The sequence below is a fragment of the Aliidiomarina minuta genome, assembly GCF_003987145.1.
Lineage (GTDB): Bacteria > Pseudomonadota > Gammaproteobacteria > Enterobacterales > Alteromonadaceae > Aliidiomarina > Aliidiomarina minuta.
On record NZ_PIPL01000001.1, the window covers coordinates 1,378,049 to 1,435,719 of the forward strand.

Annotated in this window: 50 protein-coding genes (2 of these 50 running past the window's edge); 11 read left to right on the forward strand and 39 right to left on the reverse strand. The window is 49.5% G+C overall.

Going from position 1 to position 57,671, the window contains the following annotated elements:
- The 3 genes in view from ileS to murJ are tightly spaced (at most 45 nt apart) and all read right to left on the reverse strand, a layout consistent with a single transcriptional unit that may run on beyond the window.
- Positions 1-1,884: the 5' portion of an isoleucine--tRNA ligase gene (ileS, locus tag CWE09_RS06610; protein WP_126803188.1), read on the reverse strand. It extends 951 nt beyond the left edge of the window; the window shows 1,884 of its 2,835 coding nt (coding positions 1-1,884); the start codon lies at positions 1,882-1,884; its stop codon lies beyond the left edge, outside the window.
- Positions 1,885-1,897: 13 nt separating this feature from the next.
- Positions 1,898-2,818 (reverse strand): bifunctional riboflavin kinase/FAD synthetase, encoded by a 921-nt coding sequence (gene ribF / locus CWE09_RS06615; RefSeq protein ID WP_126803189.1) that lies wholly within the window; start codon positions 2,816-2,818, stop codon positions 1,898-1,900.
- Between the two features lie 45 nt (positions 2,819-2,863).
- Positions 2,864-4,384 (reverse strand): murein biosynthesis integral membrane protein MurJ, encoded by a 1,521-nt coding sequence (gene murJ, locus CWE09_RS06620; protein ID WP_126803931.1) that lies wholly within the window; start codon positions 4,382-4,384, stop codon positions 2,864-2,866.
- Between the two features lie 302 nt (positions 4,385-4,686).
- Here murJ and rpsT point away from each other — a divergent pair, with 302 nt between their 5' ends.
- A complete protein-coding gene (rpsT, locus tag CWE09_RS06625) occupies positions 4,687-4,950 on the forward strand; it encodes a 30S ribosomal protein S20 (protein ID WP_126803190.1) in 264 nt (87 codons plus the stop codon).
- A 73-nt stretch (positions 4,951-5,023) separates the two neighbouring features.
- On the opposite strand, the gene CWE09_RS06630 is transcribed toward rpsT, so the two are convergent.
- The 24 genes from CWE09_RS06630 to CWE09_RS06745 form a co-directional block, all read right to left on the reverse strand.
- Entirely contained in the window at positions 5,024-6,358 is a 1,335-nt protein-coding gene (locus tag CWE09_RS06630; RefSeq protein ID WP_126803191.1) for a UPF0149 family protein, read from the reverse strand.
- A 44-nt stretch (positions 6,359-6,402) separates the two neighbouring features.
- Positions 6,403-7,629, reverse strand: coding sequence for an acyl-CoA synthetase family protein (locus CWE09_RS06635; protein WP_126803192.1), 1,227 nt, complete (start codon positions 7,627-7,629; stop codon positions 6,403-6,405).
- 134 nt (positions 7,630-7,763) lie between these two features.
- Complete coding sequence (locus tag CWE09_RS06640; protein WP_126803193.1) at positions 7,764-8,063, reverse strand: hypothetical protein; 300 nt, start codon at positions 8,061-8,063, stop codon at positions 7,764-7,766.
- Positions 8,060-8,488: a flagellar export chaperone FliS gene (fliS, locus tag CWE09_RS06645; protein WP_157982826.1), complete on the reverse strand. Its 429-nt coding sequence runs from the start codon at positions 8,486-8,488 to the stop codon at positions 8,060-8,062. Before fliS ends, CWE09_RS06640 begins: the two co-directional genes overlap by 4 nt.
- Positions 8,489-8,553: 65 nt before the next feature.
- The gene (gene fliD / locus CWE09_RS06650; RefSeq protein WP_126803195.1) at positions 8,554-9,939 is read right to left on the reverse strand and encodes a flagellar filament capping protein FliD; all 1,386 of its coding nucleotides are present in this window, start codon (positions 9,937-9,939) and stop codon (positions 8,554-8,556) included.
- Positions 9,940-9,971: 32 nt separating this feature from the next.
- The gene (locus CWE09_RS06655) at positions 9,972-10,376 is read right to left on the reverse strand and encodes a flagellar protein FlaG (RefSeq protein WP_126803196.1); all 405 of its coding nucleotides are present in this window, start codon (positions 10,374-10,376) and stop codon (positions 9,972-9,974) included.
- Between the two features lie 153 nt (positions 10,377-10,529).
- Entirely contained in the window at positions 10,530-11,372 is an 843-nt protein-coding gene (locus tag CWE09_RS06660) for a flagellin N-terminal helical domain-containing protein (protein ID WP_126803197.1), read from the reverse strand.
- Between the two features lie 494 nt (positions 11,373-11,866).
- The gene (locus CWE09_RS06665; RefSeq protein WP_126803198.1) at positions 11,867-12,682 is read right to left on the reverse strand and encodes a flagellin N-terminal helical domain-containing protein; all 816 of its coding nucleotides are present in this window, start codon (positions 12,680-12,682) and stop codon (positions 11,867-11,869) included.
- A 303-nt stretch (positions 12,683-12,985) separates the two neighbouring features.
- Positions 12,986-13,804: a flagellin N-terminal helical domain-containing protein gene (locus CWE09_RS06670; protein ID WP_126803199.1), complete on the reverse strand. Its 819-nt coding sequence runs from the start codon at positions 13,802-13,804 to the stop codon at positions 12,986-12,988.
- A 260-nt stretch (positions 13,805-14,064) separates the two neighbouring features.
- Complete coding sequence (locus CWE09_RS06675; protein WP_126803200.1) at positions 14,065-14,883, reverse strand: flagellin N-terminal helical domain-containing protein; 819 nt, start codon at positions 14,881-14,883, stop codon at positions 14,065-14,067.
- A 221-nt stretch (positions 14,884-15,104) separates the two neighbouring features.
- A complete protein-coding gene (locus CWE09_RS06680) occupies positions 15,105-15,923 on the reverse strand; it encodes a flagellin N-terminal helical domain-containing protein (RefSeq protein ID WP_126803201.1) in 819 nt (272 codons plus the stop codon).
- Positions 15,924-16,090: 167 nt separating this feature from the next.
- Positions 16,091-17,317, reverse strand: a complete 1,227-nt coding sequence (flgL, locus tag CWE09_RS06685; RefSeq protein WP_126803202.1) for a flagellar hook-associated protein FlgL — start codon at positions 17,315-17,317, stop codon at positions 16,091-16,093.
- A gap of 18 nt (positions 17,318-17,335) precedes the next feature.
- Entirely contained in the window at positions 17,336-19,384 is a 2,049-nt protein-coding gene (gene flgK / locus CWE09_RS06690) for a flagellar hook-associated protein FlgK (RefSeq protein WP_126803203.1), read from the reverse strand.
- Positions 19,385-19,414: 30 nt separating this feature from the next.
- Entirely contained in the window at positions 19,415-20,401 is a 987-nt protein-coding gene (gene flgJ / locus CWE09_RS06695; RefSeq protein ID WP_241974313.1) for a flagellar assembly peptidoglycan hydrolase FlgJ, read from the reverse strand.
- Between the two features lie 12 nt (positions 20,402-20,413).
- On the reverse strand, positions 20,414-21,535 hold the full coding sequence (locus CWE09_RS06700) for a flagellar basal body P-ring protein FlgI (protein WP_126803204.1): 1,122 nt from the start codon (positions 21,533-21,535) through the stop codon (positions 20,414-20,416).
- A gap of 270 nt (positions 21,536-21,805) precedes the next feature.
- Positions 21,806-22,489 carry a flagellar basal body L-ring protein FlgH gene (flgH, locus tag CWE09_RS06705; protein WP_126803205.1) on the reverse strand — a complete coding sequence of 228 codons (684 nt, stop codon included), beginning with the start codon at positions 22,487-22,489 and terminating at the stop codon, positions 21,806-21,808.
- A gap of 26 nt (positions 22,490-22,515) precedes the next feature.
- On the reverse strand, positions 22,516-23,304 hold the full coding sequence (gene flgG / locus CWE09_RS06710) for a flagellar basal-body rod protein FlgG (protein ID WP_126803206.1): 789 nt from the start codon (positions 23,302-23,304) through the stop codon (positions 22,516-22,518).
- Positions 23,305-23,328: 24 nt separating this feature from the next.
- Complete coding sequence (gene flgF / locus CWE09_RS06715) at positions 23,329-24,072, reverse strand: flagellar basal-body rod protein FlgF (protein WP_126803207.1); 744 nt, start codon at positions 24,070-24,072, stop codon at positions 23,329-23,331.
- A gap of 147 nt (positions 24,073-24,219) precedes the next feature.
- Positions 24,220-25,542: a flagellar hook protein FlgE gene (gene flgE, locus CWE09_RS06720; protein WP_126803208.1), complete on the reverse strand. Its 1,323-nt coding sequence runs from the start codon at positions 25,540-25,542 to the stop codon at positions 24,220-24,222.
- Between the two features lie 20 nt (positions 25,543-25,562).
- The gene (flgD, locus tag CWE09_RS06725; protein WP_126803209.1) at positions 25,563-26,273 is read right to left on the reverse strand and encodes a flagellar hook assembly protein FlgD; all 711 of its coding nucleotides are present in this window, start codon (positions 26,271-26,273) and stop codon (positions 25,563-25,565) included.
- Between the two features lie 15 nt (positions 26,274-26,288).
- Positions 26,289-26,738: a flagellar basal body rod protein FlgC gene (gene flgC, locus CWE09_RS06730; RefSeq protein WP_126803210.1), complete on the reverse strand. Its 450-nt coding sequence runs from the start codon at positions 26,736-26,738 to the stop codon at positions 26,289-26,291.
- Between the two features lie 2 nt (positions 26,739-26,740).
- Positions 26,741-27,139, reverse strand: coding sequence for a flagellar basal body rod protein FlgB (gene flgB, locus CWE09_RS06735; protein WP_126803211.1), 399 nt, complete (start codon positions 27,137-27,139; stop codon positions 26,741-26,743).
- A 172-nt stretch (positions 27,140-27,311) separates the two neighbouring features.
- Positions 27,312-28,148, reverse strand: coding sequence for a CheR family methyltransferase (locus CWE09_RS06740; protein ID WP_126803212.1), 837 nt, complete (start codon positions 28,146-28,148; stop codon positions 27,312-27,314).
- Between the two features lie 36 nt (positions 28,149-28,184).
- The gene (locus tag CWE09_RS06745; protein WP_126803213.1) at positions 28,185-29,141 is read right to left on the reverse strand and encodes a chemotaxis protein CheV; all 957 of its coding nucleotides are present in this window, start codon (positions 29,139-29,141) and stop codon (positions 28,185-28,187) included.
- A gap of 190 nt (positions 29,142-29,331) precedes the next feature.
- Here CWE09_RS06745 and flgA point away from each other — a divergent pair, with 190 nt between their 5' ends.
- The 3 genes from flgA (at position 29,332) to CWE09_RS06760 (ending at position 30,863) form a co-directional block, all read left to right on the forward strand.
- Complete coding sequence (flgA, locus tag CWE09_RS06750) at positions 29,332-30,048, forward strand: flagellar basal body P-ring formation chaperone FlgA (protein ID WP_126803214.1); 717 nt, start codon at positions 29,332-29,334, stop codon at positions 30,046-30,048.
- 63 nt (positions 30,049-30,111) lie between these two features.
- Positions 30,112-30,435 (forward strand): flagellar biosynthesis anti-sigma factor FlgM, encoded by a 324-nt coding sequence (gene flgM, locus CWE09_RS06755; protein ID WP_126803215.1) that lies wholly within the window; start codon positions 30,112-30,114, stop codon positions 30,433-30,435.
- A 2-nt stretch (positions 30,436-30,437) separates the two neighbouring features.
- Positions 30,438-30,863, forward strand: coding sequence for a flagella synthesis protein FlgN (locus tag CWE09_RS06760; RefSeq protein ID WP_126803216.1), 426 nt, complete (start codon positions 30,438-30,440; stop codon positions 30,861-30,863).
- Positions 30,864-30,944: 81 nt separating this feature from the next.
- Here the strand turns inward: CWE09_RS06760 and CWE09_RS06765 are convergent, their stop codons facing one another.
- The gene (locus tag CWE09_RS06765; protein WP_126803217.1) at positions 30,945-31,403 is read right to left on the reverse strand and encodes an LPP20 family lipoprotein; all 459 of its coding nucleotides are present in this window, start codon (positions 31,401-31,403) and stop codon (positions 30,945-30,947) included.
- A gap of 97 nt (positions 31,404-31,500) precedes the next feature.
- Here CWE09_RS06765 and CWE09_RS06770 point away from each other — a divergent pair, with 97 nt between their 5' ends.
- Complete coding sequence (locus tag CWE09_RS06770; protein WP_126803218.1) at positions 31,501-32,682, forward strand: flagellar assembly protein T N-terminal domain-containing protein; 1,182 nt, start codon at positions 31,501-31,503, stop codon at positions 32,680-32,682.
- Positions 32,683-32,772: 90 nt separating this feature from the next.
- Here the strand turns inward: CWE09_RS06770 and CWE09_RS06775 are convergent, their stop codons facing one another.
- The 4 genes from CWE09_RS06775 to CWE09_RS06790 form a co-directional block, all read right to left on the reverse strand.
- Positions 32,773-33,408 (reverse strand): 3'-5' exonuclease, encoded by a 636-nt coding sequence (locus CWE09_RS06775; protein WP_126803219.1) that lies wholly within the window; start codon positions 33,406-33,408, stop codon positions 32,773-32,775.
- Positions 33,408-35,249, reverse strand: a complete 1,842-nt coding sequence (locus CWE09_RS06780; protein ID WP_126803220.1) for a DUF294 nucleotidyltransferase-like domain-containing protein — start codon at positions 35,247-35,249, stop codon at positions 33,408-33,410. The genes CWE09_RS06775 and CWE09_RS06780 overlap by 1 nt, the downstream gene beginning before the upstream one ends.
- A 78-nt stretch (positions 35,250-35,327) precedes the next feature.
- The gene (locus tag CWE09_RS06785) at positions 35,328-37,037 is read right to left on the reverse strand and encodes a sodium:solute symporter family protein (RefSeq protein ID WP_126803221.1); all 1,710 of its coding nucleotides are present in this window, start codon (positions 37,035-37,037) and stop codon (positions 35,328-35,330) included.
- 3 nt (positions 37,038-37,040) lie between these two features.
- Entirely contained in the window at positions 37,041-37,307 is a 267-nt protein-coding gene (locus tag CWE09_RS06790) for a DUF4212 domain-containing protein (protein ID WP_126803222.1), read from the reverse strand.
- A 204-nt stretch (positions 37,308-37,511) separates the two neighbouring features.
- On the opposite strand from CWE09_RS06790, the gene CWE09_RS06795 reads away from it, so the two are divergent.
- A complete protein-coding gene (locus CWE09_RS06795) occupies positions 37,512-40,976 on the forward strand; it encodes a PAS domain-containing hybrid sensor histidine kinase/response regulator (protein WP_126803223.1) in 3,465 nt (1,154 codons plus the stop codon).
- Here CWE09_RS06795 and CWE09_RS06800 read toward each other — a convergent pair.
- Entirely contained in the window at positions 40,973-41,635 is a 663-nt protein-coding gene (locus CWE09_RS06800) for a response regulator transcription factor (RefSeq protein WP_126803224.1), read from the reverse strand. The genes CWE09_RS06795 and CWE09_RS06800 overlap by 4 nt on opposite strands.
- Before the next feature lie 39 nt (positions 41,636-41,674).
- The gene (gene acs, locus CWE09_RS06805) at positions 41,675-43,618 is read right to left on the reverse strand and encodes an acetate--CoA ligase (protein WP_126803225.1); all 1,944 of its coding nucleotides are present in this window, start codon (positions 43,616-43,618) and stop codon (positions 41,675-41,677) included.
- Between the two features lie 144 nt (positions 43,619-43,762).
- Between acs and CWE09_RS06810 the strand changes: the two genes are divergently transcribed.
- The 3 genes from CWE09_RS06810 (at position 43,763) to CWE09_RS06820 (ending at position 46,987) form a co-directional block, all read left to right on the forward strand.
- Positions 43,763-44,932, forward strand: coding sequence for a DcaP family trimeric outer membrane transporter (locus CWE09_RS06810; RefSeq protein WP_126803226.1), 1,170 nt, complete (start codon positions 43,763-43,765; stop codon positions 44,930-44,932).
- Between the two features lie 111 nt (positions 44,933-45,043).
- Entirely contained in the window at positions 45,044-45,625 is a 582-nt protein-coding gene (gene smrA / locus CWE09_RS06815) for a DNA endonuclease SmrA (protein ID WP_126803227.1), read from the forward strand.
- Between the two features lie 15 nt (positions 45,626-45,640).
- Positions 45,641-46,987: an alkaline phosphatase gene (locus CWE09_RS06820; protein WP_126803228.1), complete on the forward strand. Its 1,347-nt coding sequence runs from the start codon at positions 45,641-45,643 to the stop codon at positions 46,985-46,987.
- An 838-nt stretch (positions 46,988-47,825) separates the two neighbouring features.
- Here the strand turns inward: CWE09_RS06820 and purL are convergent.
- A complete protein-coding gene (gene purL, locus CWE09_RS06825) occupies positions 47,826-51,707 on the reverse strand; it encodes a phosphoribosylformylglycinamidine synthase (RefSeq protein WP_126803229.1) in 3,882 nt (1,293 codons plus the stop codon).
- Positions 51,708-51,870: 163 nt separating this feature from the next.
- Here purL and mltF point away from each other — a divergent pair, with 163 nt between their 5' ends.
- A complete protein-coding gene (gene mltF, locus CWE09_RS06830) occupies positions 51,871-53,328 on the forward strand; it encodes a membrane-bound lytic murein transglycosylase MltF (protein ID WP_126803230.1) in 1,458 nt (485 codons plus the stop codon).
- The gene (locus CWE09_RS14155; protein WP_157982827.1) at positions 53,325-53,498 is read left to right on the forward strand and encodes a hypothetical protein; all 174 of its coding nucleotides are present in this window, start codon (positions 53,325-53,327) and stop codon (positions 53,496-53,498) included. The genes mltF and CWE09_RS14155 overlap by 4 nt, the downstream gene beginning before the upstream one ends.
- Here CWE09_RS14155 and tadA read toward each other — a convergent pair.
- The 4 genes from tadA to guaA all read right to left on the reverse strand — a co-directional run.
- Positions 53,473-53,973: a tRNA adenosine(34) deaminase TadA gene (gene tadA / locus CWE09_RS06835; protein WP_126803231.1), complete on the reverse strand. Its 501-nt coding sequence runs from the start codon at positions 53,971-53,973 to the stop codon at positions 53,473-53,475. The genes CWE09_RS14155 and tadA overlap by 26 nt on opposite strands.
- 376 nt (positions 53,974-54,349) lie before the next feature.
- A complete protein-coding gene (locus CWE09_RS06840) occupies positions 54,350-55,732 on the reverse strand; it encodes a Na+/H+ antiporter NhaC family protein (protein WP_126803232.1) in 1,383 nt (460 codons plus the stop codon).
- 50 nt (positions 55,733-55,782) lie between these two features.
- Positions 55,783-56,946 (reverse strand): GGDEF domain-containing protein, encoded by a 1,164-nt coding sequence (locus tag CWE09_RS06845; protein ID WP_157982828.1) that lies wholly within the window; start codon positions 56,944-56,946, stop codon positions 55,783-55,785.
- A 79-nt stretch (positions 56,947-57,025) separates the two neighbouring features.
- Positions 57,026-57,671 carry the 3' end of a glutamine-hydrolyzing GMP synthase gene (gene guaA / locus CWE09_RS06850; RefSeq protein WP_126803234.1) on the reverse strand. The gene runs 932 nt beyond the window's last position, so only the last 646 of its 1,578 coding nucleotides appear in the window; its start codon lies beyond the right edge, outside the window; its stop codon occupies positions 57,026-57,028.

Here is a 57,671-nt window from a genome sequence, read left to right on the forward strand (position 1 = left end):
AATGTCGCCACCCAGTTTGTTCATCACCTGCTGTGGTGAAACGACGTTACCCAGTGATTTGGACATTTTGCGGCCTTGACCATCGACGGTAAAGCCGTGCGTCAGCACCTGCTTATATGGCGCCTGCCCTTTTGCTGCCACACCGGTCACCAGCGAGGACTGGAACCAGCCGCGATGCTGATCGGAACCTTCCAGATAAAGATCTGCTGGCCAGGCTAACTGCTCCTGCTGATCCAACACACAATAATGGGTCACACCGGAGTCAAACCAGACGTCCAGTGTATCTGTTAATTTGCGATAGTCGTCGGCTTCTTTACCCAGCAGTTCACTGGCGTCCAAATCAAACCAGGCCTGGATGCCTTCTTTTTCAATGCGTTTGGCGACTTCTTCCAGCAACTCCAAAGAGCGCGGATGCATTTCATCGGTTTCTTTATGAATAAAAAGGGTCAGTGGTGTGCCCCAGGTGCGCTGGCGCGAAATACACCAGTCCGGACGGCCTTCGACCATCTGCGCAATGCGGCTCTCGCCCCACTCTGGGATCCAACGTACGTTCTTGATCTGTTCCAGCGACTGTTCGCGCAGTTTTTCCTGTTCCATGCTGATAAACCACTGCGGAGTGGCACGGAAAATTATCGGTGTTTTATGGCGCCAACAATGCGGATACGAATGCGGGTAGACTTCATGATGCGCCAGATTTCCTGCTTCTTTCAAAGCTTCCACAATAGAATCATTGGCTTTAAATACATGCTGACCGGCAAACATTGGCGTGTCTTCTTTATACACACCCTGGTTATTGACCGGGTTATAGACTTCCAGGTCATATTTTTTACCCACCAAGAAGTCATCCACACCATGGCCTGGGGCGGTGTGCACACAGCCCGTACCGGATTCGGTGGTAACGTGATCACCTAAGATGATCGGCAATGTCTGCTCAAACAAAGGATGCTTTAACTGTTGCAGTTCCAGCGCCTGTCCATGACAAAATCCTAGTTTGTGGTACTTTTCCACACCAAAACGTTCCATGCAGTCATGCACCAGATCAGAAGCCAGGATCAGACGTTCAGGCTTATCGCCTTCAATCTGTACCAGAGCGTATTCAAGATCCGCGGCTAAAGTGACCGCCTGACTTGCCGGAATGGTCCAAGGCGTGGTGGTCCAGATGACCATCGCAATGGGCCCTTGTCCGTCATGTCCTTGTGGATGCTCAAAGCGCTCAACCACAGCGGCTTCATCAGCTACCGGATACTTCACGTCTATCGCTGGTGAATTTTTATCTTTATATTCAACTTCCGCCTCGGCTAACGCCGAACCACAGTCGGTACACCAGTGCACTGGCTTAAAGCCCTGCTGCAGGTGGCCACGTTCAATGATCGCTCCCATGGCGCGCACAGTGTTCGCTTCCTGCTGGAAGTTCATAGTCAGGTAAGGTTTGTCCCACTCACCAAACACACCCAGCCGTTTAAAGTCTTCGCGTTGAGCGTCAACTTGAGTCAACGCGTACTCACGGCACTTGGCACGAAATTCAGCATCCGTCAGTTTTTTGCCCGGCTTGCCATATTTTTTCTCCACCATGAGTTCAATCGGCAGACCATGGCAATCCCAACCTGGCACGTAGGGCGCATCAAAACCACTTAAGGTTTTGGATTTCACCACCACATCTTTCAGAATCTTGTTCACTGCATGGCCAATATGAATCTGCCCATTGGCGTACGGAGGGCCATCATGCAAAATAAATTTATCGCGTCCTGACCGGGCTTTTCTAATCTCACCATAGAGATCGTCGGCATACCAGTTTTCGAGCATCTGAGGTTCGCGCTGCGCCAGATTACCGCGCATTGGAAACGGCGTTTCAGGAAGGTTTAACGTATGCTTGTAGTCGCTCATGCCATCTTTTCCGTTAATAAGTAAATGCCTGTGCCTGCAGCACATCCTGTTGTATCTGTTGCTTTAGTTCCTGCAACGACGAAAACTTCACTTCGTCGCGTATTTTGTGCAGCGGAGTAACGCTCATGCGTTCACCATAAATATCGCCACTGAAATTAAATAAATGGGCTTCGATCTGTACGCCTCGGCCATTCACAGTAGGACGGCGACCAATATTGGCAACACCGGGGTAACTCTTGCCGGCCACTTCAACCCGCACTACAAAAACCCCCTGCAAAGGCGATTTAAGGCGCTTTAACGGCATGTTAGCAGTTGGAAAACCTATACTGCGACCCTTTTTCTCGCCATGGGAAACCCGACCATGTAATTGATAAGGCCTACCCAGCATTTGTGTCGCTTTAGCAAAGTCACCCACAGCAAGCGCCTCGCGAATAGCTGTGCTGGAAACCCGTGTGTCAGACTGTCGGTAACTGGCAGTGTCAACCACGGCAAAATTATGCTGCTCTCCCGCCGCCTGAAGCAGGCTAAAATCACCTTCGCGATTGTTACCAAAACGAAAGTCATCGCCTACCACCAGTAGCTTAACACCCAGCTTGTCGACCAGCACCTGCTGGATAAAGTCGTCAGCATGCAAACTGGCAAAACGCTGGTTAAATTGCACACATAACAGCCGTTGCATACCCTGAGCTTCTAACAAGTGATACTTATCGCGCCAGGTTGTCAGCCGGGCAGGCGCTTTTTGCGGACTAAAAAACTCCAGCGGCTGAGGTTCGAATGTCATTACAGCTGCCGGCAACTGCAATTCCTCTGCCCGAGCACGCACCCCCTGCAGCACTGCCTGATGCCCTAAGTGCACGCCGTCGAAGTTGCCAATAGTGAGCACACAATGACGGTGCTCTGGCGTAGTGGTATGTAAACCGCGAATTAATTCCATAAGTGGCAGATTATATCCTAACCAGCATTGAGGGTCAGCACCTGTTTACACTGAAGTGGTGCGGAAATGCCGGGGCCGACCACCCAACAGTAAAAAGCTCAGCAGATAACTTGCTGCACCTGCGATGATAAGTCCCGCCAGCCAACCACTGCGTTGCCAGTTTGACACTTGCAACCAATCGCTTATCGCTGGGCTAAAGTAAAAGAGCACAGCCACCATCACCACTGTGGCCAGCGTGATACGGCCAAGAAAGATAAGCGTACTGCGCGCCAGCAATAAAACCCCTTCACGGTAGAGTACCACGCCCAACAAGAGCGCATTGACCGTACCTGACAGAGCGGTCGCTAAAGCCAGCCCTACATAACCAAAAGGGATGGCTAATATCACATTGAACAGCATATTCGCGGCCATCGCGATGATGCCGTATTTAACCGGTCGTTTGGTGTCCTGACGGGAAAAGAACGCGGTGGCCAGCACCTTCACCAGCATAAAGCTGAGCAGTCCGCTGGCATAAGCGATTAAGCTATACGAGGCCATACGGGCGTCATCGGGACTGAATTCACCCCGCATAAAAAGCACCATAAGCATAGGTTGCGCCAGTACCATCAGTCCCGCCATAGCAGGCAGTCCTAGTGAACTGACCATACGCACGCCCCAGTCGAGTGTTCGCTGAAACTGAGCCAGTGATTTATCCACATGGCGGGCGGACAGAGCGGGTAAAATAACTGTAGCAATAGCAATGCCGAATAATCCCAACGGAAATTCCAGCATACGATCGGCGTAATACAACCAACTGATAGAACCGGTCATTAGAAAACTGGCAATAAGGGTATCAAACAGCAGGTTGATCTGACTGACAGAAACACCAAAGATAGCAGGCAACATCAGAATCCGTATGCGTTTAACGCCCGGGTCATTCCAGCCCCAGCGCGGCCGCACTAGTAAACCAGCACGTTTCAAAAACGGCAGCTGGAATAAAAACTGTATCAAACCGCCGACAAAGACCCCGATCGCCAGGCCTATTTCAGGTTGCGCCAGCCGGGGAGCCAGCCATAACGCAGCGGCGATAATAGCCACATTTAAAAACACCGGCGTAAATGCCGCCACCGCAAATTTGCCAATGGTATTTAAAACGGCCCCGGCAAGTGCGGTTAAGGTAATGAACCACAAATAGGGAAAGGTTATTTTAAGCAACAGACTGGCCAGCTCAAACTTCTCAGCATTCGGCCCGCCCTGCCAGTAATCCAGAAACCAGCCCATGCCAAATAAAGCAGCAACTACTGGCGAACCGATAACCGCCAGCAAAGTAACCACGGTAACAATAGTACCCAATGTGCCAGCTACGCGAGCAATCAACAGACGAGTCTCGTCAATGCTTTTACCGCGGTGGTATTCGGTTAGTACCGGCACAAAGGCCTGCGCAAAAGCGCCTTCGGCAAATAAACGGCGTAAAAAATTGGGAATTTTATTAGCAAAGAAAAATACATCAGCGGCGGCGCCTGCACCCATCAAAGCGGCAATCACAATATCCCGGATTAATCCCATAACCCGCGAGATAAAGGTCATTGCACTGACAATCAGACCTGAGCGAACCAGCCGCGGGCCCGCTGTTTGCGGTGCCTGGGAGGTCTTTTCTGGGGGGGGCGTATCGACAGCGCTCAAAACAGCTCCATGCTTTATATTTTCAAATATTGCGCTATCTTACGGCAAAGCCGTCAACAGGCAAAGCAAATAACTGTTGCGGTCAGCAGCCATGGTCGGTAGAATATGCGCACTATTTTATCAACACAAATTGACTTTTGGGCCAAATGCAGGCATAGTCCGCGGCCTTAAACGTCAGCTAGTTCACAGAATTTTAGGAGTTTACCTTGGCTAACATCAAGTCTGCTAAGAAACGTGCGGTTCAGTCCGAGAAACGTCGTCGTCAAAACGCGAGCCGTCGCTCCATGATGCGCACATACATGAAAAAAGTTAACGCGGCTATCACCGCAGGCGATCAGGCAAAAGCTTCTACAGCTTTTGCTGAGTTGCAACCTATTATGGATCGTTCAGCCGCTAAAGGCCTGATTCATAAAAACAAAGCAGCTCGTCATAAGAGCCGTTACACAGCAAAAATTAAAGCTCTGGCTTAACTTTTGCTGTCATAAAAAAACCGGCTTCTGCCGGTTTTTTTGTCTCTTTTTTTTGCCTGTGTTATTCAGTCATTTAGTTCTGATCATCGTCAGCAAACTGATCGAAAAAGCTCTGTAACGCATTCTCGACATCATCCACCTCTGTATCGTCCAAATCAGTAGCATCCAGGCTCTTCATTGTAAAATCCTCTTCACCATGAACCTTGGCATTAAAACGCTGTAACATGATGGCCGTAATCATACTGAAGTCGCTTTTTTCCAGTAACTGATAGCTTTCCGTATCAGGTAATTTGCCACTTACCATGGTGGTCAGGAACTCAATAAACTCAGCTGTCTCACTATCTGCCCGTATTTTCTGTTGTTGTTCCGGTAGCCACAATGAAAAACCTTTCAAAAAACCACACGCCCAGGGCTGCACACTATCCAGCTTTTGCTCGTCCGCTGGTTCAAAATACGGTTCTGCCTGGTCCGCCTGAATGGAATCACTGACTTCACTATAATAAGTCATCAGTTTTTCCATCTGCAGTTCTACCTCATTACTGTCCATTTCCATGCGCAACAGCGGAGTGAAAAAAGCCTGCCAGTCCTCTTTATCGACAAGCTCAGGACTAATACATACCGCATGCAGTAAGCCGTCCAGTTCGCTAATACTATTAACGGGGCTGGTGATAGAAAAATCTTCAGTAGCAGAACCTTGCACAAACAAAGGCGTTATAGCCACCCGTACTTCGTCAAGCTCCTTAAAATGCATAAAGTCGCTTAAACCATTGTCAAAACTGGTACTGACTACTTCCATTTCGCTTTTTACCTGCTCTGCAGAAGCATATTCAGTTTTACTAATGTCCACAGCCTGCGCTGCATAAACATCTTCAACCAGGGGCAATAAGTCATCTGCCTGTAGCATCACTGTCGCGTCAACGAGCGCTGCATTCAGTTCTTTTGGCTGCTCAGCATGTTGCGTCAGTGAATTTTCAATTACCCGGGAAGCGCGGGCATGAGCGCCGGGGTGGAGCATCGCCAGCTTATGAGTCAGTTCAACGGCCAGTAAACGCCGTGGCAATGATAAATCAGACTGCAGAGCACAAGATTCAAGATCCTGTAGCAAGCTAGTGTCAAAATAAGGCAATGCCTGAGTCACCGCGATTTCAACCATGTTGGTTAATAAAGTCTCATCAGACTCCTGCAACAAACGTCGAACAAGCCTGTTTTCACAGCGCTGAAGCAGGGCCAGCAAGGCATGGGTGGCAGCAAATGGGTCAGCACTGCGTGCCGGCTCAGACACCAAAAGCATGGCGCTTTCCACGTCATTATCCTGCAGGTTATAGTCTGGAAAATCTGGCATATCCAGGCTGGAAGGCTCTCCCCGATTCTCAAAATGGGCAATAGCCTGAACTGCTTGCTGCGACATCTAACCTCTCCGCTGTGCTCAAAAACCACATATTAACATACTGCTTAATAAAAATAGTACCGCGCTGGCCGTTGCCAGGGCTCCAGGTGTTCCCGGCAATGCTCCTGCAAGGTTCTTTTCAGTTCTTTGCGTGCTGCTACCGTACGAAAATCCGGTGCGAGTACATCTACGCGAATAAGCTCACCCAGCACGTCGTTAGGCATACTGGACGCCTGCACATCACTGACGCCTTGTACCTTCAGTATAGTCTGCTCTACCTGCTCTGGCAGCACCACACGGCCACCAACGTTCATCTGGTTATCAATATGGCCTGTTATCACTACCCGCCCACTGTCATCGCGCTGAGTTAGATAACCGGTATTAATGGCAGCGCCGGTGCCGGTAAATTCAATCACTAGCTGATTGTCATTTTCAACTTCAAGCAGCACCTTATTTTCACCGGGCTCAAAGAGTTCAGCGGGTAAGCCTGGTTTACCGTCGGTAATTAACCAGCTTATGCCTACGCCGGTATTAGAGAAGCTATGCACCACCAGCGCGGCCGGAAATATCGATTGCAAACGGTTTAAGGTAGGCGCATCGGCAATGCCACCATTGACTACGGCGAGGCGCAACGGTAATCGCGAAATTTCCGCAGTGGCAATAAAGTTACGCCATAGACGAGGCGGCGCGGCAATGGCGGTGACTTCAGCCTGGGTAAAGAGATCAAGTAAGGCCGCCAGGCTGTCGGCCTGTGCCAGTACAATGTCTTCTCCGGCGCGCAGGGCCCGCAACCAAACCAGCAAACCCGCCAGTTCTGACGGTTCCTGTAATACGCCCCAGCGTAACGGGTCCTGGCGGTCGCCAGTAGCTACCAGCTCATTGTTGGCTAAATCATCGAGGTAATATTCAATTAAGTGATCCTGCTCATCTAACAGGCCCCACTGCGTATGCACCGGCAAGGCATTGCCTGCGAACTCATTTAACATGCGCAGGTGACCACGTTCAGTCAGGTGATAATGACAACCTTGTGGCAGCGCCTGGTCAACCGGCAACAGAACCAACTCTTCGACAAAGCCATCCAGGGCCACCAGATTAATCAGTGACTCAGCACTAGCGGTCAGCGTCAGTGCCACTTTAGCACCGGCTGCCCGGGAGTATTGATTACGCAAAACCTGCGCCTGCTTCGCCACCGCTTTAAATGTCAGCGTACTTTGCACGCTGGTACTAAAGCTATAGACACGAGGCTGTTTGGTATCTGTGAAGGCTGAGAGATAACCCAGTAACGTACTCATTTTATCCTGTCGCCATTATTGATTTTATGCTGACAAAAATACTAACCTGTCAGGCCAATAAGGTACATAGGGATTTCAATCAGTTTGCGCTTTGTTTGCAGGCAATGGAGCAGTTGAGGTCTGCCCCGCCCAGCTCAATAGACTTTATGGGCTTTTTTGGAGGTGTTCAGAGTAATCAGACGTTGTTTGATATCAGCACGCTCTTCTTCACAGCGCGCCTGCAGTTCTTGAGTATGCGCATAAGCCTGCTGTAAAAATGGCTTATAGATGGGAACCAGTGAAGAGTCGTTATCAATATCTGCAAGAAGCTCGCGATGCAAAACATCGCGTTGCTCCAGAATGTCGGCAATACGCTGGTCATCAAGATCCCCGGCATTGCTCAGACGAACAAACTCTTCTTCCAGCTGTTCGGCCTGTTGCAGCTTATCGCTCATCCACCAACAGCCATTTGTTCACGCTGAGCAAAAGCCTGCTCACGAGCAGCTACAGGGATAGCATCCCAACCTTCTTTAAGGTTGCGCATGACCAGCAAACTGTTATCGATCGCTTCGATCGAACTGCTGCCCATAGCATCGATGATCTGACGTTTAACAAAGTCATACAGGTCATACATATTACCCGCCACTTCGCTCTCAGCGCTCATGTCGAGACCGTCCTGCAACGCATTCACGATAGACAATGCTTTGGTCAGATTCTCTGATTTAGCCGCCAAGTCCTTGCGCTCAATGGCGCCTTTGCCGTAGGCCAGCTTTTGCATAGCACCGTTCATCAGCATCTGAATTAACTGGTAAGGGTCTGCCGTGGTCGCCTGGTCGCGTCCACCGACACTTTGATACGCATTAATACCTTTCTTATACATAGTCTTACCTTTTTGGTTACCCATAGCTAAACAAAGTATCGGCGCTTTCCGCCGATACTTTAGTGCTACATCTGCCCCAGACGTTGCATCAAGAATGAACTGCTGTTCTGCATACGCGCAATATTCTGATCCAGAGCACCAAAACGTGAGCGCATATTACTCTCAAAGTTTTCCATATAACGTTCAAACTGCTCACGCTCGTTATCGACCATTTTTTTCTGGTTTTCAAACACATTCTGACGACCGTCAATCAAACCCTGAGTCTGAGTATACTGCTTAACCGTCTCAGTCATCCGTGTCGCTATACCGTTGTCACCTGCAAACAAAGCAACCACATCATCAAAGTTCTGATTCAACGCTTGTTCAAACCGCTGCTCACCAGTGCCGCCACCAATGTTACGACTGTCAAATTCAAGCTTACCGTCATTGTCGGTCACTATGCCCATCTGAAACAGGTTGCTCATACCATCAGCGGCGCCATCTACAGGACTTGAGATGAGAGACGACATCTGGCTACGGATAGAACGCACCATAGAGTCACCGATCAAGGGCCCACTCTTACCTTCCGGCGCATAAGCGGTCAGCTTGTCCACCTGGTCGATCATTTCATTGTAGGCTTTCATGAAGGCATCAATATTTTCACGTACTCCTTCACGATCGATATCCACTGCAAGATTAGGCGCATCCTCGGCTCCGGTGATCCGGTTAACCGTTAAAGACACCCCTTCTATAGCATTTTCGAAGGTATTGGTTTCACTGGTAATGGCAATGCCATCCACTTCAATTTGTGCGCTAGCGGCAGCTCGTTGCGTGGTCAGGTTAGCGGTGGTCATATTATCCAGGCCACCCACACCATTGGCTTCCACGGTCAGATCATTGCCTTCCCCAGTGATTTCGGAATCAAAAACAAGAAAGCTTTCAGTCCCCGTATTTACCACACTGGCACTGACGCCAAAGTTCTCACCAGCACGGTTAACAGCCCGGGCAATTTCACTCAGGCTGGCGCCATCTTCAATATCAACATCGAAAGTATTGTCGCCACCAGCAGCAAACGTCAAAGTACCATTGCCTGTTGCTACCGGATCTGTTGAATTATCAAACGCTCCTGACTGCAGACGTGAACCGGCAGCTACTGAGAGCACATCGATATTGTAATTACTACGCGCCGCATTAGAATTGGCCGTTGCAGTGAAAAAGGGGTTATCCTCAGGTTGACCCGTTACCGCCGCAGTCCGTGCACTCAGATCGCGCGGCGTATTCAAATCATTCAGTGCATCCTGCACTTTCGTCATCGCGCTTTTTAATGAACCCAGTGCGGAAATATTGGTGTCTGCAGTTTTGGTGCGCTCATCCAACCGCTCAATACGCGGCTGGCGCTCCAGCTGAACCAGTTGGCGAACCATTTGGTCCAGTTCTAAACCGGAACCTACGCCTAAAGATGTCATGGCCATAATAAACCTCTCTTACAATCTTTGTCTGTGTACTATGCCTGGCTATCGATCAACAGGCCAGTTGCACTATCTATAGCTTTATCGGGTGTCATTTCGCGTAGCCGCTCCGCCACACGCACCAAATCTTCCGATGGAATCTGGCGAATTACTTCACCAGAAGTACGATCAACCACTTTAACCACGGTCCGATCCAAATCATTATTCACCGAAAACTGTAATTCTTTATTCAAAGTTTGCGCCACTTGCGCAAAAGTTTCTGCCGCACGGTTCAATTCTTCTTTATTGAGTTCACGTTCGCGCGAGTTTTCCACTTGCTGTTCGGTAATCATATCCCGTATTTGCGTCACAGTCTGCTGCTGCGCATCCCGTGCTGCACTGCTCTGCTCAGCTGTATCCAGCTTTGGCAGCGAATCTGTTTGTGTCATTTCAATGCTCATAATAGCATCCTCCAACCTACCTTTTTTGCTCGCCTGGTGACTGCGGTCCAACGTATTACAGGATACTACAGCAGTAAGCAGGCATGCCCCTATTCATGCTATCGGCCAGCTTTACCATAAACTTTAGAAAAAAGAGGGTTTTTTAACCAATTACTACCCCAGCAGCGATAATACCATCGACGGACGCTGATTCGCCTGCGCCAGAATAGCCACGCTTGCCTGCTGCATAATCTGAAAACGCACCAGCTTAGCAGTTTCAGCGGCATAATCAGTATCCATTATACGTGAACGCGCAGCACTGATATTCTCCGATATGTTACTGAGGTTATTGATGGTTGACTGAAAGCGATTTTGTTTGGCTCCCAGACTGGCCCGCGAACTCCCTACCGTACCAATAGCGTTATCAATTGCGCTGAGCATATCGGCAACATCATTAGCTGCGGCTTCAGTAACATCAACAGCTCCGAGATCCACACCGAGGTCTGCCACCGCCACGCTGGCAATCGTCATACTGATACGTTCTGCCGCTGCGCCTGTTGTGCCGGCAAGAAAACTCAGTCCGTCGGTGGCCAGACTGCCGTCCAGCAAGTTACGCCCGGAAAATTGTGTGGTTGACGCAATACGGTCAATTTCTGATTGCAACTCAGTAATTTCTGACTGAATGGCAGTACGGTCTTCAGCACTGTTAATGCCGTTATCCGACTGGATGACCAGCTCGCGCATACGTTGCAGCATATTAGTCACTTCCTGCATGGAGCCTTCCGCAACCTGGGCGACCGATATACCATCATAGGCATTACGTACTGCCTGGTTCAGGCCATTAATCTGAGACGTCATACGCGTACTGATTTGCAGCCCTGCCGCATCATCAGCAGCGCTATTGATACGAAAGCCCGACGACAGCCGTTGAAAACTGGTGTTCAAGCCTATGCTGGATAGCAACAGCTGACGTTGCGCATTTAATGAAGATATATTGGTATTCACATAGAGTGCCATACAGCACCTCAATAACGGGCTACGCCCGACAACCTTTATTTGTTTCTACTAACTAACAGTTAGAAACCCCGCCCTCTTATAGATATCGGCCATTATGAAATAAACTTTAATGGCGCTGGCCCTTAGCCCGCAGGCAGTTTTTTGCCCCCCGGCAAACGAAGGAGGCAAAAATCGGCTGTTTTTTATAAAACTTTTGCTTCCAGTTCTGGTCAACCTGAATAATAATTATGCACCTGATGAACGCAGAGCATGAAAATAACTTTTTTTAACCTGATTTTAAAAGTTGGCATAGCCTCTGCATTATCTAAAGCGTCTGCCGGCGGACCTGGATGCCCCCCTACAACCTCCTTTTTCAGGTTCGCCGGTTCTTTCCCTAACTAATATGAAAGCAGACAAAGCGTAGAACCAAAAAAACCAGGCTAAGCCTGGTTTTTTTGGTTCTGTAGGGTACTTCAGTAAAATAGGGGCAGACGTCGCCTGCCCCCGATAACGCCTTACAGCAGAGAAAGAGCTGCCTGTGGACGTTGATTTGCCTGTGCCAGGATCGCAGTACTTGCCTGCTGAGTGATCTGGAACTTAGTCAGCTGTGCAGTTTCTGCCGCAAAGTCCGTATCCATGATACGTGAACGTGCGCCAGATACATTTTCAGAAACGTTGCTTAAGTTAGCAATGGTAGACTGAAAACGGTTTTGCGCCGCACCCAGCTCTGAACGTGTTTTACCTACAGCTTCGATAGCAGCATCAATAGTGTCTAAATCCGTAGCAGAGTCGTTAGTAGCTACAGCAACACCAGCGCCCAGGATATCGGCAGTAGCCATGCTATCAATCTGAATACCTATCTGCTCATTCACACCACCCTGAGAGCCCACCAGGAAGCTGGCATCAAAATCGCCATCCAGCAATTCCTTACCAGAGAACTGAGTAGTCGTGGCAACACGGTCGATTTCCAAAACAAGTTCATCAATCTCTTGCTGAATCGCCTCTAAATCTTCATCGTTATTAACACCATTGTCCGCTTGCACCACCAGCTCACGCATACGTTGCAGCATGTTAGTACTTTCCTGCAACGCACCTTCAGCGGTTTGTGCAACAGAGATACCATCATTCGCATTACGTACTGCCATGTTCAGGCCGTTAATCTGTGACGTCATACGGTTAGTGATTTGCAGACCCGCTGCATCATCAGCTGCGCTGTTGATACGAGAGCCAGACGAAAGACGCTCGAAAGCGGTATTCAGGCCGTTGCCTGAGGTCATCAGCTGACGCTGTGCGTTCAGTGATGAAACGTTAGTATTCACGTATAGTGACATACACTTCTCCTTTGCAAGTATTCACTTGCTGCCATTTATGTTTATTGCTTTGCCGCCCAACCACAAGCGACAAAACCTTCCCCTACATCCAGGGTTTCGGCCACAAAAAGAGAAGCTTTAGCTTTTTTTTCACTTTTTTTAATTTATTTTCCAGACAAAGAAAAACCGGGCTATAAAGCCCGGTTTGATAGAGGTCTGCCGACTGCCCAGAGCGCCCCGAAAATCCCCTTTCTCTGAACAGTCGACTCTTTCCCCCGGTAGCGGCATTCGTTGCCGCTACCAGAAGTCGGATTTTATTGCGCTTTAGCCAAGCAGTGACAACGCTGCCTGTGGACGCTGGTTAGCCTGGGCCAGGATAGAAGTACTGGCTTGCTGCGTGATCTGGAACTTAGTCAGCTGCGCAGTCTCAGCGGCAAAGTCGGTGTCCATAATACGTGAACGAGCCGCCGATACGTTTTCTGAGATGTTGCTTAAGTTAGCAATGGTTGACTGAAAACGGTTTTGCGCCGCACCCAGTTCTGAACGAGTTTTACCTACGGCTTCAATAGCGTCATCGATGTTGCCTAAGTCGACATCTGAAGCGTTAGCTGCCACATTAACCGCATCAGGTAAAATATCTCCTGTCGCCATACCATCAATCTGAATACCTATCTGCTCATCTACACCGCCCTGGGAACCTACCAGGAAGGTAACATCAAAGTTACCGTCGAGCAGATTTTGACCAGAAAACTGTGTAGTCCCGGCAACACGATCAATTTCAGCATTCAATTCATTGATCTCTTCCTGAATCGCCTCTAAATCTTCGTCGTTATTGACACCGTTATCAGCCTGTACCACCAGCTCACGCATGCGTTGCAGCATATTGGTGGTTTCTTGCAGCGCGCCTTCAGCAGTCTGCGCTACTGAGATACCATCATTGGCATTACGCACAGCCATATTCAGGCCGTTAATCTGTGATGTCATACGGTTGGTGATTTGCAGGCCGGCTGCATCATCGGCTGCGCTGTTAATGCGGTAGCCTGACGACAAACGTTCAAAAGCAGTGTCCAGGCCATTACCTGATGTCATTAACTGACGCTGAGCGTTCAAAGATGAAACATTAGTGTTTACATATAAAGACATGGGGGCGTCTCCTTTATAATTTACTAAGCTAAAATGCTTATTTCGTTACTTGATAAAGCGTCAGTGCCTTGTCTGCAGTGCGCCTTGGTTATTTAAGTTATCGGTGAAATGTTTTTTTTCTTTAGAAGAAATTGTTATTTTTATCCACTTCACCCGCCAGAGTACATCAGACAAAGAAAAACCAGGCTTTCGCCTGGCTTTTCAAAGTAACAAAGGTTGACCCAGCGCCCCCTCTGGGGCCTCCCTTGTTATATTTTCAATTAACCCAACAACGACAGAGCCGCCTGTGGACGCTGGTTCGCCTGGGCCAAAATAGAAGTACTGGCTTGCTGCGTGATCTGAAACTTTGTCAACTGTGCTGTTTCTGCAGCAAAATCGGTGTCCATAATACGTGAACGGGCCGCCGATACGTTTTCTGAAATATTGCTTAAGTTAGCAATGGTTGATTGGAATCGGTTCTGCGCCGCACCCAGCTCTGAACGAGCCTTACCTACATCTTCAATAGCACCATCAATAGTAGCTAAGTCGGCATCTGAAGCGTTACCCGCCACATCAACACCATCAGTTAGTATCTCCCCGGTAGCCATGCTATCAATCTGAATATCAATCTGCTCATCCACACCGCCCTGGGAACCCACCAGGAAGCTGGAATCAAAAGTACCATCCAGCAATTCCTTACCAGAGAACTGAGTCGTAGTTGCGACACGGTCGATTTCCAAAATCAGTTCATCGACCTCTTCCTGAATCGCCTCTAAATCTTCGTCGTTATTGACACCATTGTCTGCCTGCACCACCAGCTCACGCATACGTTGCAGCATGTTGGTGGTTTCTTGCAGCGCACCTTCAGCAGTCTGTGCTACTGAGATACCGTCATTGGCGTTACGTACTGCCATGTTCAGACCATTAACCTGTGAGGTCATACGGTTGGTGATTTGCAGGCCAGCTGCATCATCCGCTGCACTGTTAATGCGTGAACCTGAAGATAAACGCTCAAAAGCAGTATCCAGGCCATTGCCCGAAGTCATTAACTGACGCTGAGCGTTCAGTGATGAAACATTGGTATTTACATATAAAGACATAATCAAACTCCTGCTTGCTGTCGCTCTTTTTAGTGGCGCATAGTGCCACGCTTACCTTTGCTAGCGGCGGCTCACAGTCAGACTTTAATCAGATTTACTTTATTTATTGGACTGAATCGCTATAGCCCAGTCATGGCAGTAGCTATAAAAAGATAGATTTTTTGTAAAGACATAAAAAAACCGGCCTGGGTGGCCGGTTAATAAACAATCCAGAAAGACTATTAACCAAGCAATGACAGCGCAGCCTGAGGTCTTTGATTAGCCTGGGCCAGGATAGAAGTACTGGCTTGCTGTGTAATTTGGAACTTAGTTAACTGTGCTGTTTCTGCAGCAAAATCGGTATCCATAATACGTGAACGGGCGGCCGATACGTTTTCTGAGATATTACTTAAGTTAGCAATAGTTGACTGAAAACGGTTTTGAGTTGCACCTAGCTCTGAACGAGTCTTACCTACGGCTTCAATAGCAGCATCAATAGAGGCTAAATCCGTAGCAGAATCATTTGTTCCAACAACAACTGCAGCCGTCAGAATATCAGCACTCGCCATGCTATCGATAGCAATACCAATCTGCTCATCCACACCACCCTGGGAACCCACCAAAAAGCTGGCATTAAAACCACCATTCAGCAATTCCTGACCCGAGAATTGAGTCGTAGTTGCAATACGGTCAATTTCGGCAGTCAGTTCATTGATCTCTTCCTGAATCGCCTCTAAATCTTCATCGTTATTGACGCCGTTGTCTGCCTGCACCACCAGCTCACGCATACGCTGCAGCATGTTGGTGGTTTCCTGCAATGCACCTTCAGCGGTTTGTGCTACTGAGATACCGTCGTTGGCATTACGCACAGCCATGTTCAGGCCATTGATTTGCGAGGTCATGCGGTTGGTAATTTGCAGACCGGCTGCATCATCCGCCGCGCTGTTGATACGATAGCCTGATGACAAACGCTCAAAAGCCGTGTTCAAACCGTTACCTGAGGTCATTAACTGACGCTGTGCATTCAGTGATGAAACGTTAGTGTTTACATATAAAGACATGGTCGTTCTCCTGGCCGAACATCGGCTCTTTAGTTAGATAAAACGCAACTTGAGTTGCTTGACTTATATAACGACCGACTTTGAAATAACTTTAATTTTTTGATAAAAAATTAAATTACAGGCATAAAAAAACCGGCTCACGCCGGTTTTTTTATGCCTGTAATATTTTAACGCAAATAATCGAATAAGCTCAACCGCGTTATCCGGGTGAACGTCGCCTGTGCCGCCTGCAGCGCCGTGTCCTGCTTAGTTAACTCAGTCATAGCTTCAGCATAATCAACATCCTGAATTTTTGACCGTGTTTCTTTATTGGCAATTTCAAAGTCAACATTGGTCATTTTTGCATTTTCAGCACTATTTAAACGGCTACCGGTTTTTGCCCGCACACTGCCCAGACTATTTTCAGCACTGGCCAGATCAGAAATAGAGAACTCGATTGCCTGAGAGAGCTGCTCGCTACTCAAGGTTTCATCGTTCATTACATTGATCATATCGTTAAATACTGTGGCGATATTCTGCTGCGGCTGACTCAACCTGAACTCAACAGTACCTCCATCCACATTGCCCTCAGGATAAAGTTCCATGCCGTTGAACTCAACCGCATCACCGTCAGCATAAGGCACTGCGGCCTGCACTACGGCTCCTGTCGAATCCACAACTTCATACGACGCACCATCGGCGGCAAACTCAACGGTATAAAGGTTATTACCAGGATTTTCTTTATCGTAGTTAGCCTGGTGGAAGTCATTCCACTGCGGACGGTCAGCAACCAAAGTGGTACCACCGGTTAAAGCGCCGGTGACGTTGCCAACCCGCGCTTTAAGCTCTACCGGGGTCTGCTGGAAGGCTTCACTGCCCGGTGAGCTGGACTGCACCCGAAGACTTGAAGTAATTTGCACATTCTTTTTACCGTTGTCGCCGTTATAGTCATAAACGCCGGTTTGCGCATTAAAAGTAAAAGGCAGCACTTCTGTCTGATAACCTGAGAACATGTAATCGCCATTCTCATTCTGGGCATTCATCATATCCAGTGAATTATCCCGCAATACTTCAAGTTCCAATGCCAGAGCTTTACGGTCATCAGCGCTCAAGGCGCCGTTACCAGCCTGTACAAAAAGCTCCTTGGCACGAAACATAGAATCAGTAATGTTGGACAGTACCGATTCCTGACGCTGTAAATCATTAACCACAAGGTCTGAATTCTTCTGAAACTGCTCGTTTTGCTTAATACGATCAGTCAATGCCAGTGCCTGTGCTTTGCCTGCCGGATCATCGGCAGGCGTCAGGATTTTTGTTTCCCGCGCCAGCTGGTTCTGTACATCAACCAGTTTGCTTTGACGGCTGGTCACAGCACTTAAGCCTTGGTTATAAATCATATTGGTTGTTAATCGCATTTTAACTCACCTCTTCAATTAGCGGGTGGAACTGAGCAAAGTGTCAAATATGGTCTGCGACACGGTAATAATACGTGCCGCCGCATTGTACGATTGCTCAAATTTCAGCAGATTGGACGCTTCTTCGTCCAGGCTCACACCCGCTACTGATTCGTAAAAATTCGTTGACTGCTCAAGCAGAGCATTAGCCCCCTCGCTGGCTGTTCTTGCCTGTGACACCTTGTTACCCACATCAGAAACCAGACGTCCGTAACCTTCGTTAAAGCTCATCATATTCTTATCGCCTTCGACGACAGGATTACGACGCAATGTCTTTTCACGTTGCAGGTCGGCCATTTGCAAACTGTTGCTGTTATCAGCATAACCATTGGTATTGTATTCAACATCGAACAAATCGCCCTCGTCCGGGTTACCTGCAATGTTGAAGTCATAGTCCGGCGGATCAAATAACAAAGCACCGCCGCCATCTACCGTATTGGCGAGCACGTCATTCATGTTAGTGCCGCTAAAGGTACCCAGTTCATTACCATCTGGATCCTGAATACTCAGTACATGTTCACCATTAATAAAACCAACGTATTCAGCACGTACCGGCGCGTCATCGTCCAGCGCATCGCCATCAAAAAAGTTCTCTACGCTGTTCATTCCGGTAAAAGTCATGACACCGCCACCGGAGTTTTCGCTGCCTTCAGTAGCCCGCACAGGGGCGGCCATGGCGATATCTTCCGGGCGTGTCAACCCAACATGGATATTACTCGCTGCATTCTGGGTGAAGTTGACCTGGAAACGATCCCCTTCGGCATAGTTTTGCGTAGCAAAATTGAACTCCATGCCGTAACCCAGATCGCCCACCCACTCATCGGCATCGGTCGGTACTGTTTCCAGCGGGTAATCTGCCTGGTCACCGATAACCCGACCATTAGTATCCAGTGCGACTAAACGAAATTCGGTATCGCTTTCCATACGAATTTCATAACGATGCGCAGTCAACTCGGCAGCTTTCCCTTCTTCCAGGCGCACGTTAATGGTCTGGTCCGGCTGACTGTTACTTGCGGTATAAGGTAAAGCGGTGATCTGAGTATTTGCCAGATCAAAAAAGTTAACACCCAGCTCGTTGTCCAGGTCCATACCTAAACGACTCTGCTCGTTCATAGCATCAGCAAAACCCATTGCCAACTGCCCCAGTTTGTACTGGGTTGGTTCAAGCACTTCGTCACGGTAGGCAACCATGCCACCCAGCTTTCCACCCAGAGACGCTATGTCTACCGGCTGATTGATCGTGTTGCCACCGCTCTGTGTTTGTGTCGTCATTTCCAGTCGATTCGGATCCGGATCACCGCGCAGCGCGAGCAGGTTAAAGGTACCATCTTCCATGATCAGACTCTGTCCGCCAGCCAGGTTTACCGATTGTCGGCCGTTGCTAAAGTCCAGTACTTTAATGTCAACGTACTCGGATAATTCACGCAGCTTCTCGTCACGCTCATTAAGCAAGGTATTTAAGGTTCCCTGGTCCAGCTGTTTCTTCGAACTGTTGCCGGAGATTTCTTTATTCAGTTGCGCGATAGTCTGGACCAGCGCATTAGCTCTGTCGGTTTCCAGCTCCAGACGATCATTCATCTGCTCGTTCTGATTTTCCAGCCAGCCTGACATATCACGCATAGCAGCTGCCACGTTCTCACCTTCGGTGAGCAAGAGTTCACGGTACGTCAGTGAACCCGGATCGTTGTTGGCGTCGTGCATCATGTCAAAAAAGTCTTCGATGGCGCCAATAGTGCTACCGTTGTCATTGCCCAGCACGGTATCTATACGCCGCGCCTGATCCAGGTAAGCTTCACTGAATGACGCACGTGAGGTATCGATGCGCACCTGACGCTGGGTAAATTGATCAACCATGCGCTCAACCTGCATACGGTCAAGTCCCTGGCCAATACCAGACTCATTATAAACGGGCCGCTCACGCACGTAGCCAGGCGTGTTCACGTTGGCAATATTATTACCCGTGATCTGCAATGAACGCTGATGGCTTAAAGTCGCCTGCTTACCAATATTTAATAGATCAAATGACATCTTCACTCTCCTCTCAAGAGCTTATATCGGCTAAAAGCCAAATTTCTCGCGCACTTTTTGCATCGCATCGCTATTCATGATGGTTTGAAGTTTTCGCGCATAAGCTGGATCCGTTGCATATCCAGCATTCTGTAGTTCTTCAACAAAACGACCCGCGTCTTTTCCTACTTCCAATGCCTGCTCATAACGAGGGTTATTATTTAAAAAGTCGACATAATCACGGAAACTGTCGCCGACACTGCTGTAACTGCGGAAGAAGGCATCTTCACGTTGCGGTTTGCCGTCATAATACTCGGTGGTATTTGCTTCAGCACGATCACCGTCCCAGCGATTATCCGCTTTAATATTGAACAGGTTGTTACTGGAACCACCCTTGCCGTTAGGGATAACATGACGGCCCCAGCCGGTTTCAAGAGCCGCTTGCGCCAGTACAGACTCTGCCGCAATACCTGAATCTTCTGCTACCTGCTTGGCGTAAGGCGCCAGCGCCTGCAGGAACTCCATTGGGTTGCCTGGTTGCCAGGCCTCGGCCTGATCATTCATAACCAGATTATCGACACGAGCCTTAGAAGGACCTTTTGCCGCAGCGGCAACTTCTGTCGCATCCTCGTACGGAACCGTCTTCGAAGACGTTGCCACACGACTCGGTGGTAACAACTCAGCCGGAGTGAAATCGTCAGTGCCTGTTGGGCTCAGTTGCTGAACCATGAGGTCAGCCAGGCCTAAAGTCCCCTGGCTGGATATATCGCTGGTCATCTGGTTATCGTGCATGTCCCGGTAAAACTCCGTATAACGGCTGTTCATCGGGTTATCTTCTTCAAATACCGCATTCGCCTGACGCATACTTTTCAGCATCATGCCCATAAAGATGGCTTCAAACTGTTCCGCCGCAGCCCGCAACGCTTTTTCATCGTTGTTATGGCCGCCCTGACGCAAACTGTCCAGGCTTTGCAGATCATAGACCGACTGATTGCGGGCCTGATCCAGCATGCTGTTTGAATGGGTATCCATCATCATCTCAGTCGTTCCTTAAATAACAACCAGTTCGCCATCGATAGCACCGGCTTGCTTTAAAGCTTCCAGTACCGCAATGATGTCGCTCGGAGCCGCGCCTATCTGATTAATAGCCGTAATCAAATCGTTCAGAGAAACGCCCGGATCAAACATGAACATGCGGGCATCGTCCTGCTGAATATCAATAGTGGTTTGCGGTGTTACCACCGTCTCACCATCAGCGAAAGCACCGGGTTGTGTTACCTGCCAGTTCTCCATGATGCTAACCTGCATATTGCCGTGAGCCACGGCAGCGCGGTGCAGACGTACGTTATTGCCAACCACTATGGTGCCCGTGCGGCTGTTGATTACAATGCGTGCCGCGGCTTCGCCCTGAGTAATCTGAATATTTTCCAGTGTCGACAGGTAACTTACCCGCTGACTGATATCCTGCGGCGCTATTACGCGTACTGAAGCAGCGTCCATTGGCGTTGCACTGCCTGGGCCTACCATGTTGTTAATAGCTTCCGCCATGCGTTTTGCTGTAGTGAAATCAGGACGGTTGAGGTTAAAAGTAATGTGTTCGCTCTGCGCAAAACCTGTGTCTACTTCGCGCTCAACCATAGCGCCGTTTGGAATGCGGCCAACCGTAGGTGTATTGATAACAATGCTGGAACCGTCCGCTCCCTGCGCGCCTAATCCACCAACCACCATATTCCCCTGGGCCACCGCGTACACTTCGCCGTCCGCGCCTTTCAGGTAAGTCTGCAATAAAGTGCCACCGACTAAGCTGTCTGCGTCACCTACGGATGAAACCGTGACATCAATCTGTTGGCCTGGCTTAGAAAATGCGGGCAAATCAGCATGTACGGCAACAGCGGCAACGTTGTTAATTTGTGGGCGCTGGTTTTCCGGCAAGTTTATGCCGAAGTTCCCCAGCATGGTGCGGAAAGTCTGGTCGGTAAAAGGCGTTCGCTCACCCGTGCCCGGCAAACCTACCACCAGGCCATAGCCCATTAACTGGTTAGAACGCACCCCGGAGACCTGGGCCACGTCCTTAATACGCTGGGCTTCCGCCACTTTGGACGCAGTAGAACTAAACACCAGCAAAGCTGCCAGGCTTACCACACTCCAGAATTTTTGTTGTTTAAACCACATAACCATTCCCCACTCACCTCAATCTACTGCAGTAACCCTTTCACGATCCGTGCCACCTTTATCAAATACGGGGTCAGAGCTAAAATTCACCACATTTTTCTCTTGAAACACCACACAGAATGGGGTCAGGGCTAAAATTAACCACCTACTTTTCATTTTAAAATCAAATATATAAAACTAACGTCAGACACAAAAAAAGCCCTATGTGTAACCACATAAGGCTTTTGTAAAAGTGGTGAATTTTAGCTCTGCCCCCAATTTTATCCGCTTTTAGAAGGGCCAGATAGGGCCGTTGAAGAAGCGGGTTAACCAGCCTTCTCGTTGGGCATTGGCCAGGCTGCCGGTACCTGAGTATTCAATACGCGCATTGGCAACTCGGTTAGACGCAATGGAATTATCAGAAGTCACGTCCTGCGGCCGGATAATGCCCGTCAAACGTACGTATTCCTGACCATTATTGAGTGTCAGCCATTTTTCGCCGCGCACGATCAGGTTGCCGTTCGGCAAAACCCGGATAACAGCCACTGTAATATCGCCAGTTAACTGGTTGCTTTGATCAGCCGAGCTGTCACCGTTAAAATCAGTGCCACCATTGAGCTGAGCGGACAACGGATTGCCGGCTACCGTTACATCACGGCCAAACAGGGTTGGCGTTGGCAGATCAACGTTCGAATTACGTGAAATACCAGTACTGGCTGATTTCGATGCTGTGGTCTGTTCCTGCAAACGAACGGTAATAATATCGCCCAGATCCCGGGCTTTAATATCAGAGTAAAGCCCGTTCACGTTCTGGCCACGAAACAGAGACCCGTTAGGAACCGCTGGCTCGACCTGTTCTTCTGGCATAACCGGCGCATAATAAGGGTCGTCCGGCATGGGGGTTGGTTCCGGCACCGAGGCACAGGCGCTCAATGCCAGTGCCGCAATACTGATAACCCATTTTAAATTAGCCATAATTTCACCTATGTATTCTTTAACCGTTATAGTTGCTGAACAGCAAAACCAAGCATCTGATCAACCGATGAAATCACTTTCGAGTTCATCTCATAAACACGCTGGCTTTCAATCATATTGACCAGTTCTTCGGTCACATTCACGTTGGACGTTTCCAAAGAGCCCTGTATCAGCGAGCCCATTCCGTCCAAACCAGGAACATTATTCTGCGGCTGACCGCTGGATGCGGTTTCGCGATACAGGTTTTCACCAACAGGCTCGAGACCGGCCGGGTTAATAAAGTTAGCCAGGTTAATCTGACCCACCACCTGGTTATCCGCTTCGCCGGCTAGTTTAACCGAGACTTCACCGTCCTGTGCGATAGTCACTGACTGCGCATCATCCGGAATCACAATACCCGGTTGTAAAGGACGCCCTGCGCCTGGAGTGACCATCTCACCCTGGTTATTCAAAGTGAACTGGCCGTTACGGGTATACGATAAGGTCCCGTCAGGCATCAGAATTTCAAAAAAACCAGGCCCCTGAATAGAAACATCCAGCGAGTTGTCAGTAGTCATCATATTGCCCTGCGAGAAGTTCTTCTGCGTGGCAACCACTTTACTGCCTGCCCCCAGCATCAAACCTGAAGGGAGTTCAGTGTCCTGGGTTGACTGACCACCCGGCTGGTTAATGTTCTGGTAGAGTAAATCTTCGAAAATCGCACGACTTTTCTTAAAGCCGACTGTACTGGCGTTCGCCAGATTGTTTGACGTCACAGCGATATCACGTTGCTGTGCGTCCAAACCCGTTTTACTTATCCATAGTGCTGGATGCATGATCCACCTCCACTCAGACTAAAATCAGAATATTCTTAAAAGCTGTTCAGAGCGCTGATCATTATCTTCAGCAGTCTTCATCATCTTCACACTCAGCTCGTAATTACGTTGCAAGCTGATCATTTGCGTCATTTCTTCAATCGGGTTCACGTTACTACCTTCCAGTGCCCCTACTTCCAGGCGCACTGCAAAATCCATGAATGGCGGTTCGCCATCTTTGCGGCGAAATAAACCGTCAGTGCCTTTTTCAATTTCGCCATTCGGCGGATTCACCAAAGCTATACGGTCAATCTCTTCCATTACCTGAGTCGGTGCTCCCTGAGGTTGCACTGAGATAGTACCGTCCTGCCCAATCGTCAAGTTAGTCAAAGGCACAGGAACAAAAACAGGTCCTGCTTCACCCATCACAGGCTGACCGCTTGAAGTCTGTAACATACCTGCCTGAGTAACCTGCAAATTACCATTACGGGTCATGGCCTCTTCGCCATTATCATCCAGTACTGAAATCCAGCCCTGGCCAATAACGGCAACGTCGAGGTCACGCCCGGTGGTTTTAATTGCCCCCTCGGCAAAATTTTGCCCCGGACGTTCAGTTAAAGAGAACACCCGGCTCGGCATACCTTCGCCATAAGCCTGCATAGAGCGGGCCTGGGCCAAATCTGCCTTAAACGCAGTGGTATTGGCATTTGCCAGGTTATTAGCCCGCATTGCCACACCATTCAGGTCTTCTTTAGCGCCACTCATGGCGATATAAAGCATGTTATCCATTGTCAGCCTCAGCTTTGGTAACGAATAAAACTAATTCTATAGAGGGTAATGCAGGGAGTGTGCCAGTATTAAGGAAGAAACGAATTTAATATCTACATGCACAAAAAAAGCGGCCGAAGCCGCTTTTCTAAAGCACTACAGACGGTTTTAACGTATCTGTAGAATGGTCTGCTGCAGTGTGCTGTTCACTTCCAGAGAACGGGAGTTCGCCTGGTAGTTACGCTGAGCAACTATGATGTCAACCAGCTCTTCCGTCAGGTTCACATTCGAGTTTTCCAGCGCCGATGACTCTATGCCACCGAAAGTACCGGAACCCGCAACACCGGTAATAGGTTCACCAGAATCAATGCTTTGCTTCCATTTAGTACCGCCAGCCTGACTCAAACCCTGTTCGTTGTTAAAGCTGACAATAGCTACACGACCCAGGAACTTAGTATCACCGTTGGAATAAGAAGCTGCAATCAAACCACTCTCATCGACATCAACACCAGTCAAGCGACCTACGGTAGTACCATCCTGTTCCAGCGCGGTCAGCTCAAAAGCGGACGCGAACTGAGTCGGCCGATCACTGCCACCCAGGCTACGGAAGTTGAACGTCAAATCAAGATCTTCAGCACCATTCGGCGGCGTAAAAACGAACTGGCCCGCAGGGAAAGTGCCGTCGGCTGTCAGTGGGCCCGTCGGATTACCACTGGCATCAAACTCAATGCGTACACCTGTTGAACCATCAGCAGCCGGCTCGCCGACTACACCACCCGTGGTATCAAAATTCACGGTTTGCCCATCAACTGTTTTATACACATCCCATTCACCATCACCACGGCGTGCATAATAAGTGGTAACGGTATGCGACTCACCCAGCGAGTCATACACAGTCGCCGAGGTTGAATCCGTATAAGTCGCAGGATCATCCGGATTAAAGTCCAGACCCGCACCAGTCACAATTTCTGGTGATCTCGAATCCAGATTCACCGACTGATAAATATTACCAGTTGGCGTTGGTGCCCCGGCAGTAGAAGGAATTTCAACTGGCCCGGTAGTACTTAACGCCGTTGACGAGTTTTGGCCTGTTTCTTCATTCACCGGGTAGGCCAGTAAATTACTGCCCGAATTATCAACGATGAAGTTATTACGATCCATCTTAAATGCGCCGGCACGGGTGAAACTAAAATCCTGTGAACCTGGCTCTGGCGCGGTAACAAAGAAACCATTGCCTTTAATCGCCATATCCAGTGAATTTTCAGTGAATTCTAAAGTCCCCTGACTGAACTGTTGAGCAACTCGTTGAGTCTGCACACCATCGCCCACTTTAGTACGGCTGTTGGTGAAAACTGAAGTCGCATACACGTCAGCAAACTCAGCCCGAGAGCCTTTAAAACCAGATGTGTTTACGTTAGCAATATTGTTCGAACTGGTGTCCAGATCACGTTGTGATGCAGACAAACCGCTTAGCGCTATAAAGTATGACATAAGTCACCTCATTCCATGTTTTAGCTGCCGCTGCTTCCGCCGCCGCCGTTAGTTATTTGAATAACATCTTTAAAATCGATGCGACCAATTGATTCCAGGTTCAGAACGATACCGCGTTGTCCGCCTGTGCTGACACTTTCAACATTTGCGTAAGTCAGGGCGACCAGATCTTCATTAGCGCCACCGACACGACCATTAGCAGTGATTTTGTAATCTCCTGCAGGCAAAGGCTCACCGTCTGCACCAAGTCCGTCCCAGCTGAATTTATGCTGACCTGGAGGCAAGGTTCCCATGTCCACAGTGCGCACTACCTGTCCGCTTTCATTCTCAACCCGTAAGGTAACGTTCTGCGCTGACTGGTCCAGAGCAACCATGCCCTCTACTGGCTTACTACCGTTAAAGTAACCGGTATCTGATGGAATCAGTACTTGCCGGCCGATCAAACTTGACGCTTGTAATGCCTGATTGGACGTCATACTGGCAGAGAACTTTTCAAACTGTTCAGATAAACCAGTAATACCTTCCGCCATCGTGAAATTGGTCATCTGAGCAATCATCTGATCATTTTCAACGGGCTTCGTCGGATCCTGCATGCTGAGCTGCTGGGTCAGCAATTTGAAAAAGTCCTCCTGACCTAAGCGGGCATCGTCTTTGCTTGCAGCCTTAGCGCTTTCTTCTGGCTTCCAGTAAAGGTCGTCTAAGAGCGAGCTGTTGTTTACTTTATCCGTCATGAGTTATTACCTCATCTAGCCCTGTTGTCCCATACGCAATGTACGGGTTAACAGTTGCTTAGTTGCATCTGCCACCTGAACATTGGTCTGGTAATTACGAGACGCCGACATCATATTGGCCATCTCTTCCATTACATTCACATTCGGCTTGTAAATATAGCCTTCGTCGTCGGCCATCGGGTGATTCGGTGAATACTCCACCACCAGAGGCTTTTGATCTTCAACAATACCCTGAACTCTGACACCAACAGAGCTGTCCTGACGCAACAGGCTTTCACGACCGGGGCGGCCAGACATTGCCTCCTGCATATGAGCGGCAAATACCGGATGCCGGGCGCGATAGGTTTCACCTGCCGAGCTGCTCACAGAGTTTGCATTCGCCAGATTACTTGCGGTTACGTTAAGGCGCATGTTCTGCGCGCTCATAGCGCTACCCGCGACATCAAATACATTATACAAACTCATTGTTAGCGTCCTCCACTCAGGGCTTTTTGCATACCTTGGATACGGCTGGTCAAAAATGTCAGACTGGCCTGGTACTCCATAGAGTTTCTCATATACAAGTTTCGTTCCACTTGCACATCTACCGTGTTGCCATCACCTGTATCTGGTTGATCTGGAACGCGATATTTCTCACGGCCTGACCCTTCCAAATTTAATTCAAAGTGCTTGTTATGAGTTCGCGACATGCTATGACCAGAACGTGTTTGCACCCGCTCTAAAGCATCCTGAAAACTCAAGTCTTTTGCTTTGTAGCCAGGGGTATCCGCATTGGCCAGGTTGCTCGCAATCACAGTTGCACGCTGCTCTCGGGCAAGCAGGGCGTGCTGGTGAATACCTAAACCTTTATCAATACTTAATGCCATAACAGCCTCACTCAAAATATTTCTATATATGAGTTTTGCAAGCTATGTGCCAGTTTGTCCGGTTATTGCAGATATAGTTACAGGGCCATGCAGAATAAGGAGTTGAGTGGTTCAGGTGGATACATTGACGGGGCCTGTTAAAGCGGCAAGCGGCAACTATTGCCGCTCGCTCTTAGTTCTTACGCTGGTAGATAATACCGGGATTACAGCGAATCATAGAATAATCTTCACTCAAGCCAGATATAGACTCTGAAGCCCCTAAAATCAGGTAACCTTCAGGATTTAACGAAGTGCGGAACTGAGCCAGGATTTTCTTTTTCACTTCCGGTGAAAAGTAAATCAATACATTACGGCAAAAAATAATGTCGAATTTACCGAGCAGAGAATAACTGTCCAGCAAATTCAGGTGACGAAAAGAAACCATATCAGTGACTTCTTTTTTCACTTTCATTTTACTGCCTTCAGCAGGTTCAAAGAAACGCTTTTTGCGTTCAGGACTTAAACCGCGGGCCAGCGACAAGCCGTCATAAACGGCTTCTTTCGATTGGTCCAGTACCTTATTAGAGATATCAGTACCTATCACCTGAATTCCACGGCTTAACGCCCCGGGGTTCTTTTGTTTAAATTCAATCAGGCTCATGGCAATAGAATATGCCTCCTGACCACTAGAGGAGGCCGAGGACCAAATCTTCAGAGGTCTCGTCAACTTCGCAAATTCGGGGAAGATTCGGGTTTTCAGCAGTTCAAACGGATAGACATCCCGGAACCACAGGGTTTCATTCGTAGTCATGGCATCCAGTACCGCACTACGTAGCGCTCGCTCACTGATAGCCATTGAGCGACGCACAAGCTCAGATAAGGTATCTATGTGAAAGCGGTTCATCAAAGGACCTAAGCGGCTTTTCACCAGATACATCTTATTCTCACCCAGTACTATCCCACACTGGTGTTCAAGGAACTGCCGGAATTGGTTGTATTCTGCTATATCCAGATCGCGATCAGAAGCCAATTCAAAGTCACCTTTATATTTTATATTTATCTGAAATCATTCCAGTTGAGCTTTAGCTGCCGGCTCATCCGTTATCAGCCATTTATGCACCGCACTGGCCAGTTCGTCCGGGTGGAATTTGGCGATGAAATCATCCGCCCCCACCTTTTTCACCATCGCCTGGTTAAAAACACCGCTCAACGATGTATGCAGAATAACATGCATATTCTTTAAATCAGGATTTGCCTTAACCTCTGCGGTTAAGGTGTAGCCGTCCATCTCCGGCATTTCAATGTCAGAGACCATTAAAGGTACCTGAGTTGAAATATCACCACCCACTTCTTCAGCTTTAGCTTTCAGCCAGTCGAGGGCTTCGCGACCATTTTTTACCAATTCAATAGTGACGCCGACGGAATTCAGTGCACGCTTAACCTGATTACGGGCTACAGTTGAGTCATCTGCCACCAGGATAGTCATCTCTTCCAGACTGCGTCCTTCTTTGCTCTGTTCGCGCACCGCTTCACTGACTTCAGCATTAATCGGGGTAATTTCGTCGAGAATTTTTTCAACATCCAGAATTTCGACTAATTCGTCTTCAATTTCAGTCACTGCTGTCAGGTAACTGTAACGACCTGCACCTTTAGGAGGTGGCAACACCGCTTCCCAGTTGATGTTAACAATGCGCTCAACACCTTCCACCAGAAAGCCCTGCACCGAGCGATTGTATTCAGCAATAATAATAAACCTATTTTTAATATCCTCGATAGGACGACCGCCGGTTGCCAGGCTCAGGTCAATAACCGAAACCGCCTGACCACGAATATGAGCGACCCCGCGCACAAAAGAATTACGTCGTGGCATAGCGGTTAACCGCGGACACTGCAGCACTTCACGGACTTTAAATACATTTATGCCAAAACGTTGGCGCCCATGTAAGCGAAACAGCAGCAACTCAAGACGGTTTTGTCCCACCAATTGAGTGCGTTGGTTCACTGAATCGAGAATACCTGCCATATTTTACCCCGTTATGTGTTGCTACCGTTATAATGTCAATGCAGTGCCTTTAAGGCACAAGGTTTGCATGAACATCAGCATATACGTCGAAACCTTGACATTATGTACCGTAGTTATACCTTTTTTTGCTGCGTCCGCCTAGTCAACATCAGACGAAAGCTATAAAAAAGCCTGGAGACCAACTCAGCTTATGAATACTATTTTGATCCTGCGCACGGGCACTGCCGCACTTTTATCCAGTTTGCTTTTAACGCTGCCAGCTATAGCCGCCAACAATACTATTTACCAGCCAGAACGCATTGCTGAACTTGCTGAAGAGTTCGTTATCAACCAGCTTGCTTACGCATCTGACGATGACCGTATTGAAGTCAGTGCCAGTACGCTGGACCCCCGTATGGGAGCCCGCCAGTGCCAACAGCCATTGGACATCGAACTGGCTAATAACGCCGGTCTTGAGCGCCAGACTACCGTTATGATTGCCTGCCATGACCGTGACAACTGGCGTTTATATATTCCAGTCCGTATTCAGCACATGCGTGCTGTTGTTGTCTCAGCACGTCAGCTTTCTCCTGGTCAGGTTATCGGCAGCAGTGACTTAAAGATTAACTACATTGATATAAATCAGTTGCGGGATGCTGCGTACACCGATACAGAAACCTTAATTGGATCTCAGGTCAAACGCCGCGTCGGCGCAAACCAGGCCATACAAGAGCGTCATACGTGCTTTGTCTGTCGCGGACAGGATGTTACAATAATATCCGGCAACGATGGGCTGCAAATACGTGCCTCTGGTGTCGCACGTAGCGACGGCCTGCTGGGTGACCGCATAACAGTGCGTAATAGCCGTTCGAATAAAGACGTTCAGGGTGTGGTTTCAGGCACTAACGAAGTTCGTGTAGGATTTTAATTAAAGTATTATCCCTCGTGGTCGATACTCTAAGCGTAGGTTAAATTTTAAGGGGCAAATATCATGGCTATTAACAACGTAAATTCAGGCCTTACCAATAATCAGGTAACGTCTAAACAAATGGATCAACAGCAATCACGTAGCACCCAGAGTCAACCGACTGTACAGGCGCCGCGTCAGGATGCTGTATCCTTAACTCCGCAAGCGCAGCAGTTAAGTTCATTACAGGCCCGTGCCGAAAACAACTCAGGTGTCGATGAGCAAAAAGTCGAGCGTATAAAGCAGGCTTTAGCTAATGGTGACTACTCTATTAATGCAGAGCGCCTGGCCGCTAACATTGCTCACTTCGAAGCTGATATGTTCGGTAGCGGAGAACAGGACCTTTAAATATGGTCGCCATGCTGGGTGAACTACTCGATCAACAGGCCGACCAGTTACAGCAGTTGATAGATTTACAAGCAGCGGAAAAAGAAGCTTTGATCAAGCGCGATGCCCCTGTGCTTGATCAAATAACGGAAGACAAAGAAAAAATACTCAATACCATCCAGCAGGTTGATAAGTCTATCGCCGAACACCCGCAACATGACGCTATCAATCACCAGCCTGAATTACTTGAAAAACGAACCGCTATCCAGCAGTTGATGGACAAATGTCAGCTCAATAATGAGGTCAACGGACAAGTTGTACGCATGACCTTAGGTCGCATCCAGGATCTTAAACAAACGCTTCAGGCGACCCAGAGCGGCACTACTATTACCTATACCGATAAAGGTAAAACCTACAGCGGACCTTCCGGAAAAAGCATTAAAGCCTGAGACAGGCATTCTCCTGTATAAGACGAGAACAAGAAAAAGGGCCTGAAGGCCCTTTTTCTTGTTCCGTTATTACCCAACCGTTTAGTAATACATTATTTTTTGTACCCGGGTTGGTCGAGCGGTTGACACATACAACTGATGCACCTGCTCAAAATCCAGTTTAAGCTCGGTTGCATAATACTCGTCACCTACCGGGTAACTGCGAACCACCTCGGCTCCGCGGATTAAACCACTGACCTGTGTACGGAAACTATCGCTTTGCAGCATCATGTCCTGCACCCGCGTTTCACCATTCAGTTGCACGCCCTGAACCTGCTCAACTAATTCCCGATAAGCTTCTAAACGTGAGGCTCGCATGGCCTGTAAGACCCGTTCCTGCTCACTGGCACCGCGCTGCAAAGCCACCGGAGCATAACCGACCGCAGTAAGTTTCGGAAATTCATCCGGTTGCACCGTGCCATATTCGACATGCCGTTCCATTACACTGCTACAGGCTGTGGTTAAAAACAAACCGCCCGCCAACATCAAATAACGCATCATATCCCGACTCCTGTATCTGGTAAAAATTTCTTTATACCCTGTGATTATGCTATCGGCACAGATTCTGCATAGTTGAGACAAATCTTAAGAGGAATTGATGATGCGTACATTTTTTCCAGTATGGCTCAGCGCTGTTTTCCTAAGCGCCCTAATCAGCCTGCCGGTGAGTGCTGAATGGTATGAGAGCAAAGGCTGGGCTCCCATTATAAATAACAACGTGGATCAGGCAAGGGCCAGGGCTGTAGAAAGCGCCCTGCGGCAAAGCCTGGATTTTGCCGGAGGCTCGGTACACAGCGTAGAAGAAGTTGTCGATGGTGTGCTTACCGGCCAGCATATGCAATGGCAGACTCAGGGTTCCATTGAACATGCAGAACTAGTCCGGGAACGAGTCAACGGCCAGCGCATTGAAGTCACCCTGCGTGCCAACATACGGCAAAATCAGGATCAGTGTGCGGCAGCAAATTTCCGCAAAGGCCTGGTAGTCGTTCCTTTTGAGCTCAAACAAAGCGAACAGGCTCGCTATGGCGATGTCTGGGAGCTAGGCAACGCCACGTCACAACGTTTTTCACGCATGATTGGTCAACACAGTGGGCAATTTACGCTGGAGCATTCCGGCGGCCGTAAAATTGGTTTTAGCGAGATGCTGCAGCAGGACACTCCTCACCAGCTGGGCCAGTTTGCACGCCGTGTTGCACTGGAAAATGACAGCCAGTATGTGATTGCAGGCGTCTTTGACGATATCAGTACCGAACCCCGCGGCAACACCAACTGGACCTTCTGGAGCCAACCGAAAGAAAACCGCAACCTGGGTTTCACTATGTACTTGTTTGACGGTGCCAGTGGCGAACTCATTACCCGCGCCGGTATTCAGGAGTATCAGCACTGGGAGTTTGATTACAATGAAAAAGTCGACGTACATAGTCAGCGCTTCTGGCGCAGCGAGTATGGCGTAGTACTGGCACAGCGCTTACAGGATATAGTGCATGGGCTTGATGACAAGCTGCGTTGCCAACCTCTGAAGGGACGTGTGGTTGATGTCAGCAACGAAAACATCCACATTAACTTAGGCACACGCAACGGCGTTGAATCCGGTCAGGAACTGAGTTTGTATCACCGCGGCAATTTCTTTGACAGCCAGGGCAATTACCGCGAGCAATGGGTGGTTAGCCCTTACCAGCTTGAAGTCACGGATGCGCAACTGCGCTCAGCTACCACCCGGGTTAAAGGTGGGGAGACCGGCACTAATATCCAGCAACACGACCGCGTCGTTATCCGCTAGGTGGAGAATAACGAGAATAACGGGGGTCAGAGCTAAAATTCACCACTTTAAAGTGGTGAATTTTAGCTCTGACCCCGTTTTTTAACCACTCTATTTAGCCAGTTGCAAGAGCTGGGCGGCGCTGGTTTTTTGGCTTCCTGTGGCCTGATAAACCTGCGCCAGGAAAAGTTCAGCACAGGCTACGGCGTCACTTAATGCATGATGTTGTTTGGTTTTTACCAGATCATAGCGCTCCCGACAGGCGGCCAGGGTTAACTCCCCTTTTTCCAGCCAGTCCTTTTGCCGTTGCAGTCGGCGCTGCTCAAATTTCAGGGTGTCAAAGACTGCCAGCGGGTTCGCCTTGATTCCATATTCGGCAAAAGACTTTTGTAAAAACTGCCAGTCAAAAGGAGCATGATGGGCCACCAGAATGGCGCCTTCCAGTTGCCTGGCCAGGCGTTTTAAAATACGCTCCAGCGGCTCCCCAGCTGCTATGTCTTTACTGGACAATTGATGAATGACCGCACTCTGGCTCAACAGGGTTGTGCTCTTAACAACACCATAGTCGGCCTCAAACAAACGAATCCGAGGTGGCTTCAGGGGCACCCAGCCAGCGGCCAGGATGGCATCGTTCGTAGGATCCAGGCCATTAGTTTCCAGATCCAGCGCTAGCCAGGGCACCTGCTGCCAGTCCTGCCGTAATAACTGCCAGCGTTGCCATTTATCCCGTATCAAACCAACCTTCACTACATACCTCTTCCGACTTTAAAAGCAATTCCCTGCTGTGCATCTTTAATGATGCGAAAAGCGGCTTTAAGCTGACGGCGCTCAAGGGTACTTAAAGTTTCCGGATCCACAGCATTGACCGGCTCAGTGGTGCCGCTGATACGCAACTGGTGAGTTAACCTCAATTGGGTCAGAAACTGCCAGGCCTCAAGCAGATTCTGATTGTCAGAGGCACTCAGCAAACGACTGTCACGCAAGGCCAGTAAACGAGCTGGCGTTGCTGGCATAGTCAGACCTTCCATAAGGCTATAAAGGCGTACAATGTCGTTGACTATAGCCACGCCCTGTTTTTTGATATCAATATAATCACCGCCCTCTTCACTGGTCGTGCGCAAACGATTAAACAAACCCAGCGGCACATTCAACTCACCAATATGACGACCTATGTTACCCAGAAAAATATCCTGCTGGGCAATTTTGGCGACACCTTCTCTGTGTTTACGATACAGCGGCGTATTCCCGGCTATCAGGCGACTATCGAAAAAAATCATACTATGCAGAATGGCGTCAGGCGTGGGTGACTTAATCCATTTTAAAAACTGCTCGCGCCACTCCAGCGAGGTTCTGCGCCACTTTTCATTCATCGCCATAACGTCGCCTGGACATAAACGAATGCCGCACTCGGCCAGACCGGTACAGACAAACTCGGCCATGCCCGCAAAATACTCGCGTTGAGTGGTATTAATATTATCGCTCAGTAACAGTCCGTTATCCTGATCAGAGCTCAGAGTCTGGTCTTCTCTGGCCTGCGAGCCAAACGCCATCCAGGCATAAGCGGTAGGCGCCGAGCCGTGCTCTTCCTCATACAAACGTATCAGTTTACGGGTCATGCCATCAGTAAGTGAAGCCAGTAACCGCCCAACCATACCGATATCTTTCACCCGCTTCGCAAAGGTGCGCAGATAATCAGGCACTTTCTGCGCTTCTTCAATAAGCGCTTGCCGGTCTTTCGCTTTAAACAGCGCGTTCATCAGGAACACGGGCTCACTGCGTTGTTGTTGCATCAGGTCGGTCGTGGTGATCATACCCACCGGCGTATCGTTATCATCGAGTACCGGCAAGTGATGAATATTCGCATGATTCATAATGGTGAGTGCATCAAACAGACTTTGCCGTGCATAAACAAATTCCGGCATTTGCGTCATCACAGCAGCCACCGAGACATCATACGACACTCCCTTGGCAACCACCCGATTGCGCAGATCCCGATCCGTTAAAATACCCCGCAACTGACCTTCATCGACGACCAACAGACTGGACACCTTACTAGCTGACATTTTTTCCGCCGCCTGCTGAATACTGGTATCACTGCCAATGGAAATAAGTTCACGGGCTATTACCTGACCTATGTCGCGCTCCGTCCAGTCCGGGGCGTCACCCTCGCTACGCTGCTCTGTCAGTAACCGCTGCTCCTGTGCCTGCATAAAGTAACGTTCAAATGACTTCGAGTAGCGCCGCAAATAATTGAAAGTTGCTTCGTCCCAGCTATACAGAATGCCATCGGCCAGCGCATCCAGTTTATTGCTGATAGTGCGCCCGGTCAGTAGCGATGGGAAACCAAACAAATCCCCAGTCTCCAGTCGCTCCAGATGTTTGCCTCTTTTATCGATGAGATCAAAGGTTCCCGAGCGCACAAGATACAGCGCCGGGTGACCCTCTCGTAGTATCTGTTGCTGATTTTGCTGACTGACATACACCGCTTCTGCGTGATCCAGCGCGTATTCCAACTGACCGCCGTCCAGACTGTCAAAAGGCGGCGTCTGTTTCAGAAAATCGGCAATATCCTGTAAATCAATGGCCATAAAAAATAAACCCCCGGGTTTAACACCCAGGGGTTCCGTTTTGGTCAGAGTGCGTTACCTGGGCAACGCATTCCTGGGTTAATGACCAGTTGCAGCCCCTGATCCTTTCGGATAACGGATAGACTCAACCAGCTCCTGTATCTCTTCTGGTGCATCTTTAGTGAACTTCAACACAACATTAGCCACAATGAAGTTCAGAATCATGCCTACAGTACCTATGCCTTCAGGCGAAATCTCTAAGAACCACTCATCCGGCCCGGCGGTCGGGTTGATGAACTTAAAGTAGACAATATAGGACAATGTAAAGAGTATACCAGTTACCATACCGGCAATAGCACCCGTGCTATTCATGCGTTTATGGAAGATACCCATAATAATCGCAGGGAAAAAGGATGCTGCTGCCAGACCGAACGCGAAGGCAACCACCTCGGCAACAAAGCCTGGCGGATTAATACCAAAGTAAGCACCGATCAGAACCGCCACACCCGCTGCAATACGCGCGTATAAGAGTTCCTGCCTGTCAGTGATATTGGGCTTCAGGGTTCGTTTCAGTAAGTCATGGGACACCGAACTGGATATCACCAGCAACAAACCTGCTGACGTTGATAATGCCGCAGCAACACCACCAGCAGCCACTAAAGCAACTACCCAGTTTGGCAAATTACCGATTTCAGGACTGGCAAGTACAATGATGTCCGCATCTACACTCGTATTATGACGCTCATCATTAGAGAAGAACATAGGCTCTTCACCAGCACGGGCTTCTTCACTCACCTGTATCAAACCAGTACGTTCCCAGTTGGTTATCCAGGTCGGTGCATCTTCGTACATGACCCCCTGCTGATCCGGGCCGTTAATCGTATTCAACACGTTGACCTTGGTAATCGAGGCAATTGCTGGTGCTGTTGTATAAACCACAGCAATAAATACCAGAGCCCAACCACCTGAACGACGTGCGTCACTCACTTTAGGTACGGTGAAGAAACGAATAATAACGTGCGGTAAACCAGCGGTACCCACCATCAACGCAAGCGTGATAGCAAATATATCCAGGGTTGCCTTACTACCTTCGGTATAAGCATCAAAGCCTAATTCCGTAGACAAGCCGTCCAGACGTTCCAGCAGGAAAGCACCGGAACCATCGGCAAGCGTTGCACCAAAGCCGGTTTGCGGTAACACGTGACCTGTCATCTGAAAAGAGATGAACACCGCAGGTACTGTGTAGGCAAAAGCCAGAATACAATACTGGGCAACCTGAGTATAAGTAATGCCTTTCATGCCGCCTAACAGGGTGTAGAAATAAACCATCGCCATGCCGATAAGCACGCCCATAGTAATATCCACTTCCAGGAAGCGACTGAAAACTACGCCCACACCACGCATTTGACCGGCGATGTAAGTAAAGGACACCAGAATGGCACAAATAACAGCCACGGTACGGGCAGTCTGTGAGTAGTAACGGTCACCAATGAAATCCGGTACCGTGAACTTACCAAATTTACGCAAGTAAGGCGCTAAACACAGCGCCAGTAGTACGTAACCACCGGTCCAGCCCATCAAGTACACACTGCCGTCATAACCTAAAAAGGAGATTAAACCGGCCATCGAAATGAAGGAAGCTGCCGACATCCAGTCTGCTGCCGTTGCCATACCATTAGCAACGGGTGGTACACCACCGCCAGCAACATAAAAGTCATTGGTTGAACCCGCCCGGGCCCAGATAGCAATACCTATATACAAGGCGAAGGTCAAGCCAACGACAATAAAGGTTAAAGTCTGAATATCCATTATTTACTCCTCCTCGACCTGATATTTTTTATCCAGCTTATTCATCTGCCGGATATAGATAAAAATCAGCACGATGAAGGTGTAAATCGCGCCCTGCTGGGCAAACCAAAAACCCAGTTTAAAGCCAAAAAATTGGATCTGGTTAAGCCAGTCCGCCAGAATAATGCCGAATCCGAAAGAGACAATAAACCAGACTGACAGCAACTTAAGCATCAGTGCTAAATTCTCTTTCCAATAGGCTTTGGCATGGTCTTCTGATTCAAATCCCATGGAAACGCCCTCCAAGTGTTGTTATAAAAAGTTATAGTAGTTATGTCACAGCTGACTGTATCAGCGCGCAGGGAAAGCGGAATTGGACATTAGTCGTATTGGACCTTAGTCGTAGAGCCTGCTGTACGGAGCCTTCAATATTGCGCATACCCTTGCAACCCGTTACATTGAGGCAAGTTTGCCCACACTCATACAGGAACCTTCATGAGCTGGATTCTGATACTCAGCGGCCTGATTTATATTGCTTTACTGTTTGCCATTGCGGTCTGGGGTGACAAGCGCAAAAGCCTTGGGTATCAGTGGAGTTTGCATCCCAGCGTCTATGCCTTGTCTCTGGCTATTTACTGCACATCATGGACTTATTACGGTGCTATCGGTAATGCGGCCACTGCAGGCTGGAGCTTCTTGCCTATCCTGCTCGGCCCTATGCTGCTGTATATTTTCGGTATTTCAGTAGTACGTAAGATGGTGGCGGTCAGTAAGCAACAGAACACTACTTCTATTGCCGACTTTATTGCCTCCCGTTATGGCAAACAGCATCGCATGGCGCTGGTTATTACTATTATTGCCGCACTTGCGATCGTGCCTTATATCGCGTTGCAACTTAAAGCCGTAGGTCTCAGCTTTACCGCTGTTATTGGCGCTGACGACCCGACTGCCGCATATTCCCTGAAGGAGCTCGTGGTTGCCCTGTTAATGGCCGCGTTCGCCATTATGTTCGGTACCCGTCATATTGATGTCACTCAATACCGCAGCGGCCTGATGTTAGCGATTGCGTTCGAGTCGGCTGTTAAGCTCTTAGCCTTATTAGCGGCGGCAATCGTCGCCTGGTATTTATTACGTAGCGGCACCTCGCTGAGTTTCACCGCACAGCTACAAAGCCTGAATCTGAATCCAGGATGGACCCTGAGCGGCGCTTTAACACCCCTTTTCATTATCCAGTTGTTTATGGCGGCCGGCGCTATTCTTTGTTTGCCGCGTCAGTTTCATGTCACCGTTATTGATAACGTGCACTTGTCGCACCTGAGTACCGCACGCTGGCTGTTTCCGCTTTATTTATTACTGACCTCACTGGCGATTGCGGTCATAGCCATAGCCGGTAGCCACCTGTTACCCGAGCATATAGACGGCAGCACCTATTCCCTGCTGCTGCCGCTAAATGCGGGTTTTGAAGCCCTTACTTTAATTATTTATCTAGGCGGTATTTCCGCTGCCACCGCTATGGTGGTCATAGCGACGCTGACGTTAAGTACCATGGTCAGTAACGATGTCATTATGCCGCTAGTGTTAAAACGTGATGTCGGCCGTATGCCTCAGGCGCGCCGCTTCTATCGAAAACTGTTACTAGTCCGACGGGTCGCTATTACCAGCATCTTGATCATGGGCTGGGTCTGTTATCACTTCTGGCTGGCGGATCTGAACCTGGTCAGCATGGGCTTACTGGCATTCTCTGTGGTCATACAGCTACTACCGGCTATGTTAGGCGGATTATACTGGCGCCGGGGCCAGGCTCAGGGTGTTTATATGGGACTGAGCGCAGGTTTTATTACCTGGGTGGTAGCTATTTTATTGCCCTTGCTCGGTGGCGGTATAACCAGTCCTCAGGAAACCGAAACTATCATTACCTATGGCGCTTTGCTGAGCGTCAGCGCCAATACGCTGGCTTATATATTATTCAGCCTGCTTGCAATACCCAGCCTCCTGGATAAAATTCAGGCAATGGCCTTTGTACGACCTCGCGACAGTGAAATCCCACAGCAACCGACTCAGCAGCACCAGGCACGCGGGCGTGATCTGAAAATGCTAATGCAGACATTTTTAGGCCGTGAACGCACCGATCAGCTACTGAACGATTACAAACAACAACATGATATTCAATTAAATGCGCTGGCTGCACCCCACTTTATCGACTTCACAGAACGCACCATTGCCGGGGTGCTAGGCGCTGCCACGGCTCGTTCACTGGTTGACGCCGCTCTGGCCGACCGTCAGCTAAACCTGGAAGAAGTGGTCCATTTCTTCGACGACACCACCCAGGCCTTGCAAACGCAACAGTCAATTATGTTCAGCTCGCTGGAGAATCTGGCTCAGGGCATTTCCGTAGTGGACGCTGACTTACGCCTGGTGGTATGGAATAAACGTTATCTGGATCTTTTCCAGTACCCCGACGGTATGGTGCAGCCAGGCCGTCCCATTGCCGACTTAATCCGTTTCAATGCGGAACGAGGTGAGTGCGGAGTGGGTAAAATTGAAGACCTGGTCGAGAAACGACTGCGCCATATGCAACACGGCTCTCCTCACCGCTTTATTCGCCGCCGCAGCGACGGGCGCATTATTGAGATGGTTGGTAATCCGCTACCCAATGGTGGCTTTGTCACCAGTTTTTCAGACGTAACTGAACATATTGAAACCCAGCAGGCCCTGGAAGATGCCAATATTGATCTGGAAGCCCGCATTCAAAGCCGCACTAAACAGGTGCGCGAAGTCAACCGTGAACTGACTGAAGAAGTCGTGCATCGCCGGGAAATTGAAAAAGAATTAAAAGCAGCTAAAGCGGAAGCAGAAGGCGCTAACGCCAGCAAAACCAAATTCCTCGCGTTAGCCAGTCATGACATACTGCAACCGCTGAATGCAGCGCGTCTTTACCTTTCTGCGGTGGATCAGGACCAGCTGGAAAGTAAACAGCAAAGCCTGTTACACAAAGTTGATACGGCGCTGGACTCGACAGAAAACTTACTGTCGACTTTGCTAGCGATTGCCAAAATGGAACAGGGAGCCCTGCAGCCTAAGCTCAAACATGTTGATCTGAACACTATTCTGCCCCCCTTAATCAACGAATATAATGTACTGGCGGAGCAACGCAAACTCGGTTTTCATGCCCATGTAAGATCCTCACTGGTTGTTCACACCGACCCGACTTATTTACGTCGCATCATCCAGAACTTCCTCTCCAATGCGATTAAGTATACGGACACAGGTCGTGTTGTACTGGGTGTTCGGGTGCGTGGCCGACTGGTCGAAATAAGCGTGTGGGATACCGGACCTGGCATTCCGGAGCAGCAACATAAAACCATATTCGAAGCTTTTATCCGCTACCACAAAGGGACCACCAGCGGTGTTGGACTGGGTTTAAGTGTTGCCCAACGCATGGCGCAGCAATTGGCCTGCCCTATTCAGATTCGTTCTACTTTAGGCAAAGGCAGCTGCTTTTCAGTACGTATTCCAATGGGCGAAGCTGTCCATGTTATTCGTCAGAAACCACAACGCGTGTCGTCAGCGACTACCTCTGAGCTGCATTTTTTATGCGTCGATGATAACCCGGAAAACCTCCACGCCATGCGCGCGTTGCTCGATAAGTGGGGCTGCACCTGTGATTGCTTCACTTCCGTTACGGAAGCCATTGCATTCGCCAAAAATAATCCTGAACCTGATGGTTTATTACTTGATTATCAACTGGATGAAGAAAGCGATGGTCTGAATCTGGCGCAGGCTTTAAAAGAGGTATGGGGTGAATTTCTGCCTGGAGCGCTGGTTACGGCAGTACAGGATCCGGAAGTTAAAAAGCAGGCGCGCCAGGCGGGTTTACAGTTTTTGTCCAAACCCGTTAAGCCGGCTCAGCTGAAAGCGCTGTTACAGCATATACAACGCCTTAAAAACAAACGCGTTTAATCCTGGGCAGCTTGTTCCTCGGGTGGGGCAAGCTGCAAACGTTCGGCAAGTAGCACTGCCTGAGTGCGACTATACACATCCAGCTTGCGGAAAATGGCGGTCATGTGTGCCTTCACGGTCGCTTCAGTGATACCCAATTGGTAGGCAATCTGTTTATTCAGCAAACCTTCGTGTACCAGAAAAAGCACGCGGTATTGTTGCGGAGTCAGGGCAGACACTTTGTCGGCTAACTCTATATCGGCCCGGGACAGAGCCTGTACCTGAGAACGTACCTGCTCGGGCACCCATTCATCACCCTCTAAAATACTGGCAATGGCTTCTGCAATGCTTTTTGACGACATAGACTTAGGAATAAAACCTAAAGCACCAAAGCCAATGCAGCGCCCTATCACCTGAGTATCTTCACTCCCTGAGATAATAGCGACAGGCAATAATGGAAAGTCTTCCCGAATACGAATCAGACCATAGAGATCACCGCTACCCGGCATATGCAGGTCCAGCAACAGAAGATCGATATCATCATCGGCATGCAAAACATCCAGGGTGCTTTCCAGGCTGTCTGCTTCCAGAATCTGAAGATCAACGAAATGATTCGCGAGGGCACCTTGCAGTGCCTCGCGAAATAAGGGGTGGTCGTCTGCTATTAAAAGTTTGGTCATAACGCCTCAGAACCGCGCCGTCCAAACTGCTGACGGGGCTTACTTGTTCAAACGGTTGTCTATAAGTGACTCTACCACACTCGGATCCGCAAGCGTAGAGGTGTCACCCAGGCTCTCATGTTCGTTCGCCGCAATTTTACGCAAAATACGACGCATGATTTTACCGGACCGTGTTTTAGGCAGGCCCGGTGCCCATTGAATATGATCGGGAGTGGCAATGGGGCTCAGTTCCTGACGCACCCATTTGATCAATTCAGCACGCAGTTCGTCACTGGTGTCTACACCATCAACCACAGTTACATAGACATAAATGCCCTGCCCTTTAAGATCATGGGGAAAACCCACCACAGCCGCTTCAGCCACCGCTTCATGAGCTACCAAAGCGCTCTCAATTTCCGCAGTGCCTAAACGGTGTCCGGAGACGTTAAGAACATCGTCGACACGACCGGTAATCCAAAGATCGCCGTCTTCGTCTATCCGGGCGCCGTCGCCGGTGAAATAAACACCGTCATAAGTACTGAAGTAGGTCTGCTCAAAGCGTTCGTGATCGCCCCACAAGGTACGTGCCTGACCTGGCCAGGAATCCAGTATCACCAGGTTACCTGAGCTGGCACCTTCCAGGTGATTACCTTCATTATCCACCAGTGCGGGTCGTACGCCAAAGAAAGGCGTCATTGCAGCACCTGGTTTCATATCACTGGCTGCCGGCAACGGAGAAATCATAATGCCGCCGGTTTCTGTCTGCCAGAAGGTATCCATAATCGGACATTGAGAGTTACCAATGACGCTGTGATACCACTCCCAGGCTTCCGGGTTAATGGGTTCGCCCACACTGCCAAGGATACGCAGACTGTCTCGTTTGGTGCCTCGTGCGGCCGCATCGCCTTTCGCCATTAAGGCACGAATAGCAGTCGGTGCCGTATACAGAATGTTGACCTTGTGCTTGTCGATAATTTTCGCAATGCGGGTCTCATCCGGATAGGTAGGCACACCTTCAAACATCAGGGTAGTCGTACCGTTCGCTAATGGTCCGTAAACGATATAACTGTGTCCGGTAATCCAGCCTACATCAGCTGCACACCAATAAATATCGTCTTCACGGATATCGAATACATATTCGTGGGTCATGGAAACATACACCATATAACCACCGGTGGAATGCAGGACCCCTTTAGGAGTGCCGGTTGAGCCTGAGGTATACAGAATAAACAGCGGGTCTTCGGCAAACATTACTTCCGCCGGGCAGTCAGTATCGCAATCACCAATCAGTTCATGCCACCAGACATCCAGATCGTCGTTCCAGTCGCCCTGGGTATCGGTGTGTTTGAACACCACAACGTTGTCCACGGTAGGACAGGCGCCCTTTGCCACCGCTTTATCTACATTCGCTTTTAAAGGTACGCCTTTGCCGCCGCGGCGGCCTTCATTGGCGGTAATAATAACTTTAGCTTCGCAATCATTAACCCGATCGGCGATAGCATTTGGCGAAAAACCGCCAAAAATAACCGAGTGAATAGCCCCTAAACGGGCACAAGCCAGCATGGCGTAAGCCGCTTCCGGAACCATCGGCATATAAATAGCAACCCGGTGTCCCTTTTTAACACCCAGCTTTTTCAGGCCATTGGCAAAACGGGTAACCTGCTCGTGCAATTCACGGTAAGTAATATGTTTCTGCTCGTCGACATCGTCACCTTCCCAGATAATCGCGGTTTTATCAGCGCGTTCGGGTAAATGACGATCAACGCAGTTATAACAAGCGTTTAAAGTGCCATCACGGAACCACTCTATTTTCACATTATCTTTATCGAATTGAGTATTTTTCACCTGACCATAAGGAGTGAACCAGGTAATGCGCTTACCATGTTGGGACCAGAATGTGTCCGGGTCAGCAATAGATTGATTGTACATTTCCTGATACTTGGCAGGATCCAGGCGCGCTTCGTTTTTTAGTTCAGCCGGCATTGGATATTTCGCTTGTGCCATGATGACTCCTCCATAATTCTAATGTGCTGCTATTTGTACTCGTTTCCGGGGGTGAAAACCTATTAGACCATAGTCTAGATTGACCCTTATAGGTACTTTGTTCGATGCTGAACCCCATCTTCAGTCATTTAATGAGGTCAGCAAATGAATAATTCACAAAAAATAACAAGCGCAGTTGCAGGCAGCTTACTAGCTCTGGGTTCCTTTGGGCTTTCTGCAAGTGCCCTTGCTGACACAGAATATCGTGTTGGTGGTTATATTAAAGCAGATTTTATGACCAGCCGTTTCTCTGACGGCAAGATACCAGGCGGAAGCATAGGCCGGGACTTCTATATTCCAGGCCTGACCCCAGTAGGGGGAGCTGACAGCAACACGGTAACCGACTTCCATGCGCGCGAGTCACGTTTTTTCTTTGAAGCCACACAGCAACTAGAAAACGGCGAGAGCATTCGTGGTTATTTTGAATTTGATTTTCTGGGCACAGCTGGGGGGGATGGCCGAGTCACCAGTTCTTACTCACCTCGCGTACGGCATGCGTTCATCGCTTACCGCAACTGGACGGTCGGCCAGTTCTGGAGTAACTTCCAGGAACTGGCTATCATTCCCGAAGCTCCTGATTTTGTAGGGGTTGCCGACGGAATCGTCTTTAACCGCCAGCCGCAACTTCGTTATACGTTTGATAATGGCTGGTCGTTTTCTATCGAAGCTCCCGAAACTACAGTGACTCCCTATCAGGGCGGAAACGCGCGTATTACCACTGGCGATACCGCGATGCCCGATTTAACCGCACGTTATGCTCAACAGAACGGAGACGTGTTTTACAGCATTGCCGGTATCCTGCGTCGTCTGGAGTACCGCAACAACGCTGCAGGCATTAGTGATACCGAAATGGGGTACGGAGTAAGCCTGGCATTAAAATGGGATATCGGTCCTCATGATATTCGCACCAGTGTTGTGCACGGTCCGGGTCTGGGTCGTTATGTAGGCATTAATCTTGCTAACGGCGCTGTGCTGACTGAAGATCTAAATCTGGATGCTATTGATGTAACTGGTTTCTCTTTTGCTTACCGCCATGTCTGGAGCGATCGCTACCGGACCAACCTGATCTATTCACGTGCCGATGTCGATAACAGCGAAATGCTGGCAGGTATCGAGAGTAACGATGGTACAGAACGTTTCGCCGCTAACCTGATGTATCAGGCTAACGAACGTCTGGTATTGGGTGCCGAGTTAAGTCGTGCTACACGCACTTTGCTCAGTGATGCCGATGGCCATATGGATCGCCTGCAGTTTTCGGCCAGTTATAGTTTCTAAAGTTTGCCGCTAACGACTAGCCGCCCTTCGTGGGCGGCTTTTTTTTACCTCCCTCGACAAATATAGGTTTTTGCTCCGACTTTGGTACAATGCTGATCGTGGGAGGAAGCTATGCCAAATAATGATAGCCCCGAATTTCGTCAGCTCATGAGCGATGTTCAACCATTAAAAGGTGAAGCTGTCGCCGAAGTGCGTCAGCCTCATGCGTCGACACTGGCACAAGAGGAACGCCGACGTGCAGCTGTTGAATCAGCAAAACTTTCTGTTGCTGAACAACTACCGGAACAGGTAACAGACTGGGTCGAGCCGCTGGAAACCATTAGCTGGCGACGCGACGGTGTGCAGGATGGTGTATTCCGGCGTTTAAAGCGCGGTCAATATGAAATACAGGCCAGCCTTAACCTGCATCAGCATCGGGTAAGTCAGGCCAGACTGGCGGTAGCCGACTTTATTCAGCAGTGCTACCAGAAAGGGGTACGCAATGCGCTGATTATTCATGGCATGGGTCGGCAAAGCAAACCTCAGCCAGCGTTATTAAAAAGTCTTTGTCGGCAATGGCTGCCCCTGTTGAACCAGGTACTGGCATTCCACAGCGCACGACCGGAACATGGTGGTGCCGGTGCAAGCTATGTCATAATCCGGAAAAATACCGCTGCTAAAATAGCTACCAAAGAATTAAACCGACGTCGTTAAATAGGAACTACAATTATGTTCAGAAGTATATTCATAAGCCTGACACTGATTACCAGTATGGCTTTCAGTGTGTCGGCAAAAGCTGAAGAAGCGCCTCGTAATCTGATTATGGTCATCGGCGACGGTATGGGGTTCCCTTATTTATCCGCTTACCGTTATTTTAAAGATGGCCGCGGTATGACCGACCAGGCCGATATGGAGCATACTATTTTTGATCGCTACCTGGTCGGCGCAGCCAGCACTTATCCGGCCGATGGTACCCTGGTAACAGATTCAGCTGCCAGCGGCACTGCTCTGGCGACAGGTTATAAAACATACAATGGCGCCATTGGAGTGGATGCTGATGAACAGCCGCTAAAAAACATGATGGAATATGCCAACGAGCGTGGCTTTCTGACCGGTACCATAGCGACCACCCGGGTCACTCATGCAACCCCAGCCAGCTTTTTTGCTCATGTACCGCAACGCCGCATGGAAGCAGAAATAGCCGACCAATACGCGACCCGTAATGAAGACGGCAGCTGGAAGTTCGATTTGATGCTAGGTAGCGGGCGCCAATTTTTCGTTCGCGAAGGCGATGAAGAAAATGAAGCAGTGGACCACCTGGAGTACTTCCGTAACCACGGAATGCGAGTGGTTAGCAGCTATGAAGACTTGCAGACCCAGCAGCGCCTGCCATTGATTGGGCTCTTTCATGATCGCGACTTTCCTTATGTTATTGATGACGAAAAACGTCTGAAAATGATGGTTGAAGAAAGCCTGCGCCTGTTAGAAAACGCTGATCAACCCTACGTCATCATGATTGAAGCGGCCATGATCGACTGGTGTGGTCATGGCAATGATATTGGTTGTGCTATGCACGAAATGGCAGAACTTGACCAACTCCTTGAATTCCTGATCCCTTATGTTGAAGAACAGGGCGATACCGCACTCGTGGTTACGGCTGACCACTCTACGGGTGGCCTGACTTTAGGAGCTGACGGCGAATACCAGTTCCGTGCCAGCGAAATCAATAAAATTGGCCGTAGTCTTCGCCTGATGGCGACTGAACTGAAAGACATGCCAGGCATTGACTGGGACGACTACATTGAGGCACACCTGCCTTTCCCGCTAAGTACAGAGCAGCAGTCGGAGCTTAAACGGGTAGCCAGTTACGAAGGTGATAATCACCGGGAAGCTATTAATGATGTGCTACGCGATATTGTTGGTTATCACACCCGCGCGGGCTGGACTACCAGCGGCCATACCGGTGAAGATGTACCGGTAATAGCAGCCGGCCCCTGGGCTGAACACTTCCGAGGCACCCAGGATCAAACGGATATCGCCAGGCAATTTATTGAGTGGATTAAAGTTCAGGATTAAAAAATAACGCCCTCGTACTGCGAGGGTGTCCAAAGGAAGGGGATTGAATTGCAGGCATTGAGAGCCGCTACCGGGCGACAAGACCCGTAGGGCATTGAGGTTTTCCAGCGTTTCCACGGCAGGCCAAGCCTGCCCTACCAGAATCAGCCCCGTAGGGCAGGCTCCGCCTGCCGTGGGAGTTATCCGGTTGCACTATGTACCGTCCGCACGCGCAACTTTATGCACGCTCTCATGTACGTGACCATCCAAACAACCATTCATGCCGCCATCCATGCAACAAGGAACCTGATACCAGGCGAGAACCGAAGGGCATCGAGGTTTGCCAGCGTTTCCACGGCAGGCCGAGCCTGCCCTACCAGAATCAGCCCCGTAGGGCAGGCTTCGCCTGCCGTGGGAGCTATCCGGTTGCACTATGTACCGTCCGCACGCGCAACTTTATGCACGCTCTCATGTACGTGACCATCCAAACAACCATTCATGCCGCCATACATGCAACAAGGGACCCGATACCAGGCGAGAACCGAAGGGCATTGAGGTTTGCCAGCGTTTCCACGGCAGGCCGAGCCTGCCCTACCAGAATCAGCCCCGTAGGGCAGGCTTCGCCTGCCGTGGGAGCTATCCGGTTGCACTATGTAAAATCCGCGCTGGCAACTTTATACGCGTTGCCATTCATGCCGCCATACATGCAACAAGGGACCCGATACCAGGCGAGAACCGAAGGGCATTGAGGTTTGCCAGCGTTTCCACGGCAGGCCAAGCCTGCCCTACCAGAATCGAGCGAACGCCGCGTAGGTCGGCACGAGCCGAACACCGGAAGCCTCGCCCGGCCCCAGCCAGATCAACCGATAGCTACCCGGGCATTGCGGAACAGGCGCATCCAAGGGCTATCTTCGCCCCACTCTGCCGGATGCCATGAGTTGGCCACCGTACGGAAGACCCGCTCCGGATGCGGCATCATCAGGGTTACCCGTCCATCAGCACTGGTTACACCTGTCATGCCCGCTTCGGAACCATTCGGGTTGGCCGGATACTGCTCAGTGACCTTGCCATAGTTATCCACGTAACGCAGCGCTACCTGACCTGAAGCATCCAGCTTACTGGCACCATCGGCAGCGGCAAATTCAACCCGGCCTTCGCCATGCGAAACAGCGATTGGCATACGTGAACCCTGCATGCCTTCGAACAGCAAGGAAGGAGACTTCTGTATTTCAACCATGCTGAAACGCGCTTCAAAACGTTCGGAACGATTGCTGACAAAACGTGGCCAGCCTTCGCTGCCTGGTATCAGGTCATGCAGGTTGGACAGCATCTGACAGCCGTTACAGACACCTAAGGATAAAGTGTCCTGTCGCGCAAAAAAGCGACTGAATTCGTCACGGGCGCGTGGGTTAAACAGAATGGATTTGGCCCAGCCTTCGCCGGCGCCAAGGACGTCCCCATAGGAGAAACCACCGCAGGCAGCAAGGGCCTGAAACTGATCCAGACTGACTCGACCAGACAGAATGTCGCTCATATGCACGTCAATGGCAGCAAAACCAGCACGGTCAAAAGCCGCAGCCATTTCATAATGGGAATTAACGCCCTGCTCTCGCAAGATAGCAACCTGAGGCGCGGTGCCTTTGCTGATATAAGGTGCAGCTACATCTTTATTAATATCAAAACTAAGCTCACTGTGCAGTCCAGGGTCCTGCTTGTCCTGCTTAGCTTTAAATTCTTCATCCGCGCATTCCGGATTATCGCGTAAACGCTGCATCTGGTCAGTGGTTTCTGCCCACACCGCACGCAGTCGGCTACGACTTTCATGCAGTACCTGCTGAGCGCCCTGGCTAATAACAAGATCATCACCAGCCTGAGCACGCCCAAGGTAAACCAGCATGTCGCTGATGCCCTGGTCAGCAAAAAGCTGCTGCAGGTTTTCAGCAGCGGCGGCAGGAACCTGCAGCACGGCACCCAGTTCTTCACTGAACAGCGCAGCTATAACGTCCTGATCTTCCGGCAATTGCACAGTCCAGCCACAATGTCCGGCAAAGGCCATTTCGGTCAGCGTAGTAAAAAGACCGCCATCGGAGCGATCGTGGTAAGCCTGTAGCTGCTGCTGTGCGACTAATTGCTGCACAATAGTAAAGAAAGCTTTTAAATCAGAGGCTTTGTCTAAGTCAGCGCTTTCTTTACCTAATTTGCGACAGACCTGTGCCAGCGCCGAGCCACCCAGGCGATTTTGACCACGGCCAAAGTCGACCAGCCACAGCTGACTGTCGCTGTCAGGCTGCAATTGAGGCGTAATGCTCTGGCGCACGTCAGTAACCCGGGCAAACGCAGAGATTACCAGTGACATAGGTGAGGTTACGGCTTTATCTTCGCCGTTTTCCTGCCAACGGGTTTTCATCGACATCGAGTCTTTGCCCACCGGAATGGTTAATTCCAGTTCCGGGCACAGCTCTTCGCCAACAGCTTTCACTGCTTCATAAAGCCCTGCGTCCTCACCCGGATGTCCGGCTGCTGCCATCCAGTTAGCGGATAACTTAATGCGTTTAAAGTCGCCAATCGGGTTGGCAGCGATATTCGTAATAGCTTCGGCCACAGCTAAACGTGCAGAAGCTGCATAGTTGAGTAAGGCAACCGGGGTACGTTCACCCATAGCCATAGCTTCACCGGCATAACTGTCATAGGAAGCTGCGGTGACACCGCAGTTTGCTACCGGGATCTGCCAGGGACCCACCATTTGATCGCGGGCCACCAGACCGGTAACGCTGCGATCGCCAATGGTAATCAAAAAGGTTTTCTCGGCGACTGCTGGCAAACGCAATACCCGTTCAATAGCGTCTTCAAGCCTAATGTGATGGCTACTGAAGTCATCGCCGTTAGCCTGCAGGCTTTGCACATCACGATGCATTTTAGGCGCTTTGCCTAACAGCACATCCAGTGGCATATCGACCGGGTTATTATCAAATACTTCATCGTATAGCTTAAGGTGTCGCTCTGCGGTGGCTTCACCGACGACAGCAAAAGGCGCTCTTTCCCGTTCACAAAGAGCCACAAAATCTGCCATACGTTCCGGCGCTATGGCCATTACATAACGTTCCTGAGACTCGTTACACCAGATAGCCAGTGGCGTCATGCCGGGTTCGTCGTTAGGGATAGCACGCAACTCAAAGTTACCGCCCCGCTCACCGTCATTCACCAGTTCTGGCATAGCGTTAGAAAGACCGCCTGCACCGACATCATGAATGAACACAATAGGGTTCTGTTCGCCCAGTTGCCAGCAACGGTCAATCACTTCCTGGCAGCGACGTTCAATTTCCGGGTTTTCCCGTTGTACGGAAGCAAAATCAAGTTCAGCTGAAGACTGACCCGATGCCATTGAAGAGGCCGCACCGCCGCCCAGGCCTATGTTCATAGCCGGGCCGCCTAAAACAACCAAAGGTGCCCCTACAGGAATTTCTTTCTTCTGCACGTGCTCTTCGCGGATGTTACCCAGACCGCCGGCGATCATAATAGGTTTATGATAACCACGAAGTTCCATACCGTTATGGCTGTTGACCATCTCTTCATAAGTACGGAAGTAACCAAGGATATTAGGTCGGCCGAATTCATTGTTAAACGCGGCCCCACCGAGTGGCCCTTCCAGCATAATATCCAGTGCAGTAACTATGCGATCGGGTTTGCCAAAGTCTTCTTCCCAGGGCTGTTCGAAGCCCGGAATACGCAGGTCAGATACCGTAAAACCAACCAGCCCCGATTTCGGTTTGGAACCTATACCGGTGGCCCCCTCATCGCGAATTTCACCACCTGACCCCGTGGCAGCGCCTGGGTAAGGCGAAATTGCAGTAGGATGATTATGAGTTTCAACCTTCATCAGAATATGAATATTTTCAGGATGGTAGCTATATTCACGCTCGGCGGCCGTGGGGAAAAAACGACCGGCTTCGGAGCCTGTCATCACCGCGGCATTATCTTTATAAGCAGAAAGCACAAAATCAGGCGTGGTCTTATAGGTGTTTTTAATCATCGCAAACAGAGATTTGCTCTGTTGTTCACCATTAATGGTCCAGTCAGCATTAAATATTTTATGCCGGCAATGCTCTGAGTTCGCCTGTGCGAACATATAGAGCTCGATATCATTAGGATTACGACCCAGCGCACGGAAATTATCTACCAGGTAATCAATTTCATCATCCGCCAGTGCCAGGCCCAGATCGATATTCGCATGCACCAGTGCTTCGCGACCCTGACTTAAAATATCGACATCGCTTAAAGGCTGCGGCTTAGCTTCCGCAAATAAAACCTGCGCCTGTGCAATACTGTCAAAGGTGCTTTCCGTCATCCGGTCATGTAAAAACAACTGTGCCTGTTGCCATTGCTGATCGGTCAGTTCGCCTTGTAAGCGGTATAAAATACCTCGCTCCAGACGGCGGACCGTATTCAGACCACAGTTATGCGCAATGTCAGTTGCCTTCGAAGACCATGGAGAAATGGTACCAAGGCGCGGTGTCACAAAAACCTCACGCCCTTCAACCTCATCACCCCGACGTGCCGGACCATAAGTCAGCAATTGCTTTAGTATTTCGGTCTGGGTCTGGTCAAGATCAGATTCTGTCTGATAGATATGAATAAATTCAGCACTAATAGCACTGACATTCAGACCTGCATTAGACAGGCGTTGAATTAACTTTTGTTGGCGAAAATCGGATAAGGCTGGGGCGCCACGCAGAATTTGCACTGGTCTGAACTCCGGTTTTGAGTGAGCAACGGTTTGGTGGCTCATGATTATAAAGAAAACGGTCACATTTTGCGACACAAATGACAATGCACCCGCGTTTCTGATCTGGTATAAATAGGGCTTACAGGATTACCTGAGATAAGTAGTAACAGCGAGGAGTTGCATGCGAAGCAGCCTGAATCAAATCAAAAACAAGAAGATAACCTCGCTTAGCCGCGCGTTAATCACTTTACTGGGCATCAGTGCCCTGCTCATGTTGCAAGGTTGTAATTCTGAGTCAGCAGCCAAAAACCAGCTCTATCAGATCGAAGAACGTGGTTATCTGCGGGTCGGCACTATTATGAATTCATCCAGCTACCATCTGGATGGCGAATTACCCACTGGCTTCGAATACGAGCTGGTCAGTTCTTTAGCCGAAGAACTGGGTGTAGAATTGCAGATTGTTGACGAAGTGCATATTGAACATCTTTTTCAGCGCCTCTACGACGGTGACGTTGATTTTCTGGCAGCGGGCCTGGATGTGACGGAGAAGCGCCGCCAGCGCATGCGTTTTACCCCCCCCTACCATATTGTTGAACAGCGCCTTATTTTTAAACAAGGTACTATGGAACGCCCGCGTAACTGGGAGCAGGTGGAAGGCGAGCTGGTAGTAGTCGCCGGAAGCAGCCACGAAGAATACCTGCAGGAAATAACTACTCAGTTTCCTAACCTGACCTGGCGCACCACCCGGCTTTATGATGCTGACGAGCTGTTAGAACAGGTTATCAATGAGGAAATTGACTTTACCATTGCCGATACCAATGTTCTGGATGTGAAGCGCCGTTATTATCCGGATTTGAGTGTCGCTTTTACCGTGCGTGACAGGGTGCCACTGGCCTGGGCTTTTACCGACAGCAGCGATGATTCACTTTACGCTGCAGCTATTGAGCATATTGGCAAACAGCACGAAAACGGCGAACTTATCAAACTGGTAGACCGCTATTTTGGTCATGTTCAGCAATTTAACTATGTCGACACCCAACTCTTTATTCAGGCGGTAAGTACCACACTACCTGAATATATTGAAATGTTTCAGCAGTATGCCGGAGACCTGGACTGGCGGTTACTGGCCGCTATCAGTTACCAGGAAAGTCACTGGGATCCTTGGGCCCGTTCTCCTACCGGAGTGCGCGGTATGATGATGCTGACCTTGCCGACCGCACGATCTATGGGGGTCCGCAGCCGTCTGGACGCCGAACAAAGTATTCGTGGTGGCGCCCGTTACCTGGCCCGCATGCACCAGCGCCTGCCGGCTCGCATTACTGAACCAGACCGCACCTGGTTTGCGCTGGCTGCATACAATGTTGGGCTTGGACATCTGAATGACGCCCGGGAACTTACCAGTCGCCAGGGTGGCGACCCGGATTACTGGGTTGATGTGCGTGCTCGTTTACCACTATTACGACAAAAACAATATTATAAAACCACACGCTTTGGTTACGCCCGCGGTAATGAACCTGTAACCTACGTCGGTAATATCCGACGCTATTACGATACTTTGCAATGGCTGGATGAACACGGGCGAATTCCCTACCCCGGACAAAGTGAATTAGCCCAGGCCGACGAAGAGGTGACAGAGTGAAAAGAACAGGTTCCTTAAACTTAAAGCGTGCACCCCGTATCATTCCAAACGAAAGACGTCGCCAGTTATGGCGGCGACACCGTTTACGCCTGATAGAGCGACGTGCAAAATGGTTTCATCAGGCCATAGCCCCGGGTGCTGAAACTAAGGATTCTGATTCTGAGGAGTAGCTGATTGCTTAAGCGCTTTACGCGCGGCCCGACGCTGGCGGAAAAAAGCCGACAGCCGATGGGAGCATTCATCCTGCAAAATACCGCTGGTAATAGCGACCTGGTGATTGAGCTTAGCATGCTGAACCAGGTTCAGCTGGCTACCACAGGCACCCGCTTTCGGGTCTGCTGCACCATAGACTAGCTGCGTAATACGACTATGTACCAGAAGTCCGGCACACATAGCGCAGGGCTCCAGCGTTACATATAGTGTGCAGTCTAATAAGCGATAATTGCCCAGTACAGCGGCGGCTTCACGTATCGCGAGCATTTCTGCATGGGCAGAAGGATCAGCCCGGGTAATAACCTGGTTGTAGCCTTCGCCGATGACTTTATCGCCATGCACCAGCACGGCTCCCACAGGCACTTCGCCCTGAGATTCCGCCTTAGCGGCCAGATCCAGCGCCTGACGCATGTAGTCTTCGTGATTAGGCATTAGAGGTTCGCTTTGATTAACCAGGACCGAATTATAACCAAAAAAAAAGCCCGCGTCCTGCGGGCTGGTCCCTTTATCTGTCCCTGCGCATCCTGTGCGTACATCCTGTAGTTCCAAGTGCTCCCTGCACATTATCCTTATTATTATGGCAACCCTGCCCTTTTTCTGTCCTTGCTTTGACATCCTTGCCAACATCCGTGCCACCAATAGCAATCCTTTTGCATGTAGCGCAATTCAGCCACATTGCTTTCTTTACATTGCAAAGGCTGCGCCAGTATTTAAAAACCGTTAAGTATCAATTACTTAAAATAAAAAGCGGCGATAAGGGGTTGTCTGAAGGCGCCAAAAATCATGCTTTGACGTCAACCGACGTCAGCTAAAATGTCATCACGCCATATAAAGAATACAGAATAACAGTCAAGAAAGCCGCGAGCAGTGCATAAGGCAACTGAGTTCTGACATGATCAATATGTTCAGTGCCTGCAGCAAGTGAAGCAATAATAGTGGTATCGCTAATAGGTGAGGAATGATCGCCGAAAATGCCCCCGGAAATAGCAGCAGCAATAAAGGGCGCTGGCGGAAGACCCAGAGACAATGCCAAAGGAATAGCCAGTGGCAACATAATAGCGAAAGTCCCCCAGCTGGATCCAATGGCAAAAGCAGTTATGGCTGACAGGATAAAAATAAGAGGTAGTAGCAGCCACAGGGGCATACTGCCATCCAGTAGTGAGGTTATGTAATCAGCGGTTCCCAGCATACGGGTCATATCACCCAGTGCCATCGCCAGCCATAAAATGACAGCCAAGGGTAGAATGCGGCGGGCGCCATTAAGCGCCGCTAAGGCAAGCACTGACCAGGAAGTCGACAGGGTCAGACGGCTGCTCAGGGTGGCGATCGTAAGAGCTAATAACACGGCGGTCAACACGCTGGTGGTGCCGGAGCCCTGCACTATGCTGCCACCGCCAGTCAACCAAAGCATGACCGGCACCATCACAATCATACTCAACAGGCTCAGACCTACGCCTCGTGCAGCACCGCTGTTATAACTAACCGCCTGTTGTTGTTCAGGTAATGACTGTGGCACAGCGCGCGCATCTGCTTTACGCATGGGGCCAAAACTCCAGCCACTCCAGGCCACCCAAAGCGCCAGCAATAAAGCCAGTATGGCGTAAAAGTTAAATAACAGAGACTGCGCAAAAGTGAGTAGCGGATTGGCAATATCCTGAGCACTGATAAGGCCCAGATTAAAAGCGCCCCAGGCATTCAACGGAATCAGAATACAGATTGGCGCGCAGGTAGAATCGATAATATAGGCCAGTTTTTCGCGCGACACGCCAAGGCGGTCATACAAAGGCCGTGATGTGGTGCCTGAAGTCATAATAGACACGTTTGACTCTATAAATACTACAACCCCAAGCAGCCAGGTGAACATGCGTGCTTTGCGGGGACTGTCAGCTAATTGTCGTTTTTCCAGAGCGCGTACAAAATGGGCAAAACTACCACCTCGTTCCAGTACGCCAAAAAGGGCCCCTATAGCGAGCGTAAAAGCCCATATTTGCAGGTTTGTGGTGTCCACCAGTGTGGTGGACAGCGAAATGACAGAACCAAGGGCGGCGCCCAGTATATCCGGCGAATGATACAGCCCATTGGCCAGTAACACGCCGCCCAGCAACGCCAGAATCACCCGCCGCGTCGCGATTGCAAATGCAATAGCTAACAGCGAAGGTAACAGACTTAACCAGCTACCCTCAATTGACATTATGTTTTCCATGCAGAAAAAAGACTGCTTGAACCTGTGAATTCATTGTCTTAAATACCTATTATTTCAGTCATCACACGATTACGCCCAGCCTCTTTGGCCTGATACAACATCGCATCGCTGCGTTTAAATAAAGAATCAAAATCAGTAGCCGGGCCCGCCACCCCAAAAGTCGCAGCTACCCGCACCCAACTATTCTCGGACGGTACCTGGATGTCTTCTAATTTAGCATGGATGCGCTGCGCGCAGCTCTCTGCATCAAGCAGGGTAACAGCCGGCAAGATAATAATAAATTCGTCACCACCGCTACGAATGGCTAAGTCAATATCCCGTATTGAATCCGTAATGGTTTGCGCAACTCGCTGTATAACTTGATCTCCAATATCATGACCATGACTGTCGTTAATAGTTTTAAAGAGATCAATATCCATCACGATCATGCACATATGCCTTTTATCCCGCTCGAGTACATTCACATGTTGGCCAAGCTTTTCTTCCAGCACCCGGCGGTTATAAAGCCCTGTCATAGGGTCAGTTAATGCCTGCTGTTCACGCTGCTCAATCAGATTAAAAATATAGAGGGTGTAAATGCCACCAAACATAGCTACAAAGCCAAGATTTTGAGCAATAACGAAGGTGAAACCATAAACTATTGGCTCTCTCGCTATCTGATCAATGATCAGCGTTACCAGATACGCCAATGTGGTAGTAATCAGCGAGGCCAAAAACAGACGATAACGCTTGCCATCTCTCGGCATGTAACGGAAAAAACTGAACACAGCCAAGAATAAAATGGCGCAGATATTCAAATAAAGAATACCTCGCATAGGCGCGTAATCGGTCTGTTCTGTCAGCGTTATCCAGGCCGCCAGACCGGTACCGATAATGACGGAGTGGGCCAGAGCCAGTGGACTTTTTAAAACGAATACGGGTTTGGTATAAAGGCTTCGTACGCCAAAATAAAGACTGTAGCAGGAGAGCAGAATAAGGCTGGAGTTAATCAATCCAGCTACAAAAGCACCTGCATTGCTATTTTGCATTACGGTGATAAAAAACATGCCGGTGGCAAGGAAGGCGAGCACATAAAAAGCAATGAAATTTTGCAGTGCAATCCGACTCTCGAATCTATCAGGTTTAGGAATGCTATATAAGTAAAGTGCGCATATCAGGCTAATGGCCAGGCTTAAGAACGTTGAGAAAAATCCAATATTCATCTGCAATCCAAATGTAGTGCGGCACACCATTTAGGTATGCCGCGGCTAATCGCTAGTCACTCAACCAATGGAGCAGAGACTATTCCCATTCAATAGTTGCCGGCGGTTTACCAGAAATATCATAAACAACGCGGGAGATGCCACTGATTTCATTGATAATGCGGTTAGACACCCGTTCCAGTAATTCATACGGCAGGTGGGCCCAGCGCGCTGTCATGAAGTCTATGGTTTCTACAGCCCGAACGGCAATCACCCAGTCGTATTTACGGGCATCGCCCATAACACCCACCGAGCGCACCGGCAGGAACACAGCAAAGGCCTGACTGACTTTGTCGTACCAACCTGAGTTACGTAGCTCTTCAATGAAAATCGCATCGGCACGGCGCAGCAGGTCGCAATATTCTTTTTTCACCTCCGCCAGCACACGTACGCCCAAACCAGGACCAGGGAACGGATGGCGGTACAACATGTCGTACGGCAAACCCAGTTCGAGACCGATTTTGCGCACTTCGTCTTTGAATAACTCACGTAACGGCTCAACCAGTGACATTTTCATGTCCGCAGGCAAACCGCCCACATTATGGTGCGACTTGATCACGTGAGCTTTGCCGGTTTTAGAACCTGCTGATTCAATGACATCCGGATAAATGGTGCCCTGGGCTAACCAGCTGACATCTTTAATCTGGCTGGCCTGCTCGTCAAATACTTCAATAAACACCCGGCCA

Excerpts from the sequence above, each read along its gene's own strand:
- CWE09_RS06840 (WP_126803232.1), bottom strand. The coding sequence starts at position 55,732 with ATGTCAATTGAGGGTAGCTGGTTAAGTCTGTTACCTTCGCTGTTAGCT.
- flgJ (WP_241974313.1), bottom strand. The coding sequence starts at position 20,401 with ATGATGATGGATACCCATTCAAACAGCATGCTGGATCAGGCCCGCAAT.
- CWE09_RS06820 (WP_126803228.1), top strand. The coding sequence starts at position 45,641 with ATGTTCAGAAGTATATTCATAAGCCTGACACTGATTACCAGTATGGCT.
- fliS (WP_157982826.1), bottom strand. The coding sequence starts at position 8,488 with ATGTATAAGAAAGGTATTAATGCGTATCAAAGTGTCGGTGGACGCGAC.
- CWE09_RS06780 (WP_126803220.1), bottom strand. The coding sequence starts at position 35,249 with ATGGCCATTGATTTACAGGATATTGCCGATTTTCTGAAACAGACGCCG.
- flgL (WP_126803202.1), bottom strand. The coding sequence starts at position 17,317 with ATGCGATTAACAACCAATATGATTTATAACCAAGGCTTAAGTGCTGTG.
- CWE09_RS06795 (WP_126803223.1), top strand. The coding sequence starts at position 37,512 with ATGAGCTGGATTCTGATACTCAGCGGCCTGATTTATATTGCTTTACTG.
- flgC (WP_126803210.1), bottom strand. The coding sequence starts at position 26,738 with ATGAGTTTGTATAATGTATTTGATGTCGCGGGTAGCGCTATGAGCGCG.
- flgK (WP_126803203.1), bottom strand. The coding sequence starts at position 19,384 with ATGTCATTTGATCTATTAAATATTGGTAAGCAGGCGACTTTAAGCCAT.
- mltF (WP_126803230.1), top strand. The coding sequence starts at position 51,871 with ATGCGAAGCAGCCTGAATCAAATCAAAAACAAGAAGATAACCTCGCTT.
- CWE09_RS06675 (WP_126803200.1), bottom strand. The coding sequence starts at position 14,883 with ATGTCTTTATATGTAAATACCAATGTTTCATCACTGAACGCTCAGCGT.
- tadA (WP_126803231.1), bottom strand. The coding sequence starts at position 53,973 with ATGCCTAATCACGAAGACTACATGCGTCAGGCGCTGGATCTGGCCGCT.
- CWE09_RS06785 (WP_126803221.1), bottom strand. The coding sequence starts at position 37,037 with ATGGATATTCAGACTTTAACCTTTATTGTCGTTGGCTTGACCTTCGCC.
- CWE09_RS06790 (WP_126803222.1), bottom strand. The coding sequence starts at position 37,307 with ATGGGATTTGAATCAGAAGACCATGCCAAAGCCTATTGGAAAGAGAAT.
- flgD (WP_126803209.1), bottom strand. The coding sequence starts at position 26,273 with ATGACGGATAAAGTAAACAACAGCTCGCTCTTAGACGACCTTTACTGG.
- flgG (WP_126803206.1), bottom strand. The coding sequence starts at position 23,304 with ATGCATCCAGCACTATGGATAAGTAAAACGGGTTTGGACGCACAGCAA.
- flgA (WP_126803214.1), top strand. The coding sequence starts at position 29,332 with ATGAATACTATTTTGATCCTGCGCACGGGCACTGCCGCACTTTTATCC.
- flgM (WP_126803215.1), top strand. The coding sequence starts at position 30,112 with ATGGCTATTAACAACGTAAATTCAGGCCTTACCAATAATCAGGTAACG.
- CWE09_RS06770 (WP_126803218.1), top strand. The coding sequence starts at position 31,501 with ATGATGCGTACATTTTTTCCAGTATGGCTCAGCGCTGTTTTCCTAAGC.
- murJ (WP_126803931.1), bottom strand. The coding sequence starts at position 4,384 with ATGACCTTTATCTCGCGGGTTATGGGATTAATCCGGGATATTGTGATT.
- CWE09_RS06635 (WP_126803192.1), bottom strand. The coding sequence starts at position 7,629 with ATGAGTACGTTACTGGGTTATCTCTCAGCCTTCACAGATACCAAACAG.
- CWE09_RS06665 (WP_126803198.1), bottom strand. The coding sequence starts at position 12,682 with ATGTCACTATACGTGAATACTAACGTTTCATCACTGAACGCACAGCGT.
- CWE09_RS06640 (WP_126803193.1), bottom strand. The coding sequence starts at position 8,063 with ATGAGCGATAAGCTGCAACAGGCCGAACAGCTGGAAGAAGAGTTTGTT.
- fliD (WP_126803195.1), bottom strand. The coding sequence starts at position 9,939 with ATGGCCATGACATCTTTAGGCGTAGGTTCCGGTTTAGAACTGGACCAA.
- smrA (WP_126803227.1), top strand. The coding sequence starts at position 45,044 with ATGCCAAATAATGATAGCCCCGAATTTCGTCAGCTCATGAGCGATGTT.
- CWE09_RS06760 (WP_126803216.1), top strand. The coding sequence starts at position 30,438 with ATGGTCGCCATGCTGGGTGAACTACTCGATCAACAGGCCGACCAGTTA.
- CWE09_RS06655 (WP_126803196.1), bottom strand. The coding sequence starts at position 10,376 with ATGAGCATTGAAATGACACAAACAGATTCGCTGCCAAAGCTGGATACA.
- CWE09_RS06670 (WP_126803199.1), bottom strand. The coding sequence starts at position 13,804 with ATGTCTTTATATGTAAACACTAATGTTTCATCTTTGAACGCTCAGCGT.
- CWE09_RS06700 (WP_126803204.1), bottom strand. The coding sequence starts at position 21,535 with ATGTGGTTTAAACAACAAAAATTCTGGAGTGTGGTAAGCCTGGCAGCT.
- CWE09_RS06800 (WP_126803224.1), bottom strand. The coding sequence starts at position 41,635 with ATGACCAAACTTTTAATAGCAGACGACCACCCCTTATTTCGCGAGGCA.
- flgF (WP_126803207.1), bottom strand. The coding sequence starts at position 24,072 with ATGGATAACATGCTTTATATCGCCATGAGTGGCGCTAAAGAAGACCTG.
- flgH (WP_126803205.1), bottom strand. The coding sequence starts at position 22,489 with ATGGCTAATTTAAAATGGGTTATCAGTATTGCGGCACTGGCATTGAGC.
- flgE (WP_126803208.1), bottom strand. The coding sequence starts at position 25,542 with ATGTCATACTTTATAGCGCTAAGCGGTTTGTCTGCATCACAACGTGAT.
- CWE09_RS06660 (WP_126803197.1), bottom strand. The coding sequence starts at position 11,372 with ATGGCACTCTATGTGAATACCAATATATCTTCATTAAATGCGCAACGT.
- CWE09_RS06680 (WP_126803201.1), bottom strand. The coding sequence starts at position 15,923 with ATGTCTTTATATGTAAACACTAACGTTTCATCACTGAATGCACAGCGT.
- CWE09_RS06810 (WP_126803226.1), top strand. The coding sequence starts at position 43,763 with ATGAATAATTCACAAAAAATAACAAGCGCAGTTGCAGGCAGCTTACTA.
- CWE09_RS06745 (WP_126803213.1), bottom strand. The coding sequence starts at position 29,141 with ATGGCAGGTATTCTCGATTCAGTGAACCAACGCACTCAATTGGTGGGA.
- ribF (WP_126803189.1), bottom strand. The coding sequence starts at position 2,818 with ATGGAATTAATTCGCGGTTTACATACCACTACGCCAGAGCACCGTCAT.
- CWE09_RS06765 (WP_126803217.1), bottom strand. The coding sequence starts at position 31,403 with ATGATGCGTTATTTGATGTTGGCGGGCGGTTTGTTTTTAACCACAGCC.
- acs (WP_126803225.1), bottom strand. The coding sequence starts at position 43,618 with ATGGCACAAGCGAAATATCCAATGCCGGCTGAACTAAAAAACGAAGCG.
- flgB (WP_126803211.1), bottom strand. The coding sequence starts at position 27,139 with ATGGCATTAAGTATTGATAAAGGTTTAGGTATTCACCAGCACGCCCTG.
- CWE09_RS06845 (WP_157982828.1), bottom strand. The coding sequence starts at position 56,946 with ATGAATATTGGATTTTTCTCAACGTTCTTAAGCCTGGCCATTAGCCTG.
- CWE09_RS06630 (WP_126803191.1), bottom strand. The coding sequence starts at position 6,358 with ATGTCGCAGCAAGCAGTTCAGGCTATTGCCCATTTTGAGAATCGGGGA.